The sequence below is a fragment of the Pseudomonas sp. DW-iso3 genome (assembly GCF_058725305.1).
Genome location: NZ_JBZXDZ010000004.1, coordinates 456,724 through 513,310, shown reverse-complemented (window position 1 = coordinate 513,310; position 56,587 = coordinate 456,724). Strand labels below are relative to the sequence as shown.

Below are 56,587 nucleotides of genomic sequence, written 5' to 3'. Positions count from 1 at the left end.
CATCGTCATGAGCAGCACGTTTCAAAACGCTGCCGGAGACATCATCAAGGGCACGGCAAGCATGCAGGTCGACGCGTCCACCATCACACCGCAATTCTATGTACAAACCACCGGCTCATCAGGTTCAGGCACGAACCAGGGGCCGGGCACCGGCACCGTGACCGGCGGAGCAGGCCTGGGCAGTGGCCAAGGCGTCACTCAGAGCGTACGTACAGCCGGTGACGGTAATACGGGCTACAACAATGTAGGTATCAACGTGACTGAAAATGGCTTGGCCCCCACGAATGTCGTGCAATCCGGGCAGGTACTGCTGGCAGGTGGAATAGTCAACGGCACCAGCGCTGCGGGCGATATTGCTGTTTCGGCGAGAAACGGCGGCCTGCAGATGGCGATCCAGTCCAAGAATAATCAAGGCAACAGCCTCCAACAAATCGGTGGCGGTAATCTGGGCCAGGCCATCGTCCTGACCGGTAATGCCAACTTCGTCACCAATATGACCCAACTCAATGTGGTGATGAATAACGGCCTGAACAACCCGGCGTTGAACTGCAACCTGGATCAACTCAAAGGCCTACGCACTCTCGGTTATTGAACTACGCTGACCCTCGGCACTTTCGCATTCAGAACAGGACGGCTTATTTCATGCATCGATCGTTATCGCTACGTGCGGTGGTCTGTTTAAGTACGCTGTTGCCCGCATCCGTGTTGTATGCCGCGCCAGACGCCGATATCGAGACCCTCAAACAGGAACTTCTGGAACTCAAGCAGCGGTACGATGTACAGCAAAAAGCCCTGGCGGTGTTAGAGCAACGGGTGCGCCAGGTGGAGGACCAACCCGCGGCACCCGCGCCCAAGCGCCTGGCCAAGTCCCCGGCAGACTTCAAGAAAGGTGGCACGACCGTGGCAGGTACGGGCGCAGCAGCAGCCTCTGGTGGTGCAGGTGGTGGCGGCAGTTCTTACGGTCAGTCACTCAAGGACGACTCAGCCCCTGCACAAAGCGTGAGCAACCTCTATAACGAGGCCAGCGGCTTTTTCGGCAACGGCAAGTTCAGCGTTGAAACCGGTATCACCTACGCGCGTTACGATGCCCGCCAGCTCACCCTCAACGGCTTCCTGGCGTTGGACTCTATCTTCCTCGGCAATATCAACCTGGACCGGATCAAAGCCGATAGCTGGACCCTGGACCTGACCGGTCGCTACAACGTCGATAACCGTTGGCAGTTCGACGTCAACGTGCCGGTGGTGTACCGCGAATCGACCTACCAATCGAGCGGCGCCGGCAATGATGCCACTGCCACCTCTGAAGCAGACGTCAGCCGCGATCCAACCATCGGTGACGTGAACTTCGGCGTGGCGTACAAATTCCTCGATGAAACCCCTACCTTGCCGGACGCGGTGGTTTCGGTACGCGTCAAGGCGCCGACCGGTAAAGAACCCTTTGGCATCAAGCTGGTCAGGCAAACTACCAACGACAACCTCTATGTACCGGAAAGCCTGCCGACCGGTAACGGTGTCTGGTCGATCACACCGGGCATCTCGCTGGTCAAGACCTTCGACCCGGCCGTGCTGTTTGGCTCGCTTTCGTACACCCATAACTTCGAAGATTCGTTTGACGACATCAGCAGTGACGTCAATCAGAAGGTCGGCGGCAAAGTCAGGCTGGGCGACAGCTTCCAGCTCGGCGTCGGTGTAGCCTTCGCCCTGAACGAAAAGATGAGTATGTCGTTCTCGGTCTCCGACCTGATACAGCGCAAGAGCAAGCTCAAGCCTGACGGTGGGGACTGGCAGTCGGTGGTGTCCAGCGATGCCAACGCAGGCTACTTCAACGTGGGCATGACCATTGCGGCGTCGGATAACCTGACGATTGTGCCGAACCTGGCGATCGGGATGACGGATGATGCGCCGGACTTTACGTTCAGCCTGAAATTCCCTTATTACTTCTAACTGAAACGACGGTATTCGCCAACAAGCTCGCGCCTACTACGGGTAGTCGAAACAAGGAAAAGCCCCGCAACGATAAGGGTCGTTGCGGGGCTTTTCGGTTTACCCGCCCTAGCGGATCTGGTGTTTGTGCAGCAACCGGTAGAACGTGGGTCGGGAAACCCCCAGTACACGGGCCGCCACACTCAAGTTGTCACTGTGCCGGTTGAGCACGTCGCACAGCGCCTGACGTTCGGCGCGGTGCTTGTAGTCTTCCAGTGTAGCCATCGGCGGCGAAATTGCCTGTTGACCCTGCAATCCCAGATCAACGGCTTCTATCTGCCGTCCTTCGGCCAAGACCAGCCCACGGCGTACGCGATTGGCCAGCTCACGGACGTTGCCTGGCCAGGCGTGCTCACCCATTGCGACCAACGCATCGTCACTGAAACTGCGGGGGCGGCGGCCGGTTTCCTGGCTGTAGAAACGTGAAAAGTGGTTGGCCAACATCGCTATGTCACCATGCCGTTCACGCAGAGGCGCGGTGACCACTTGCAGGACGTTGAGCCGGTAGTACAAGTCTTCGCGGAAAGTGCCCTTCTCTACGGCGGCTTCAAGGTCGACGTGAGTCGCCGCCAATACCCGCACGTCCACCGGAATCGGCTGGCTGCCCCCCACTCGCTCGATCTGTTTTTCCTGAAGAAAGCGCAGCAGGTTGGCCTGTAGCTCCATCGGCAGATCGCCGATTTCATCGAGAAACAGGGTGCCGCCGTTGGCCGCTTCAATCCGCCCGATCTTGCGCTGGTGTGCACCGGTAAACGCGCCCTTCTCATGCCCGAACAATTCGGATTGGATCAAGTGTTCAGGGATCGCCCCGCAATTGATCGCCACAAATGGTTTGGCGTGACGTTGGGATTGGCGGTGCAGGGTCTTGGCGACCAGTTCTTTACCGGTGCCGCTGTCGCCACGGATCAATACCGGGGATTCGGTGGGCGCCAGTTTGGAGAGCAATTTGCGCAGTTCGCGGATCGGTCGACTGTCTCCCAGCAGCTCATGCTCGGGTTCATCCACCGCTGTGTAGCCCTTGCCACGCAGGCGTGCCATGCCAAACGCGCGGCCCAGGGTGACCTGTACGCGAGCCACATCGAAGGGCAAGGTATGGAAATCGAAGAACCACTCGCAGACGAAGTCACCGACGTTCTGCAGGCGTAGCACGTCTTGGCTGAGCACCGCGATCCACTCAGTGCCGCTGCGGCTGATCAGTTCTTTGACCGCTTCAGGACGTTCCAGGTGATAGGGCTGCAGGCGCAACAGGCCGACATCGCAAGACCGGTCACCGACCCCTTCCAAGGTGCAGCTGTCGACTTCCCACCCCGCCGCACGCAAACCGGGCAGCAGCCCGTGGCAGTCGTCACAGGGATCAACCACTAGCAATCGACGTTGAACGGGGGGTCCACCCATGACTGTTCCTTGGCGTCAACATTGTTAAAGTTATTTAGAAACAATAGTTTGTGACGTCTGCCGCTTACCCTAGCAAGGTTTTGACGCTGGCCTTGTATCGTTTCGCTATAAGTCGGGGCAAAAAGCCATCAGCCGGCGTTCAGACTGAAAAAGTTAGGCGTCGACGAGACTTCCATTCAGCTTTCAAAACAGCCGCTTACATGACGTTAATCACTAAATATCGAAAATAGTTGCTTTAACATGTGACCCGTACCCCGCCATCGTGCATCAGTACAAGTAACCCGCCGCACGGTCAGCCCAACCGCCGGCACTCACTTGAATGGGCAATGAGAGAGAACCCACATGAACGCCCCGCTCCGCATCAACGAAGCTCTTTTGATCGCAGACCGTGCCTTCCAGCCCTTTCAGTGCGTGGCCTGGCATGACGGCAATGGCGCCCTCAGCCTGAGCGTCATCGACCGAACCAATACCCGTATTGGTAGCAAACAACTGTCGTCGAGTGCTTATACCGACCCGGCACAACTTGAAGACTTGCTGTTGCAGGCCCGTGCCGAACTCGATAAAAGTGGCTACCAGTTGCAATCGTGGGCAATGCCTAAGTAATCCGCCACTGCAACTTGCGCTTATCGGTTTAGATCAGCGCAAGTTCAGTGTTAAAACGCGCGACGCTTATTGAGCAGCCAGAATAAACCGCTCGATGGCCTCTGCGGCACCGTCCTCGACATTACTACCGGTTACCACGCTGGCCTGACGCTTGACGGTTTCTTCAGCCTGGCCCATGGCAATCGACAACCCGGCCACCTGAAACATGGCAGGGTCATTGCCGCCATCCCCTATAGCCACGGTCTGCTCCATGGCGATGCCGAGGTGCGCCGCCAAGGTTTTCAAGGCCTCGCCCTTGTTGGCCAACATTGCAGTCACGTCCAGGTACACCGGCTGTGAACGCGACACCTGGGCCAACCCCTGCACCTTGGGCTGCAACTGCGCCTCTAGCTCCACCAGCAACTGCGTGTTGTTGCTGGCCGCGACAATCTTGTCCACACGGTCCAGGTAGGGTTCAAAGCTCTCCACCACGACCGGCCCGTAGCCCAGCCCCTCAGCCTCGCGCGGCTCCATCGGCCCTGCCGGGTCGCGGCGCAACCAGTCGCCGTCAGCAAACACCCAGACCTCCACCTCCGGCTCAGCCGAGAACAACGCCAACGTCACCAGCGCCGCCTCCGCCGGCAGATGATGGGCAACCAGAATGCTGCCATCGGGATGGATCAGCGTACCGCCGTTAAAACCAGCGACGGGCACGTCGATGCCGAAGGTTTCGATCAAGTGCAGCATGGCCTTGGGCGGACGCCCGCTGGCCAGGCTGAAAAACACCCCGCTGTCACGCAAGGCACGCACCGCGTCGGCGGTGCGTTGGCTGAGGCTGTGATCCGGATGCAGCAACGTGCCGTCCACATCACTGAGGATAAAACGGATGGGATGGATCGCAGCATCACTCATCCGAGGCTATGCCAGGTGCGGCCGTCACGGGCCAGCAAGGCGTCGGCGGCAGCCGGACCATCTTCACCGGCCTTGTAGGTCTGGATCCCATCGTCTTCCTTCCATGCATCAAGGAATGGCTGCACCGCACGCCAGCCGTTCTCGATGTTGTCTGCGCGCTGGAACAAGGTCTGGTCGCCGGTCATGCAGTCATAGATCAGGGTTTCATACCCCGTCGACGGCTGCATTTCGAAGAAGTCCTTGTAGGCAAAACCCAGCTGGATGTTGGCCATGTCCAGGGTCGGCCCGGGCTTTTTCGCCAACAGGTCAAACCACATGCCTTCATTGGGCTGGATCTGGATCTTCAAATAGGTGGGCTTGAGCTCATCCACCTCAGTATCGCGAAATTGCGCGTAGGGCGCAGGCTTGAAGCAGATGACGATTTCGGTGTCGCGCACACTCATGCGCTTGCCGGTGCGCAGGTAGAACGGCACGCCGACCCAGCGCCAGTTGTCGATCATCACCTTGAGGGCGACGAAGGTTTCGGTGCTGCTGTCCGGGGCGACATTCGCCTCTTCGCGATAGCCCGGCAGCGACTTGCCGCCGATTTCACCGGCGGTGTACTGCCCGCGCACCGAATTGGCCCGTGCATCTTCAAGCGACCAAGGGCGTACAGCGCCAATCACCTTGGCCTTTTCACCCCGTACGGCATCGGCGCCGAAGGCAGCGGGAGGCTCCATGGCCACCATCGCCAGCAACTGGAACAGGTGGTTGGGCACCATGTCGCGCAGAGTGCCGGTCTTCTCGAAGAAATTGCCACGGGTTTCAACGCCGACGGTTTCAGCGGCGGTGATTTGCACATGGTCAATGTAATGGTTGTTCCAGAACGCTTCGAACAGCACGTTGGAGAAACGGCTGATGAGGATGTTCTGCACCGTTTCCTTGCCCAGGTAATGGTCGATGCGATAGATCTGCTTCTCGCTCATCACCTTGAGCAGGCTGGCGTTCAGCGCCTCAGCGGTGGCCAGGTCGGAGCCAAAGGGCTTCTCGATGACCACGCGGCGGAAGCCGTCTTCGGTTTCCGTGAGCAGGCCGGCGCTGCCCAGGCGCTGCACCACGTCGCTGAAGAAGCGCGGAGCAGTGGCCAGGTAGAACACCGCGTTGCCGGTGCCGCTGTCAGCGATCTTCTTGCCGATGTCGGCATAGGTGCTGTCATCGAGGAAATCCCCCTCGACGTAGCTGATGCCCTTGGCCAATTGCGCCCACCGCTCAGGGTCCAGGGCGTTTTCACCACTTCCCTTGACCTTGCTCGCTGCTTCGGTGCGAATGAAGTCTTCGAGTTTCTTGGCGAAATCGGCGTCGCTGATGGCGTTGTGGTCAACGCCGACAATACGCAGGCCGTCGCCCAGCAGGCCATCACGACTGAGGTTGTACAGCGCCGGCATGAGCAGGCGCTTGACGAGGTCACCATGGGCACCAAACAGAAACAGCGTGGTGGGTGGAGCGGGTTCGGCCTTGGGTTTCTTGCCGTTGGCGGTCATTTTTTGGAAGTCTCCACATGACCACCAAAGCCGAAGCGCATGGCAGAAAGCATTTTGTCACCGTAGGTGCTCTGCTGACGCGAACGGAAGCGTGCGAACAGCGAGGTGGACAGCACCGGCACCGGCACGGCTTGCTCCATGGCCGCTTCGATGGTCCAGCGGCCTTCGCCACTGTCGGCAACCGAGCCGGAATAGCCGTCGAGTTTCGGGTCGGTGGCCAAGGCGTCAGCGGTCAGGTCCAGCAGCCAGGAAGACACCACGCTGCCACGGCGCCAGACTTCAGCGATATCGGCCACATTCAGGTCGAAGCGCTGGTCTTCGGGCAGGTTTTCCGAGTTCTTGGTCTTGAGAATGTCAAAGCCTTCGGCGAACGCCTGCATCATGCCGTACTCGATGCCGTTGTGGATCATCTTGACGAAGTGCCCGGAACCCGCAGGGCCTGCGTGGATATAGCCTTGCTCGGCGCGCGGGTCAGCGCTGTCTGAGCGATCCTTGGTGCGCGGGATGTTGCCCAGGCCAGGGGCCAGACTCTTGAAGATAGGATCGAGGCGCTGCACGGTCTCGGCGTCGCCACCGATCATCATGCAGTAACCACGCTCCAGGCCCCAGACGCCGCCGGACGTGCCGACGTCGACATAGTGCAAGCCTTTTTCCGCCAGCGCCTTGGCCCGACGGACGTCGTCCTTATAGTTGGTGTTGCCGCCGTCGATGATTGCATCACCGTCTTCCAGCAGCGTACTCAATTCGTTGATGGTGTCTTCGGTCGGTGCGCCGGCTGGCAGCATCACCCACACGGTGCGCGGCTTCTGCAGCCCGGCAACCAGGGCCTTGAGATCGGCAACGCCGGTAGCGCCCTCTTCGCTCAGGCCTTTTACAAATGCTTCGTTACGGTCGTAAACAACGGTGGTATGCCCATTGAGCATCAGGCGCCGTGCAATATTCCCGCCCATGCGGCCTAGTCCGATAATCCCCAGTTGCATGTGCTGATGCTCCTAACTACTAAAAAATGTGTGACATAGTTTATAGCGCAATGAGGCTAATGAGGGTTAGTCCAGCGCGGATACCTGTAGTTTCATGGAAAAAAGTTGCCATCGTTTCACCATCACGGCACAAAAAGTCACAGGACCATCAAAAATAAAAAAGTTCCATTGCCCGCAAAAAGAATTCAGAATTAGCCTCGACTGCTGCCGAGAACCTCGACTCAAGCGTTCTGGCACACCGCGACATACCGGCTATTTGCGAGGTAAGCAATGAGCACTGCACAGATGAATCGTCCGCCACAGACCCTCTATGTCACCATTCGACGTGATGAGTTGCGCCAGTTGAAAGACGAACGCGAACAGCTGCAGCAGGAAGTCATGCGCCTGCGTTCGCACATCATCCAAGCCCAGTTGGACCAGCCCGCCGGCGTCCAGCCCGCACTCTGCTGAGTCTTGCGATCACTTTGTAAGATAACAGCTACAAAAATCTCACAAAGTTTTCACATACCCCTCCCGATACTCCCGCCCGAAGGGCCGCCCCATGCAAGGGTGGCCTCTGTTGCGCGCGCCCCTGCGCGTCAACTGAAAAAATTATCGGGTTGGAGCGCTGGATGGCGATGTTCAAACGCAGCACTACGTCTGCGAAAGGCTTTGATTGGGCCGGTCTTGGTTGGCTGTTTCTGTTCTTCTGGTACTTCTCGGGTATTACCCAACTGCTGATCCAACTGACCGGAACCTCCGGTTTCAGTGGCTTTCGCCAAGCCTTCTTTATGAGCGCGCTGTGGCTGGCGCCCATGTTGCTGTTCCCGCGCCGTACGCGCCTGCTCGCCGCGTTGATCGGCGTCGTGCTGTGGGCTTGCTCCATGGCCAGCCTGGGTTATTTCTTCATCTACCAGCAGGAATTTTCCCAAAGCGTCATCTTCATCATGTTCGAGTCGAACATTTCGGAAGCCGGTGAATACGCCACCCAGTATTTTGCCTGGTGGATCGTGCTGGCGTTCATCGCTCATACCGCCTTCGCCGTGTTCCTCTGGACCCGTTTGCGCCCGGTCTATCTGCCTCGCGGTCAGTCGATGCTCGCCGCGGCCGCCATTGTGCTGGCTGTGGTGGGTTATCCGCTGGTCAAGCAGATCGCCACCAGCGATAACATGGAACAGGCTATTGATCGCTTCGAAACCCGCATCGAGCCTGCCGTGCCATGGCAGATGATTGTTGCCTATCGCCGCTACACCGAACAGCTGGACAACATGCAAGGCATGCTGACCAGCGCCAGCCAGATCCCGCCCCTGAAAAACCTCAAGGACAGCATGGCTGGCCAGCCGTCAACGTTGGTATTGGTGATCGGCGAATCCACCAACCGCCAGCGCATGAGCCTCTACGGCTACCCACGCAACACCACGCCCGAACTGGACAAGCTGCGTGATCAACTGGCAGTGTTCGATAACGTCATCACACCGCGCCCCTACACCATCGAAGCACTGCAACAGGTGCTGACCTTTGCCGACGAAGAAAATCCGGACCTGTACCTCAAGACACCGTCGATTGTCAGCGTGATGAAGCAGGCCGGCTACAAGACCTACTGGATCACCAACCAGCAAACCATGACCAAACGCAACACCATGCTCACAACCTTTTCCGAACAGGCCGACGAGCAGGTGTACCTGAACAACAACCGCAACCAGAACGCTCGCCAGTACGACGGTGACGTGCTTGCCCCCTTCTCCAAGGCGCTGGCCGACCCCGCCGAACGCAAGTTCATCGTGGTGCACCTCTTGGGCACCCACATGAGCTACCAGTACCGCTATCCGCCGACCTTCGACAAATTCACCGATCGCCAAGGCGTACCGGAGGGCGTCAGCGATGCGCAGTTGCCGACCTATAACAGCTACGACAATGCCGTGCTGTACAACGACTTTGTGGTGTCGAGCCTGATCAAGGACTACGCCAAGACCGACCCCAATGGCTTCCTGTTGTACCTGTCGGACCATGGCGAAGACGTTTTCGACTCCGCCGGCCACACCACCTTGGGGCGCAACGAAGGCAAGCCGACGGCGCCGATGTACACCATCCCGTTCATGGCCTACGCCTCCCCCAAATGGCGCGAAAGCCACGACTGGAGTTTCGCCGGCGACCTGCAACGCCCGTACAGCAGCTCCCAACTGATCCACACCTGGGCGGACCTGGCGGGCCTGAGTTTCGATGAATGGGACCGCAGCAAGAGCCTGGTCAGCGACAGCTTCACGCCTCGCCCCTTGATGATCGGCAACCCCTACGAGCGTCAGCAGAAAGGCCTGATCGACTTCAGCCTGATCAAGCCGAAAAAGCGCACCACCGACGTGGTGCTACAAGAGCCCTTGCAATAGAAAGATAACAATCATTCTCGTTTAACCCTAAAGTTCCGCGCCTCCTTTCGTCTTTGAGCCAAGGCCTTCTTTTACTGAGAAGGCTGCAAAGACGACAAGGAGTCTTCCGCGATGTTCGCGCCCTTTACGCGTTCCATGACCTTCACCCTCGGCCTGTTCACTGTGGTAGCAAGCCCGGATCTGCTGGCTGAAACCGACCCCGAAAACAACTCCCTCGAACTCGGTGCCACCAGTATCACCGCCGAAGGCCTGGGTGCCACCACCGAGCACACCGGGGCCTACACCACCGGTTCCATGAGCACCGCCACCCGCCTGAACCTGTCGGTCAAAGACACCCCGCAATCCATCTCGGTGATCACTCGCCAGCAGATGGATGATTTCAATCTCAATACATTGACCGATGCGCTGCGCCAGACCACCGGGGTGACCGTCCAACACCTGGATTCGGACCGCGCCGGCTACTCATCGCGCGGTTACTCCATCAACAATTTCCAGGTGGATGGCATGCTCAATACATTCGGGCGCATGAAGTCAGACGCCGACACCATCATCTACGACCGTATCGAAGTGGTACGCGGTGCGACCGGCCTGACTACCGGCGCAGGCGATCCCTCGGCCACGGTCAACATGATCCGCAAACGCCCGACGTCACAGTGGCAAGCCAAAGCCGGCGTCAGCGGCGCCAGCCATGACAACTACTACAGCTACCTGGATGTGGGCGGCCCGCTGGCATTTGACGGGCGCCTGCGCGGACGTACCGTGATGGCTTACCGCGACAGCCAATCCTTTCGCGACAACTACGCTCTGCAAAGGGAAGTCGGCTACGGCATTCTCGAGGCCGACCTGACAGACGATACCGTGGTAGCCGTAGGCTTCGATTATCAGAACAAGCATGTTCAGGGCACCTCATGGGGCACACTGCCCTACTGGAACAGCGATGGCGGCAAGGCCCGCCTGTCACGCTCCGCCAATATGGCCACCGACTGGAGCTCCTGGCCGCTGAAGGACAAGACCACCTTTGCCTCCCTTGACCACAAACTGTCCGAGGACTGGCGCCTGAAAGCCGCCTACACCCACCGACAGAGCGATACCGACGGCAAGGTCTATTACGGCGGCGCGGGCTTCCCGAATCCGGACGGCAGCGGCATGACCGCCTGGACCAACCAGATGGTGGGCACGTCGAAAATGGATGCCGTGGACTTCAACCTCGCCGGCACCTACACACTGCTGGGGCGCGAGCATGAATTGATGGTGGGGTATGGGGAGTCGGAGCAGCGGGATTCCTCGCCCTACCAGCGTTACAGCACACCCGAAGGCTACGAAACCATCCCTGATTGGCAAGATATGGGCGGTATCGTCAAGTTCCCCGACCGTACCACTGGGCTCAAGGGCCCTCACTCAAGCAAACAACAAAAAGCCGGGTATCTGGCCACTCGACTGAGCCTGACCGACAGACTTCACGCGGTACTGGGCAGCCGGTATGGCAGCTGGGAAATCGAAAGCACCCCTGTTGACTATGACGCCAATAACCAGCGTATCCCCGAACCCAAAACCCGCCAGACCCACAACGACATGTGGACGCCCTACGCCGGGCTACTCTACGACCTGACACCGCAATACACGGTGTATGCCAGCTACACCGATATCTTCAACCCGCAGGACGAACGCGACGCCAGCAAGAAATACCTGGAACCGGTGGTGGGCAGCAACTACGAAATCGGCCTCAAGGGCAGCCTGCTGAACGAGCGGTTGAACCTGGCCACCGCGTACTTCTGGAGCACCCAGGATAACGTGGCCGAACTCGACAACGCCGCGCCACCCGACCCGGTGACCCGCGAGCAGTTCTATAAATCCGGTGGTAAAGGCAACAAGGTGCAGGGCTTTGAAGTCGAGGTGTCAGGCGAAGTGATGCCCGACTGGAATCTCACCGCAGGCTACACGTACACCCACTCGGTCAACGGCGATAAGCAACGCAACAACACCGATCAGCCGATGAACCTGCTGAAGATGTCGACAGCCTATCGCCTGCCGGGTGAATGGCGAGGGTTGACGGTAGGTGGCGCGGTCAATTGGCAGAGCGAGTTCTACAAATTTGCCGGGCGTCCAACGGGTGGCCGGAACCAGGACGGCGACCTCATCACGACTCCGACCAAGATCACCCAGCAGACCTACACCGTGGTCAACCTGATGTCGCGCTACCAGTTTGACGAACATGTTTCGGCATCCATTAACGTCAACAATCTATTTGATAAAAAATATTACGAACGTGTCGGTTTTTACAATGGCGTGTATTGGGGTGACCCTCGTTCGATCACTCTGGCATTGGACTGGAAGCTGTAAGATCTTTTAACCCGAAGTTAACGAAATTGTTAACTTCGCGGTTTTTTCCGAGTTAATTCCTACTTAATAAACTCACCTCAAACTCGCCCCATGAATCTGATCAAGGACAGAGCGGATACCGATCACTCTTAATGGGAATACTGCCATGAAACTCTCGACCCTGGTGCTTGCCAGCCTGATGACCCTGACCTCCGCCGCCGCCTTCGCCGAAGGTGGTTCCGAGCGCTCGAAGGAGTTCTACAACAACTTCACGTTCATGCAGCAAAAGACTCACGGCACTGCAGAACAAACCGCGCAGGCTGATGGGAAGAACGTGAAGAAAGAGGCAGCCGGTCAATCTACCGCCGAGGAACTACCGAACACTTGATTCAACTGCGTTAACCGCACGGCCCTTTACCATCCTGCTCCTATGGCTAAGGTGAACTTGGCGCCATTTAATTAATGGCGCCTTTTTTTGCCTGTGATTGATTAAAGCGGTTTGCTCCAGAACAACATGCGCCCGTGGGCTGGATCAAATATCGAGTCATCAAAACCGAACTTGCGATAGGCCGACTGAGCCACCGCATTGCCCTCCAGCACCTCCAGGGTGATTTTGCAGCAGCCCCGCTGACGGGCGATTTCCTCGACCTTCAACAGCATTTTCTGGCTCAACCCCAGCCCCCGAAACGCATCCATCACAACCACGTCATGGACATTGACCAGCGGACGGCAGGCAAATGTGGAAAACCCTTCAAAACAATTCACCAGACCTGCCGGCTCCCCTCCCACAAACGCCAGCACGCTGAAGGCATGAGGTCGCTTGGCCAGCTCGCCCGGCAACTGCTCCAGAAGATCGGCAGGCAGGCTGTGGCCACCGCCCATCGGGTCCTCGGCGTAATGGTTGAGCACGCGGCCAATGGCTTGCGCATGCACGGGATTGGTATAGCTGGCTTGCAGCACCAGGATATCTGGGGTGTCCATTTCCGTCCTCAATCACGACTACAAGGGAATCGGCTCCCTATAGGGGCACGATTGTAAGCGTGGAGCCGGACACAGATGAAGGAGATTAACTACAAAAATGCGCATGAAAGCGCCAAGGCTGTGCCGTTGAAAGCCGACAATCAGCCGATTCCTGTGTTTTTTCACACGCCCTCAGGCGAAACGCAGCAACTGCATTTCCCGCAGGCGGCTCAATGTCCGACGGAACGCAAACTCCAGGTAACCCTCGGTATAAAGACACTCCAGAGGTACCCGCGCCTCGATGAACAATGGCACCTTGCGGTCGTAGCACTCGTCCACCAGGGCGATGAAACGACGCACACTGTCATCGTGCACCGACAATTGCGGCAACTCGCGATCACCCGCCTCCACGCGCTGTGCGCCATCTTCGGTACCTCGGGCGATCCGGCCGGGGCGTTTTTGCGCACTGAGGTTGGGCACTTCACCCAACAGGATCGCCTTGAAGCGATCGCACAGCAGCATGAAATCCATCGCCGCGAGGGGTTGCTCGCACAGGTCCGCGTAATTGCACCAGAGCACTGTGTCGCTGGACTGCTGCGCGATGATCGAGCGATGACCGACAGTCACCGGCCCACTCTGCACCGCCTGCCCTTGCGCCAATTGCTTGAATACACCGGCCAGCGCGTCGGGTTGATTGACCCAATAGCGCTGAAACGCCACGCCCGGGTGCAAGCGGTGGTCCTTTTCGCCGTCCACGGCCACCACCTGCATATGCTGTTCTATTGCCGCAATGCCCGGCAAAAAACGCTCCCGGTTGAAGCCATCGGCGTACAACTGCCCAGGCGGTTGATTCGACGTGCAGACCATCACCACGCCTTCCTCGAACATCACCTGAAACAAGCGTCCCAGGATGATCGCGTCACCGATGTCATTGACGAACAGCTCATCGAAGCACAGCACGCGCACCTCCTGGCTCAGCTCGCGCGCCAGGGCCTGCAAGGGGTCATGGGTGCCTGTCAGTTGGAACAGCCGTTGATGCACCCACGCCATGAAGTGATGAAAGTGCTGGCGCCGCGCAGGCACCCGCAGGCTCTGGTAGAACTGGTCCATCAGCCAGGTCTTGCCACGCCCCACTGGCCCCCACAGGTAGACGCCGATGATTGGCGCACGCCCCCGATGTAGGGCTTCATGGCAGGCTTGCAGCGCGTCGACCGCTCGACGCTGAGCGTCGTCGGCAACGAAGCCCGGTTGAGCAATGGCGTATTGGTAGGCAGCGCGGGGCGAGTCGAAAGTCATGCCCGCCAGTATGACCTACAGGGAAATATCCAGTCGCGAAATCTTACCCTGCTCGTTCAATCGAAAGGTGTAGCGCAGCTCCAACGGGCTTCCGGGAAAATTGCCAGACACCACATTACTGACCAGCACCTTGCCCGTTCGGTGTTGCACCTTGAGCACTTCGACCCGCGGCTGGTAACGGCGCGCGGTGTCTTCCATCCAGCGCGCGATGGCAACGGTGCCGACTTGATGCTGCCCCTCATCGAACACATTGGCGTCGTCGGCAAAACAATCGGCGACAGCCGAGGTGTCACGGCTGTTGGCCGCCTCGAGGTAGGCCATGATGGCCGGCGCCAACTCGGGAATAGACATGGCACAGCTCCTTTGTAGGTGATTGGTGACGCCATGCTAAGCCAGGGTTGTGTCAGTTTTTGTCAGGAGTAAACGGCCCGTCCTCATTCTGTTCCATCAGCTTGCGCCAGGCCCGTAGCCAATCACTGCGCCGCCCCGGATAACGCTCGCCATGGGCTTGGGCACTGGCCACACGGTCGGTGCGGAAGGTGCGATACGCGCCACGCAATTCACACCAGGCGACGATCACCCGCACTTCGTTCAAGAACCCCAAGGCCAGGGGCCAAATCAGACGTTGGCTCTGGGTCTGGCTGGCGTCTGCGTAATCGATCTGCAATTTGGCCTGGCTGCGAATGGCTTCGCGAAACACGTTGAGGGGTACGCGGTTTTCCGGATAACCGAACCCTGGCGGGCCGGGCAATACCGTTGGGTTGCGCAAGGCTTCCTGAGCGGCCGGGTCGAGCACGTCGGCGATTTTCGCCAAAGCATTGGCGGCGGCGCGGCTGAGCACGTCATCACCGCGCTGATCCACGTAACGCAAGCCGAGCACGATAGCCTCGGTTTCCTCGGCGTTCAGCATCAAAGGCGGCAGAAACAGGCCGCTTCGCAACACATATCCAACCCCCGCCTCGCCGAAAATCGGCGCGCCCAATGCAGTCAATTCGGCAATGTCGCGGTAAAGCGTACGCTCGGACACCTCTAGCTGCGCCGCCAGCACGGCAGCAGTCACCGGGCGTTTCTTGCCCCGCAAGGCCTGGAGCAAAGTCAGTAGACGAGTGGTGCGCGACACGGGAATGCCTGCCGAGAAAAAAAGTGATGCAGCTTAGCAGAGCCCCCTGTCAGAAAACGTCAGCAGTGAAAAAGCCTCTTGACCGAATACATTACCAGCATCATATTTAATACATGTTGATAAACATGTATTAACCATCACAGCCTCAGGAGTCCTTCTATGCGCAATAAAGTCTTTGGCCGCCGCAGCGGTCTGCAGGTGTCTGAACTGGCCTTGGGCACCGCTAATTTCGGTACGGGCTGGGGCCATGGCGCCGAACGCGATGAAGCCAAACAAATCTTCGACGGCTACCTTGAGGCCGGCGGCAACTTTCTCGATACCGCCAACGGCTACCAGTTCGGCCAGGCCGAAAAACTGCTGGGTGAGTTTATCGCCACCGAGCGTGACAACCTGGTGGTGGCCACCAAGTACACCTTGCGCTCCCAGCCATCGGATGAAGGCACGATCAGGCTGGGCAACAATCGCAAGAACCTGGTTCGCTCGGTGGAAGACAGCCTCAAACGCCTGAACACCGACCGGATCGACCTGCTCTGGGCGCACATGAGCGACAACGTCACGCCCATGGAAGAGATCCTGCGCGGCCTCGACGACCTGGTCCGCGCCGGCAAGATCCACTACGCCGGCCTTTCCAACTTTCCCGCCTGACGTATTGCCCGCGCCGACCTGCTTGCCGAAGTGCGCAACTTCGCGCCGATCATCGGCATCCAGGTGGAATACAGTCTGGTCGAGCGCACCGCCGACCGCGAATTGCTGCCGATGGCAGAAGCCCTGGGCCTGGCTGCCACACTGTGGTCGCCCCTCGGCGGTGGCTTCCTGACAGGCAAGTACCGCAACACCCAGGACGACAACCGCGCCAACAAACTTGGGATCCTGGTGCACGCCGAACACAGCGCCCGTGAAACCGCCGTGCTGGATACCCTGCTGGCGGTCGCCGCCGAAGTTGAAGCCTCCCCGACCCACGTTGCCATCGGCTGGCTACGGGAAAAGGCGCGCCGCTCCACCACCGCACTGATCCCGATCCTGGGTTCGCGCACTCGCGCTCAACTGGACAGCACCTTGGGCGCGTTGAATGTGCAATTGTCGGCCGAGCACGTCACCCGCCTCGACCACGCCAGCGCCATACCACTGGGTGTACCGCACGGCATCATCGCCGAGCGTTTCCCCATCGATATCGGCCTGGACTCCCCTCGCCCGCCGGTTATCTGAGGCGAAAAAAAACGGCCTGTCGAACAGGCCGTTTTTTATTCATCGCTCCAGCTTAAGCCAGGCTCTTGCTGACCACTTCGAACACATCGCTCGACAGCTCACCAGACGACCGAATGCGCTCCAGCTCTGCCCTCATCAGCGCCTGGCGTGCGCTGTCGTATTTGCGCCAGCGGGTCAACGGCGCCAACTGCCGCGAAGCGATCTGCGGATTGAAACCATTCAACTCGATCACCAGGTCCGCCAGGAAGCGATAACCCGAACCGTCCGCCGCGTGGAAGTTGATCAGGTTCTGCCCGGCAAAGGCTCCCATCAAGGCGCGCACCTTGTTGGGGTTCTTGATGTTGAACGCCGGGTGTTCCATCAACGCCTTCACGCGCGCCAGCCCGCCCGGCAAGGTACTGCCGGCCTGCACGCTGAACCACTGGTCCATGACCAACGGGTTGTCCTTGAAGTTCTCGGCAAACACCGCCAGGGCCTGGGCCTTCTCCGCTTCGAACGGCGAATTCACCAGCACCGCCAGCGCGGTCAGGCGCTCGGTCATGTTGTCGCTGGTGTCGAACTGCTCGAGAGTCGCCGCCAACACTTCCGGCTTGCCGCTGAGCATCAGGTACGACAGCGCGATGTTTTGCAATGCGCGACGGGCGAAGTGCTCGGCGGCCGCCACGTACGGCGTTTGCTTGGACAGCTCGCGATTGGCTTGGTAACGCAGCCACAGGGCTTCATGCAGGTTATCCGCCAATTGCTTGCGCGCAAACTCGCGGGCGGCGTGGATGGCATCCACATCCGCCACCTCGCTGATTTCGGTCAGGTAGGCTTCACCCGGCAGCGACAGCATCTCCGCAACCATCGCCTGGTCCAGGCTTTCGTCGCTCAACACGCTGCGCAGCGCGGTGATCAAGCGCTGATCCATGTGCAACGCCTGGCCCTGTTGATGCTGGGCAATCAGCTCCTGCAACACCTGCACCGACAACTGCTGGCCGGCATCCCAGCGGTTGAAACCGTCGCTGTCATGCTGCATCAGGAACATCAGTTGATCGCGGTTGTACGGGAAACTCAGCTTGACCGGCGCAGAGAACCCGCGCAGCAGCGAAGGCAACGGTTGCTCAGGGATATCAACGAACGTGAAGGTCTGCTCGGCCTCGGTCACCGAGATCACGCGCGACGTGGCGCCAGCGGTCGCTTCACCGGCCAGGCGCAAGGCCATACTGGCGCCCTTACCGTCCAGCAAGCCCAATTCCACAGGGATCACGAACGGCAGTTTTTCCGCCTTGTCCGGGGTTTCCGGGCAGCTCTGGCGGAAGGTCAGGCTGTAGGTTTTGGCCACCGCATCGTAGGACTCGCTCACCGCCAGACGTGGCGTGCCGGCCTGGCTGTACCAGCGTTTGAACTGCGTCAGGTCGACGCCGTTTGCGTCTTCCATGGCCTTGATGAAGTCGTCGCAGGTCACGGCCTGGCCATCATGGCGTTCGAAGTACAGATCGCTGCCTTTGCGGAATCCTTCGGCACCGAGCAAGGTGTGGATCATGCCCACCACTTCGGAGCCTTTTTCATACACGGTCAGGGTATAGAAGTTGGAGATTTCGATGAAGCTGTCCGGACGCACCGCGTGGGCCATCGGGCCCGCGTCTTCGGCGAACTGGTGGGTGCGCAAGTACGCCACGTCCTGGATGCGCTTGACCGTGGCCGAGTTCATGTCGGCGGAGAAGCCCGAATCACGGAACACGGTGAAGCCTTCCTTGAGCGACAGCTGGAACCAGTCGCGGCAGGTCACGCGGTTACCCGACCAGTTGTGGAAGTATTCGTGGGCGACGATTGCCTCGACCCGCTGGTGCGCGGCGTCGGTAGCGGTTTCGGCACGGGCCAGCACCGCACTGGAGTTGAAGATGTTGAGGCCCTTGTTTTCCATGGCGCCCATGTTGAAGTCGTTCACCGCCACGATCATGAAGATGTCGAGATCGTACTCGCGACCATAAGTTTCTTCGTCCCAGCGCATGGACTTCTTCAGGCTGGTCATCGCGTGCTGGCACTTGTCGATGTTTTCCGGCTCGACGTAGATGCGCAGCGCTACGACACGGTCAGTCATGGTGGTGAACGTATCTTCGACACACCACAGGTCACCTGCAACCAGGGCAAACAGGTACGCCGGCTTCTTGAACGGGTCTTCCCAGGTTGCCCAGTGGCGGCCGTCTTCGCCAGGACCGCTGGCGATCGGGTTACCGTTGGACAGCAGGATCGGGTAGCGATGCTGTTCGGCGATGACCGTGGTGGTGAAGGTACTCATCACGTCCGGGCGGTCGAGGTAGTAAGTGATCTTGCGGAAACCTTCGGCCTCGCACTGGGTGCAGAACATGCTGCCGGACTTGTACAGGCCTTCCAGGGCGGTGTTCGTTTCCGGGTGGATTTTTACCGTGGTGTCCAGGGTAAAACTCGCACTTTTCGGCTGGACCGTCAGGTGGCTGTCGGTCAGTTGGTAGTCATCAGCGCCGAGTGCTTGATCGGCAAGGTTCACGCTCAACAATTCCAGCTGTTGTCCATCCAGCACCAACGGCGGCAACCCCGCGCCGCGCTCAGGGTTGCGGCGCATCACCAGCTGCGCGTGGACCAGGCTGTGGTCCTCGAACAACTCGAAGGTCAGGTGCGTCTCTTCGATCAGGTAGTCCGGCGCCTGATAGTCCTTCAGGTAAATCATCTTCGGTTGTTCGGTGCGCATGGGTGGCATCCTTCTACTGATGCACGGCGAGCTGGTAGGCCGTGTACTTACGAATATTGATAACGCCGGTGTCGAAGATCAGGTATTGGCCCTTGATCCCCAGCAGCGTGCCTTCGGCAATCGGGTTCTTGTCCAGGTTGAAGCTGACGATCTTGGCCGGATACTGCTCCACCGGGTAGCGGATTTCGATCGGTTCGATGTCGGTCACCGGTTGGATGGCCTGCAGGCCAAAGCGTTCCTGCAAACCGAGCAAGCCTTCGGCGCAGGAAGCGAACAGCTCATCGCGCACCTGCTTGAGGTCGACCGCTTGGGCGTCGCCCTTGAGCAGCGCGCGCCAGTTGGTTTTGTCAGCCACCTGACTGCGGAACAGGTCTTCGACGAACCCGGACTGCTGGCGCGTCGCCACGCGCATGATCGGCAGCGCCTGGCTTGCGCCCTGGTCCAGCCAGCGAGTCGGCAACTGAGTGGCGCGGGTGATGCCAACCTTGATCCCCGACGAGTTCGCCAGGTACACCACGTGGTCGGTCATGCAGAATTTTTCGCCCCAGCCCGGATCGCGGCAGGTGCCGGCATCGTAATGGCAACGCTCGGGGCTCATGATGCACAGGTCACACTGGGCCAGCTTGGTCATGCACGGGTAGCAGTAACCCTGGCTGAAGCTGGTCTTGGTCTTGCGGCCGCAATGGCTGCAATGAATGGCACCGAGGTATTCCAGGCGCACGTGAGTACCGATCAATGGATTGACCGGTACCTCGGCATCGCCTAGGCGAAACGCATATTGAACGGTCGGCTCACCGAGTTGCGCCGACATTTTGCTGACTGCACCGCGACCAATTTCAATCAATGGATCGCATCCGACTTGAACAGGATGTTCGGCACCGGCGCGGACTTGGACGCACATTCCTGCGGGCCCATGTAGCCGGTGCGCTGGTCTTCCGGCAGGTTCTGGATTTCCCAGGCGATCATGGCCTGCAACGACAGTTCGCGCTGTTCGGCAGAGAGCTTGCGGCCATCGGACCATTTGCCGATCTCCACGGCGAGCTTGAGGCTCTCGTAGATGTCCGGCGTGATGTTTTCGATCATTTCAGCAAAAGAGGACATAAGGCTCTTCCTTATCAAATAGACGCTTTGCGGCGGCTGTAAAGCCCACCCAGCAAACCCGTCAGGCAACCGATAACCAGGCCGCCGACATGGGCAGCGTTGGCGATTTCGCCGAAACCGATCATCGAGACCAGCCCCGACAGGCAGAGCAGCAGCCATACCAGCATCATCACCAGCACCCCGCGGGGCAAGCGATAGGCCGGGTTAGGCGACAATAATTGAAAAATCCAGCAATGCCCGAGCAGGCCATACAGCACGCCGGACAACCCACCGAACAGGCCGGGGCCGCCATAAGCATATTGAGCGTAGTTGGACACCAGGCTGAACAACAGGGTCAGGCCCAGCAAGTTGATGCTGCCCTGGCGCGCTTCGATGCGCCGGCCCAGTTCCCAGTACCACATGCCGTTCATGGCCAGGTGCAGGATGCCAAAGTGGATCAGCATCGGGGTGACCAGCCGCCACCACTGCCCCGCCGCCAGGCTATCGGCCAGCGGCGTGAACTGGATGTACTCGCCGACGATGCGAAATGGCAGGAACGTCAGCCAGCTCATGGCTTGCAGGTTTTCACCGAGCAAGGTCACGGCGCCAACAATGATACTTGCCAGCAGCACCAAAGCGGTCAACGGGCTGTGCCGCAGTTGCTGGATGAACCCGGGCCGCTTGACCGGAGCCTGCTCGGGAATATCCAGTTGCTGGTCAGGGTCCCCGGCAGGAAAGCGTTGGTACAGTACGCGCACGTCGTCGCTGATGTTCTCGGGCACCCACAACACCTGCTCACCCGCCTCTTCACTGACACGATGGGGGACTTGCATACGTTGCAGCAGCAGGACAAAGCCGCCCAGGTCGACGCTCAAGGGTAAGCGTAATACCGCCACAGCACTCATTTGATGACCTCGGGCCGCTCAACGTCGACCCATACGAATTTATTCGGATCCAGCCGCGTCTCCTGATCCAGACGGTAGGCCACCAGCTTGCCATACAGCACTGCGCTGTAGTCCAGGCAGGCCAGGTTCGGTCGGATCGGCGCCGGTTTGCCGCTGCGCCAGTAATGGCCGACGAACAGCAAGGGTTCGTCGACGCCGTAGCGCAGCAGGGAATTCTTTTCGGTGGACGACAACGGCGTACGCGCCACCGGTTCCGGCAAGGCGTCGGGCTGGAACACGATATCGCCGTAGGTCTTGGGGTCGTCTTCCCAGAACTTGGTGCGGAAGAATGAGCGCGTCAGGCCATCGCCACCGGTCAGCGTCAAGCCATCCGGCAGGCGCATGTCGGTGCCACGCAGCAGGCGGTCGAACGCATTACAGGCAAAACTGCCCGGTACGGCGGCGGCCTGCAGGAAATGCTGGTCGATGCATCCGTCCGGAAAAGTCGCGCGCAGCGGATCGATAAAGCCGTTATCCCAGCAGGCGTGCACCACGCGGAAGCGTCCGGCATCGACAAACAGCGGCATGTCGTAGAACCAGCCGAGGAAGTCGTGCCAGTCGGCCGGGTGCTGTTCGAATTGGGTCAGGGTCTCGTGGATCAACCGCGCGTGCCGTGGGTTGTGCTCGCGCACGAACTGTTTGCCACTGCCTGGCGGTGCGGGCGTGGTCCAGCCCAGGGCGTTGAACTCATGGTTGCCCATAATGCACAGCGCCTGGCCGGCCTCGGCCATGTCGTGGACGATGTGCAAGGCCTCGCGGATGCGCGGGCCACGGTCGATGATATCGCCGAGGAACACCGCCATGCGCGACGGGTGACGCCAGGTGCCGCCCTGCTTGTGGTAGCCCAACAGGTCGAGCAGGTGCTCAAGGGTATGGGCGCAACCGTGCACGTCACCAATCAGGTCGTAGCTACGCGCGGGATCGAGCATCAGTCGCCTCCACCCCCCAAGCGGCTGCCCCAGCCCAGCTTGGTGCGGCACACTTCGTAGTAGTTGTGGTCCAGCGGGTGGATCAACCGCAACTTCTGTGCCTTCTTGCTCACGGTGATGGTGTCACCGGGGGCGCAGGTGAAATGGTTCTGCCCGTCACACGACACCTGGGGGTAGATCTGCATGTCTTTGGACACCACGATTTTCAGCTCACTGTTGCCATCGACCACAATAGGCCTGCTCGACAACATATGGGGGTACATCGGCACGATCACAATGGCATCCAGCTTGGGATGCATGATCGGGCCGCCCGCCGACAGCGCGTAGGCCGTGGAGCCGGTAGGCGTGGCCACGATCAGGCCGTCGGCCTTCTGGCTGCACACGAACTGGCCGTCTATATAGAGCTCGAACTCGATCATCCGCGTGGACTTGCCGGGGTGCAGCACCACGTCATTCAAGGCATCGCCCTGGCCGATGGCTTCGCCGTGGCGACGCACTTCAGCTTGCAGCAGGAAGCGGTTTTCCACGAGGTAATGGCCGTCGAGCACCTTGGCCACTTCGACTTCCAGGTCATCGGGGCGGATATCGGTGAGGAACCCCAGGCTGCCACGGTTGATCCCCAGCACCGGCACGTTATGCCGAGCCAAGGCCCTGGCCGCACCCAGCAGGCTGCCATCGCCACCGACCACAATCACCATGTCACAGACTTCGCCGAGCATCTTGCGCGATGAAGTCTGCAGGCCGTGGCCGGGGAGGATTTCAGCGATGGTGTCTTCGAGGATCACATGCAGATGGCGTTCCAGCAGGAATTTTTTCAGCCGGCGGACGGTGTCCAACACCTGGGTACTGCCCAGGCGACCGATAATGCCGATATTGCGAAATTGCTCCATGGGGCTCCTGCGGGATGTGGGGTGTGGCAAAAAGAAGGATTATGGGCGAAAGGCCGCCCCAGGCAAAATCCTTTGTCGCCATGAAGCCTTGATGACAATAGTTCTCAGCCACCCATGCAACCTTTAAACGGCTATGCTCGGACCATGACTGTGTTCCCGGATCTGCACACCCTGCCCCGACAGCTGCGCCACCCCGAAGTGCGCGACCTGGCGTGGGTGATGCTCGCCCCGCCGATGCTCGCGCGCACACCGTGGCCGCAACACCACCCGCTGGCCGGCAGCGATTGGGTGCAGGCACCGCATCAACTGGAACGCTGGCTGCGCCAACTTGATCAGGACAGCGGCGCCTTGCAGCAATGGCTCAGCCTGTCACGCACGCGGCGCCTGGGCCTCTATTACGAACGCCTGTGGCAGTTCGCGGTGCAACATGCGCCGGGCGTGGAATTGCTGGCCGCCAACCTGCCGATCCGGCGTGCCGGGCATACCCTGGGCGAGCTGGACATGCTGCTGCGCGACCGCGATGGGGTGCATCACCTGGAGCTGGCGATCAAACTTTATCTTGGGCCACAGGATGGCAACGGCCAGGACACGGCGCAATGGCTGGGGCCGGGTTGCCATGATCGGTTGGACCGCAAACTGGCTCATCTGGCCCAGCATCAACTGCCGATATCAGCGCGTGCGGAAAGCCGCGAGGCGCTGGCGGCGCTGGATATACAGCAATTCGATGCGCATTTGTGGCTGGGCGGTTATCTCCTCTACCCCTGGCCCGGCCAGGCTCAAGCCCCCGTCGGCGCCCATCCGCAGCACCTGCGTGGGCGCTGGTTGCATCAGCGCGATTGGCAAGCGTTTGTCAGCCTCAGCCAGCCGGGCCGCTGGCAACCCCTGCCCCGGCATGCGTGGCTGGCGCCGGCGCATTACCCGGCGGATCAGGTGTGGAGCGAGGCGCAGATGCAAGGCTGGCTGGCCGACCTGGACCCCATGGCCCCGGCGCAGTTGCTGGTGCGACTGGTGCAGGTGGGTGAGGATTGGGAGGAAGCTGAGCGGCTGTTTCTGGTGGCGGACCTTTGGCCGAATGTGCCGGGGGCTGGCTGAAGGATTTTTGGTGTATTGGAGGGCCTTATCGCAGGCAAGCCAGCGGCCACACTTTGACTGCACCGCCTATCAAATGTGGGAGCTGGCTTGCCTGCGAAAGCGATCGTCCAGGCGCTACAAGTCATCGATATGCCGATAATCCAGCTGCAACCCAGCCGCCAACTCTTGAGCCCGACCCAACCTGATCGGCCCACGCTCGATATCCACCAGCACGCCAGGGCACTCCAGCAACGGTAACCCGGCGATATCCTTGAGTCGTCCGTCAGTGATCACCAGCAACCGCTGTTGCTCAGCCGGATAACGCGCACGCCGCAGTGCCAGCCAATGCCTGGCCTCTACAAGCGCCGCGAGTAATGGCGTGCCGCCGCCCGCGCCCAACTGGTCCAGCCAACCCGCCAAGCCCTTCGCCGCCTTCAATCCCTGGACCTGCCAGTTGGGCGAATGCCCGCTGGCCGTCAACAACGCCATCCGTGCCCGCTGGCGGTAGGCATCATCAAACAACTGCGCCAACAAGCCCTTGGCGTCGGAAAGCGCGTGATGTCGCCGGGTGGACGCCGACGCATCGACAATCACCAGCCACAACGCGGGGGCCGAACGACTGCGCAGGTGATAAAGCAGATCCTCACGGGTTTGCGGGCGCCCACCGAGCAAGGTGCCCGGCCAATTGATCGAGCCCTGTTTCGCGCTGCGCGCCTTGCCGTGCCTGCCTCTGTCCAATTGCCCCGCGTTGGGGCGGGCATCCGGCCCCGCGTCAGGTCGGGGGCGAATGCCTAGGGCTTTTTTGGCCAGGTGGGGATTTCCCGGCGTGCGCCCGTGGGCAAGGCCGCTGCGGGCATGTCACCCCATTGGCCTTGGCCTGGGGAAGCGTCGGAGGACTTGGGCGATTGCCCTTCACTCGGTGGGCTCGATGGAGTGGCCTGCTCTTGGCGGCGATGGCGCAAGGCAAACTCCGCCACAGCTTCAATATCTTCCTCGCCGATAGCATGGGCACCCCGCCAGGCGGCATGGGCCCGAGCGCCGCGCAACCAGACCAGGTCCGCACGCAACCCGTCGACGCCCGCAGCGAAGCACCGTTCGGTGATCCGAGCCAGCGTCTCATCGTCCAGCGCGATGGCATCCAGCCGCGCCCGCGCCTGAGTGCAGCGCTCACGCAAGGCTGCCTGCGACTCATCCCATTGCGCGCAGAACGCCGCCGGGTCGCTGTCGAAATCCAGGCGACGACGAATGATCTGCCCACGCTCGACCGGCAAGGTCTGCCCACTCAACGCCACGTTGAAACCGAAACGGTCGAGCAGCTGCGGTCGCAACTCACCTTCCTCCGGGTTCATGGTGCCGATCAGCACGAAGCGCGCCGAATGGCGATGGGAAATACCATCGCGTTCGATCAGGTTGGTGCCGCTGGCGGCCACGTCCAGCAGCACATCCACCAAGTGGTCGGGCAGCAGGTTGACCTCATCGACGTACAATACGCCGCCATCGGCCTTCGCCAAGACCCCGGGTGAGAACTGCGCCCGCCCCTCGCCCAACGCGGCGTCCAGGTCCAGCGTGCCCACAAGGCGCTCTTCGGTGGCGCCCAAAGGCAACGTCACGAACTGACCACTGGCCAACAGGTCCGCCAAACCGCGCGCCAAGGTCGACTTGGCCATGCCGCGCGGACCTTCGATCAGCACACCGCCGATCTTCGGGTCGATGGCAGTCAGGCACAGCGCCAGTTTCAGGTCATCGGCGCCGACTACGGCGGACAGCGGGAAATGGGGAATATCAGTCATGCGATCCCTCTTCAAATTCTGCGACACAAGCCTGCTCACCACAACGAGCCCGCCTTCAGCCGTCCTCTTCTATATCCAGCAACAGGTTTTCCAGCGCCTCGCGATACGCCCCCGGCTCCTGCCACATGCCCCGCTGCTGGGCTTCGAGCATGCGCTCTGTCATGTCCCGCAAAGCGTCGGGGTTGTGTTGCTGCACAAAGGCGCGGGTGTCGGGGTCGAGCAGGTAGGCATCGGCCAACAGTGCGTATTGGTGATCGTCAATCAGTGCCGTGGTGGCGTCGAAGGCGAACAGGTTGTCCACGGTCGCCGCCATCTCGAATGCACCTTTATAGCCATGGCGCTTCACGCCTTCGATCCACTTGGGGTTGGCGGCGCGGGAACGGATCACCCGGTTCAGCTCTTCCTTCAGAGTGCGGATCTTCGGCAGGTCCGGTTGGCTGTGGTCACCATGGTAGCTGGCGGCCTTGTCACCACTGAGGGTTTCCACGGCAGCGAGCATGCCGCCCTGGAATTGGTAGTAGTCGTTGGAATCCAGCAGGTCGTGCTCACGATTGTCCTGGTTCTGCAGCACCGCTTGCACCTGGCTCAAGCGCTGAGCGAATTGCGCACGGGCGGCGGTGCCTTCATCGGAACCTCCATAGGCGTAGCCGCCCCAGTTGAGGTAAACCTCGGCTAAGTCCTCACGGCTTTGCCACAGGCGACCGTCGACCGCGCCCTGCACGCCCGCACCATAGGCGCCCGGCTTGGCGCCGAAAATGCGCCAACCGGCTTGTTTCGCCGCAGCCTCTGCGTCCAGGCCAGACGTGAGCAACGCCTCACGCTCACTGCGCACCTTGGCGGCCAGCGGGTTCATATCGTCCGGTTCATCCAGCGCCGCCACTGCCTGCACCGCGGCGTCGAACAGGCGGATCAGGTTGGCGAAGGCATCGCGGAAGAACCCGGACACACGCAGGGTCACGTCGACACGCGGGCGGTCCAGCAGGCTGATCGGCAGTATTTCAAAATCATCCACCCGCTGGCTGCCGGTCGCCCACACCGGGCGCACGCCCATCAGCGCCATGGCCTGGGCGATGTCGTCGCCGCCGGTGCGCATGGTGGCAGTGCCCCATACCGACAGGCCGAGTTGGCGCAGGTGGTCGCCGTGGTCTTGCAAATGTCGCTCGAGAATCAGGTTGGCGGATTGAAAGCCGATGCGCCAGGCCGTGGTAGTGGGCAGGTTGCGCACGTCGACGGTGAAAAAATTGCGGCCCGTCGGCAGCACATCCAAACGTCCGCGGCTCGGCGCGCCACTCGGGCCGGCAGGCACAAAACGGCCACTGAGGGCATCCAGCAAGCCACACATTTCCGCCGGGCCACAAGCGTCCAGACGCGGCGCCACCACGATGCGCAGGCTTTCGATAACGGCCTTCACATCCTCCCAACCGGGCTCTTCCAGCTGTTCAAGCGGCCCCTCCAGCGCCTGTTCGATCAGCCGCGCGGCATACAGCTCCAGGCGCTCGCGGGTATCGCCGGCGGTGCGCCACAACTGCGCATCGATCTTCTGCAAGACCTGGGGACGGCGCCCGGTCCAGGGCTCGGCCAAAGCGCAATCCAGCGGATCAAAGCCCAAGTCAAAGGCCTTGGCCAACACACGCAGCAGACTCGATTGCGGACCACGGCCATCGCCACGCGGGATGCGCAGCAAGGCCAGCAAAGTATCGATACGCAGGCGACCTGCCGGCGACTCGCCAAAGATGTGCAGGCCATCGCGGATCTGCGACTCTTTCAAGTCGCACAGGTACGTGTCCAGGCGCGGCAGCCAGACGGCGGCGTCGGCGTCGCTCTCCAGCTCAAGTTCCTGGTCGATGCGGGTTTCGCGCACCAGCTTGAGGATGTCTTTCTGCAACTCCAGGGCGCGACGCGGATCCAGCAGTTGCGCTTCGTAGTACTCGTCCGCCAGCAGCTCAAGGTTACGCAGGGGGCCGTAGGTTTCGGCACGGGTCAGGGGCGGCATCAAGTGATCGATGATCACCGCCTGGGTGCGTCGCTTGGCCTGGGCGCCCTCGCCCGGATCGTTGACGATAAACGGGTAGATATTCGGCAGCGGCCCCAGCAGCGCATCGGGCCAGCAGTTTTCCGACAAGCCGACGCCCTTGCCCGGCAACCATTCAAGGTTGCCATGTTTGCCTACATGGATCACGCCGTGGGCACCGTAGGTGTGGCGCAACCAGAAGTAGAACGCCAGGTAACCGTGGGGCGGTACCAGGTCCGGGTCGTGGTAAACGGCGCTGGCGTCCACCTGATAACCCCGCGCCGGCTGGATACCGACGAACGTCAGGCCCAGGCGCAGGCCGGCGACCATCATGCGGCCATCGCGGAACATCGGGTCGTGATGAGGCGTGCCCCAGCGCTCCAGCACCGCCTGGCGATTGGCCGCGGGCAAGCGGCTGAACATCGCCTCGTAGTCCTCCAGGCCCAGGCTTTGGTGGCAGGGGCGCAGGTCGAGGCTGTCGAGGTCATTGGTAACGCCGCCGAGCAAAGCGTGGATCAGTGCCGTGCCGCTTTCCGGCAATGCATCCGACACCGGGTGGCCTTCGGCCTGCAGGGCACGCAGGATATTCAACGCCGCCGCCGGCGTATCCAGGCCGACACCATTGCCGATACGACCGTCGCGGGTCGGGTAATTGGCGAGGATCAGCGCGATGCGCTTGTCGCCATTCGGCACTCGCGCCAACTCGACCCAGCGCCGCGCCAGCTCAGCAACAAAATCCATGCGCTCCGGCGCGGCGCGGTAGCACACCACATCCGACTGGCTACGCTCACTGCGCCAGGCCAGGTCCTTGAAGCTGATCGGCCGGCTGATGATCCGCCCGTCCAGCTCCGGCAAGGCAATGTGCATCGCCAGGTCGCGGGGGCCGAGACCTTGGTCGCTGGCTTCCCAGCCGGGCTGGTTGTCCTGGGCGCAGATCGCCTGGATCACCGGGATATTGCGGCGAAACGGCCGCAAGTGCGGCGCTTCCGGGCTCGACTGGGCGAAGCCGGTGGTGTTGAGAATCACCGCCGCGCCGACCTCGTCCAGCAGGTCCTCGACCACCGCCAGGCAGCCGGGTTCTTTCAAACTGGCCACCGCCATCGGCAACGGGTTGAGACCCGCCGCCTGCAAGCGCTGGCAGAACACATCGATAAAACCGGTATTGGCTGCCTGCAAATGCGAGCGATAGAACAACACCGCCGCCACCGGCCACTCGGCATTCCAGTCGGCCTGCCAATCATTCAGCCGGGCGCTGGCACGGTGCGGGTGATAAATCGCCGTGCGCGGCAAGGTTTGCGGCTCGGCCCAGGCGTAATCACGGCCCAGGTAAGTGCTGGCCAGGCAGCGATAGAAATCCAGGGCATTGCCCAGGCCGCCCTGGCGCAGGAAGTGCCAGAGGCGATCACGCTCTTCGGCGCCGACGGTACTTAGTCCGCTGAGCTCAGGGTCCGGGCGATCATCCCCCGGCACCAGAATCAGTTGAACGCCACGCTCGGCCAATTCCACCAGACGCTCAATGCCGTAACGCCAATAACCGATGCCACCATGCAGGGAAATCAGGATGACCTTGGCGTGGCGCAGCACCTCATCGACATACAGGTCGACCGAGGCATGGTTCTGCACCTGCATCGGGTTGGCCAAGCGAAAGCTGGGGTAATCGTCCGGCAACTGCTGGGCCGCTTCGGCCAGCAGCGCCAGGCTGGAATCGCCGCTGCACAGGATCACCAGATCAGCGGGGGTTTGTCCGAGGTCGGCAATATTGTCGTCCGAGACGAAACCACCGGGCTGGGTCCTGAGCAGGTGCATGGGTTAAACGCTGAGGGCTGCGCGCAGTTGCGCTTCAAGGCCCGCCGCGTCGAGGTCCTGACCGATCAGCACCAAGCGTGTGATGCGTGCTTCGTCCGGGCCCCAGGCACGGTCGAAGTGCTTGTCGAAACGCGTACCCACCCCCTGGATCAGCAGGCGCATCGGCTTGTTCGGAATCGCAGCGAAGCCTTTGACGCGCAGGATGCCGTGTTGCACCACCAACTGGGTCAGGGCGTCGAGCAGCAGCGCTTCATCGGCCTGCGGCAGGTCGATGGAGATGGAGTCGAAGGCGTCGTGATCATGGTCATGATCGTCTTCACCGTCATGGTGATGGTCGTGATGACTGTGGCGACCGTCGATATGCTCTTCGGAGCCGGCACCCAGGCCGATCAGCACGTCCAACGGCAAACGACCGCTGCTGGCTTCAATGATCTTCACCGCGGGCGGCAGTTCTTCCGCGACTTCCAGGCGCACACGGGCCAGGTCTTCAGGGCTGATCAGGTCGCTCTTGTTGAGGATCACCAGGTCGGCGCTGGCCAGTTGGTCGGCGAACAGCTCATGCAGCGGCGACTCGTGGTCCAGGTTCGGGTCGAGCTTGCGCTGGGCATCCACCTGGTCCGGGAAAGCGGCGAAGGTGCCGGCGGCCACGGCCGGACTGTCGACCACGGTGATCACAGCGTCGACGGTGCAGGCGCTGCGGATTTCCGGCCACTGAAAGGCTTGTACCAGCGGTTTTGGCAGGGCCAGGCCGGAGGTTTCGATGAGGATATGGTCGAGGTCGCCGCGACGGGCCACCAATTCGCGCATCACTGGAAAGAACTCTTCCTGCACGGTGCAGCACAGGCAGCCATTGGCCAACTCGTAGACGCGGCCGTTGGCTTCTTCTTCGGTGCAGCCGATGGAGCACTGCTTGAGGATTTCACCGTCGATGCCCAGTTCGCCGAATTCGTTGACGATCACGGCGATGCGACGGCCCTGGGCGTTGTCGAGCATGTGGCGCAGCAAGGTAGTCTTGCCCGAGCCGAGGAAGCCGGTGACGATGGTGACGGGGAGTTTGGCCAGTGTTTTCATCGGATGCCCTTGGGGGCGGGCATACGGGACGATAGGCCCTGCGACGGCGCGCAGCAGCGGATTTCGTCACCGGATCACCCCGCCCGGTTGAAGTAGAAAATCGGTTGCGAGGCAGGTCTCCTGGCTTGGGGCTTGCGGGTCTTGCGACCGGCGCTGGCTGCGCCTTCCCGCCTTGTCGGCAGTGGCGTGGCAGTCAGCTGAACCCTTTACAGTTGCGGGGGCAGCCGCGGCTTGGACCGCGTTCCCTTCTTAGCTTCGGCCTGGGCCGAAGAACCTCGAAGGGTGTAAGGCTACGCAGTGCTTGGGGGATGGTCAATGATGGGTTGGGTTGGGTACATATCCGTTTCAGCGGTAACGGCTGAAATGGGTTCCGCCCTTACGGCGGGTCACTTTGGAAAAGAGCCCCAAAGTAACCAAAGGGCTCTTGCCCCAACACTCGGCACCTCGCTCACGCTCGGTGTGCCCGTAATCCGACAGGGATTGGGGGGGCGCTTAGGATCAAGATCAAGATCAAAAGCAAAAGCACAGCGGCCTGACAGCCGGCTTGAGTGGTGTAGAGCAAAGGCGGTTCGCTGTAGGAGCGGAACCCATTTCAGCCATCACCGCAGCAACGGATATGTACACACCCCAATTGACTCCCCTCCCACCCCCATGCTCTCCTACACATCTTGTTTCGGGTGCCCTTCACAGGGTGAAACGGGAAACCGGTGCGTCATAGCGATATGACCAGTCCGGTGCTGCCCCCGCAACGGTAAGCGAGTGAAGCGTCAGATCCACTGTGCCTCGACGGCATGGGAAGGCGATGCTTATTAGGCAGACTGCCCCTCGCAAGCCCGGAGACCGGCCCGAAAAAATCAGATAACAAACCCGCGGTGGGCGGGCGCTGTTCAAACCCTGCGTGCCTGGCTCGCGGGGTTTCCATGCGCTCGTTTCACCCAGACACCTGAAAGGGACGCGCCATGTCAATCGTCAGCAGCACCTCGCACTCCGCCAGCAGCACCGCTACCCTGAGCCAACGCCTGACCGCCGCCATCGGCGCGTCGATCCTTGGTGCGTGCCTGGTGTACTTTGCCGGTTTCTCGCACATCGAGGCCGTGCACAACGCTGCCCACGATACCCGCCACAGCGCTGCGTTCCCGTGCCACTGAGACCTGCCGACATGATCAAGCGTATCGTGCAAACTGCAGGTTTCACCGGCCTGCTGGCCGCCCTGTTGCTGACCTTGCTGCAAAGCTTCTGGGTCGCCCCGCTGATTCTGCAGGCGGAAACCTTTGAAAAGGCCCCGGCCGCCACCGAAGTGGCCCACGAACACACCGAAGGCGCTGCCGCCCACACCCACGATGCCGAAGCCTGGGAGCCGGAAGACGGCTGGCAGCGCGTGCTCTCGACCACAGGCGGTAATCTGGTAGTCGCGGTCGGTTTTGCGCTGATGCTGGCCGGTCTCTACACACTGCGCGCGCCAACCCGCACCGCCCAAGGCCTGCTGTGGGGCTTGGCCGGTTACGCAACCTTCGTGCTGGCACCGACGATGGGCCTGCCGCCTGAGCTGCCGGGCACTGTCGCCGCGGACCTGGCGCTGCGCCAAACCTGGTGGATCGGCACTGCGGCTTCTACAGCTGCCGGCATCGCTTTGATCGTATTTGGTCGTAACTGGCTGTTGAAAGTGCTGGGCGCGGCGATCCTCGCCGTCCCCCACGTGATCGGCGCGCCACAGCCCGAAGTGCATTCGATGCTGGCACCGCAAGCCCTGGAAGCACAATTCAAGATCGCTTCACAGTTGACCAACGTCGCTTTCTGGCTGGCACTGGGCCTGATCAGCGCGTGGCTGTTCCGCCGCAACCGTGACGACCAATACTCGGCATGACCCTGGTGATCGGCCTGGGTTTCCAGCAGGGTTGCGATCTTCACACCTTGCTGGCGCTGTTCGATTCAGCCCTCGCCGAGGGCGGTATCGAGCGTCACCGTATTAGCGCGCTGGCCAGTATCGATCGCAAACAGAATGAACCGGGGTTACTGGCTCTGGCCCAGAGGCTGAACCTGCCACTGCAATGTTTCAGCGCCGAGCAACTGGCGGCGTTTGAGCACCGCCTGAGCCACAAATCCGACATCGCTTTTGCCCACACCGGCTGTTATGGCATCGCCGAAAGCGCCGCGCTGGCACTCGCCGAGCACCTTGCAGGCAGCCCTGCCCGCCTGTTGATCACTCGCAAAAAAACCGCCCAAGCCACCTTTGCATTAGCCTGCGCCGGCTAAAATCCCGATAATTGCCGCCCCCGATCATGAGCAACATTCATGCTCGCCCGTTTTTCGACAGGAACCACCATGACCGTCTACTTCATCGGCGCAGGCCCCGGCGACCCGGAATTGATCACCGTCAAAGGCCAGCGGCTGATCCGTAGTTGCCCGGTAATCATCTATGCCGGCTCATTGGTTCCGGCGGCGGTATTGGACGGCCATTCGGCGCTAACGGTGGTCAACAGCGCCGAATTGCACCTGGAACAGATCATTGACCTGATCAAAACCGCCCACGACAACGGCCAGGACGTGGCCCGCGTCCATTCCGGTGACCCGAGCCTGTATGGCGCCATTGGCGAACAGATCCGCCATCTGCGGGAGCTGGGCATTCCCTTCCAGATCATTCCCGGCGTCACCGCCGTGGCCGCCTGCGCCGCCCTGCTGGAAACCGAGCTGACCCTGCCCGATATCGCCCAAAGCGTGATCCTGACCCGCTATGCCGACAAAACCCGCATGCCCGCCGGCGAGGATTTCGACAGCCTGGCCCGGCATGGCACCACCATGGCGATCCACCTGGGGGTCAATCACCTGGAGAAGATCGTCGCTGAGCTGCTGCCGCACTACGGCGCGGATTGCCCGATTGCCGTGGTGCACCGGGCAACCTGGCCGGATCAGGATTGGGCGATGGGCACGTTGAGTGACATTACCGAGAAGGTGGCGGCCAAAGGCTTTCGGCGCACGGCATTGATTGTGGTGGGCCGGGTGTTGGCAAGTGACAGCTTCAGTGAGTCGTCGCTGTATCGCGCGGGCCATGCTCACCTTTACCGCCCCTGAAACCCAGGCATAAAAAAACGGCGCTCACGGGGCGCCGTTTTTTCTGCTCGCAGTGAACGCCTTATTCAGTAGTAGGCGTTTTCTTTCTGCGTGTGGTCGGTCACGTCACGCACGCCCTTGAGCTCTGGAATACGCTCCAGCAAGGTGCGCTCAATGCCTTCACGCAGGGTCACGTCCGCCTGGCCACAGCCTTGGCAGCCGCCGCCGAATTTCAACACCGCAATGCCGTCTTCGACCACGTCGATCAGGCTGACCTGGCCGCCGTGGCTGGCCAGGCCTGGGTTGATCTCGGTCTGCAGGTAGTAATTGATGCGCTCGTTCACCGGGCTGTCGGCGTTGACGTTCGGCACCTTGGCGTTTGGCGCCTTGATGGTCAACTGGCCGCCCATGCGGTCGGTGGCGTAGTCGACCACGGCGTCGTCGAGGAAGGCTTCGCTGAAGGCATCGATGTACGCGGTGAAGCTTTTCAGCCCCAGGGCGGTGTCTTCAGGTTTCTCTTCCCCAGGCTTGCAGTAGGCAATGCAAGTCTCGGCGTATTGGGTGCCGGGCTGGGTGATAAAGACGCGGATGCCGATACCCGGGGTGTTCTGCTTGGACAGCAGGTCAGCCAGGTAATCGTGGGCGGCGTCGGTAATGGTTATGGCAGTCATGGAAACTCCTCACAGGCTTGCCAGCAGTTTACGCCAAAATATTACGCAGGTACAAAGTCCTAGTGTTTTTGTCGGGATAGGTTTTTTGGGGGGGTGTACATATCCGTTATTTGGGTGATGGCTGCTATGGGTTCCGCTCTTACGGCGGGTCACTTTTGAAAAGAGTCCAAAAGCAACCAAAAGGCTCTTGCCCCAATACTCGGTGTGCCCGTAATCCGACAGGGGTTTGGGGGACCGCAAGAGCACGGCGGCCTGAGTGGTGTAGAGCAAAGGCAAGGGCAAACGCAGTCCCTGTAGGAGCTGGCTTGCCTGCGATGGTGGTTAACGATGACGCGGGTAACCAGACAAAACGCGGCGTTCTCACGTTTTTCGCCGGCAAGCCGGCTCCTACAAAGGACGAAAAGCGTATCCACGATGCGAAGCGAGTCGCGCTTGCTCTGGCTTTTGATCTGAGGCGCCGTAAGGGCGGAACCAATATCAGCCGTTACCGCAGCAACGGATATGCACTCCGAAAAGATCTCACAAGTTCTGATACCGATTCATATCCAACACCCCCTCTTCCACCGGCGTAGTCTCCCGAATGTACTGCGACACATCATGGAAGTACTGCCAAAACAACGGATGACTGCGCCGCACACCCCAGCGGTCCACAATCTTCTCGAAACGCTTGGCATCCTTGGCCTGCTCCATTTCAGCCACAAACTCCGGCACTTCCTGGGCAGGGATATTGAACATAAAGTTCGGATAGCTGCTCAGCACGCCAGGATAAATCGTCACCGTGTCCAAGCCCGGCTGATAGCGATAAGCCTCACCCAGAAGAAACGCCACGTTACTGTGGGCACGATTGCGCAGCATGCTGTAGAGCACACGCTTACCGCTGGCGGTCTCGACACGCAACATCGTCGCTTCAGGCAGTTGGTCGATGACCTTGAGCCCGGCGGCCGGGCGTGAAGTCAGGCGGCTCAGCGCCTGCTCCGCATCCTGAATGGCTGGGTCCACGCCGTCACGCGAGCAATAGGCGCCCGTGCAGCGGTTGATCGGATCCGGGCTCGCATTCAAATCGCCATAACGCGTGAGCAACTGGTTGGCAAAGTCGCGCTTCGGATCGTTTTCATTCAGGTGCAGGCCGGTGGGTTTGTCGTCATCAATGGCTTCATAGTCCAGCCATAGCTTGAGCTTGCCGCTGTTCTGGTACCAGTCATCCAAGAAGCCCTCGCGGGAATCGGCCGGCATCAGGCGCAGGAAGTTCTGCTCGGCACCGTTGCGAATCAGGTCGAAATACAACCGGGTCTGGGCCTGGTGCGACACGTTGCCGAACACATCGAAGTTCACCGCCAACTGATAATAGGTGCGCTCCAGCAGCGGGTAGTCGAACAGCCACAGGGTTTGCGGCACCTCGCCAATCAGGCCTTTGGTCACCGAAGCGCTGTCGAAGTGGCGGAAGATGCTCAGCAAGGCATTGTCATTGCCCGCCCACAGGGTCGACCAGCTTGGCGGCGGCAAGTCAGCATAGCTGTCGCGGCGCAGGGCCTCGTATTCATTACGTTTGTCGCGGTACGCCAGCCACAGGCTGAGCACGCTGCCGACGTCATCGTTCTGCCCCGGCATCGCCAGCAACGGCGTGGCCTGGCCGCGATAGCGCGCATCGGTGATGTACAGGTCGTGGTCCGGGTCTTGGAACAGGGTCCAGAAGTTGTCACGGATCACGTCCGTGGCAATCTGCCCACGGCACACCGGCCCACGGATAAAGGTGCGTACGAAGTATTCGGCGTTGTCCAGCATGAACTGGTAACGCGCCTTGGCCGGGATGGCTTCGAAGGTTTCGAAGGGGTTGGCGCGACGGCCTGGGCCATAGCCCGGCAAGGCGTTGACCTGCCAGTTGCCGGCGTAGAACAGTTCTTTGATCCGCGCCATCTTCTGGGCACTGAACGGGTACGCGATGTGGGTTTTATGCACAATCACACCCTGCACCGGCCACAGGCGGTAATACACACGGGTGCCTGGATCATCATTGGGGCGACGGGTGGCGATCAGATCGATCGGCTGGCCGCTGGGCGTACGCGAACGCACCCACTGGAAGAAATGCCCCGGTTCGCCGTTTTCGAAGTAGATGTGCGCGAGAAACAGATGTTCGAACAACCAGCGCGCCACCAGGCTCTCCCGCGCACCCGGCTGGTTGAACAGGTTTTCCCACTGCTGCACCTGCAGGGCTTCCTTGGCGCTGGGCGCCAGGCCTTGTTCATCGATAGGAGCGCCGGACGCGAGCCAGCGTTGCAGGGTCTGGTATTGCTGGTCCGTCAGGCCGGTGACCGCCAGCGGCATGCCTTCCTTGGGATGGGCACCGGCGTAGGCATTGAACTCGCCGGGCATGGCGCACATGTTTTCACGGTTCAGGCCCAGTACGATATCTTGAGGCAACTTGGCGTTGGGTTGCAGCGGTGCGTTATGGCCCAGCTCCAGCATGCGTGCCATCAAGGCCGCCTGGCTGCCCTGGGCGTCCAGCACCGAGTAAAAGCCCTTTTGCTGCCAGGCCTGCTTGCCAAAGGCGTCATAGAACAGCCGTGTGGTCGGGGTCGCCTGGCTGCGCTCGCCATCATAGACCGGCACTTTGTTTGCACCCCGGGCCGCGCCCTCGCCACTGCCCAGGTTGAGCTGGCAGGCGGAGTCGTAGCAGGCGTGGCAGGCCACGCACTTCTCGGTAAATATTGGTTGAATGTCGCGAGTGTACGAAATCGCCGGGGCGGGTCCGTCAGCCTGTGCGATGCAAGCGACCAGCGCCAGGACGGCGCTGGTGATGAGGCGAAGTGACATGTATCGGGTCCCGGTTCAATGCGTACGCTGAAAATTTGCCGGTGATTCTACCGGGCCATACTCCCCAGCAACATGAACGATATTCATGCAAAAACTGCGCATGCTCTAAATCGGCACAGGTTTGTTATGATTCACGCCCTCCGAAATGCCTGACCAGAGTAGTCCCATGTCCGATCGTAGCGTTCGTCTGCAAGCCCTTCATCAAGCCCTCAAGGAACGTATCCTGATCCTCGACGGCGGCATGGGCACGATGATCCAAAGCTACAAGCTTGAGGAAAATGACTACCGTGGCAAACGCTTCGCCGACTGGCCCAGCGACGTCAAGGGTAACAACGACCTGCTGGTGATCACCCGTCCAGACGTAATCGGCGGCATCGAAAAAGCCTACCTGGATGCCGGCGCCGACATCCTCGAAACCAACACCTTCAACGCCACGCGCATCTCCATGGCCGACTACGGCATGGAAGCGCTGGCGTTTGAGCTAAACGTAGAAGGCGCACGCCTGGCGCGCAAGATCGCCGACGCCAAAACGGCGGAAACCCCGGACAAGCCGCGTTTCGTCGCAGGCGTGCTCGGCCCGACCAGCCGCACCTGCTCGCTGTCGCCCGACGTGAACAACCCCGGCTACCGCAACGTGACCTTCGATGAATTGGTGGAAAACTACACCGAGGCCACCAAAGGCCTGATCGAAGGCGGTGCCGACCTGATCCTGATCGAAACCATTTTCGACACCCTCAATGCCAAGGCCGCGATCTTCGCCGTGCAAGGCGTGTTCGAGGAATTGAATATTGAGCTGCCGATCATGATTTCCGGCACCATCACCGACGCCTCCGGGCGTACCCTGTCGGGCCAGACCACCGAAGCGTTCTGGAACTCCGTGGCCCACGCCAAGCCGATTTCCGTGGGCCTCAACTGCGCCCTGGGTGCCAGCGAGCTGCGTCCGTACCTGGAAGAATTGTCGAACAAGGCCAACACCCACGTTTCTGCCCACCCGAACGCCGGCCTGCCCAACGAATTCGGCGAATACGACGAGTTGCCGTCACAAACAGCCAAGGTCATCGAAGAGTTCGCCCAGAGCGGCTTCCTCAACATTGTCGGCGGCTGCTGCGGCACCACGCCGGGCCACATCGAGGCCATCGCCAAGGCCGTGGCCGGTTACGCGCCGCGCCAGATCCCGGATATTCCGAAGGCTTGCCGCCTGTCAGGCCTGGAGCCGTTCACCATCGATCGCAGCTCGTTGTTCGTCAACGTCGGCGAGCGCACCAACATCACCGGCTCGGCCAAGTTCGCCCGCCTGATCCGTGAAGATAACTACACCGAAGCCCTGGAAGTCGCGCTGCAGCAGGTGGAAGCCGGCGCCCAGGTGATCGACATCAACATGGACGAGGGCATGTTGGATTCGAAGAAGGCCATGGTGACCTTCCTCAATCTGATCGCCGGCGAGCCGGACATCTCCCGCGTGCCGATCATGATCGACTCCTCCAAGTGGGACGTGATCGAGGCCGGCCTCAAGTGCATCCAGGGCAAGGGCATCGTCAACTCCATCAGCATGAAGGAAGGCGTGGAGCAGTTCATCCACCACGCCAAGCTGTGCAAGCGCTATGGCGCTGCGGTGGTGGTGATGGCGTTCGATGAAGCCGGCCAGGCCGACACCGAAGCGCGCAAGAAAGAGATCTGCAAACGCTCCTACGACATCCTGGTGAATGAAGTCGGCTTCCCACCGGAAGACATCATCTTCGACCCGAACATCTTTGCGGTCGCCACCGGTATCGAAGAGCACAACAACTACGCCGTCGACTTTATCAACGCCTGCGCCTACATCCGTGACGAGCTGCCGTATGCACTGACCTCCGGCGGCGTGTCCAACGTGTCGTTCTCGTTCCGTGGCAACAACCCGGTGCGTGAGGCAATCCATTCGGTGTTCCTGCTGTATGCGATCCGCAACGGCCTGACCATGGGCATCGTCAACGCCGGCCAGCTGGAGATCTACGACCAGATCCCGGCCGAGCTGCGTGATGCCGTGGAAGACGTGGTGCTCAACCGCACGCCGGACGGCACCGACGCCCTGCTCGCCATCGCCGACAAGTACAAGGGCGACGGCAGCGTCAAGGAAGCCGAGACCGAAGAATGGCGTGGCTGGGACGTGAACAAGCGCCTGGAACACGCGCTGGTCAAAGGCATCACTACGCACATCGTGGAAGACACCGAGGAATCGCGGCTGTCGTTTGCGCGCCCGATCGAAGTGATCGAAGGCCCGCTGATGTCCGGCATGAACATCGTCGGCGACCTGTTTGGCGCAGGTAAGATGTTCCTGCCCCAGGTGGTGAAATCTGCCCGCGTGATGAAACAGGCGGTAGCGCACTTGATCCCGTTCATCGAACTCGAAAAAGGCGACAAGCCGGAAGCCAAGGGCAAGATCCTGATGGCAACCGTAAAAGGCGACGTGCACGACATCGGCAAAAACATTGTCGGCGTGGTGCTCGGCTGCAACGGCTATGACATCGTCGACCTGGGCGTAATGGTGCCGGCAGAGAAGATCCTGCAGGTGGCCAAGGAACAGAAGTGCGACATTATCGGGCTGTCCGGCCTGATCACCCCGTCCCTGGACGAGATGGTCCATGTGGCTCGCGAGATGCAGCGCCAGGACTTCCACCTGCCGCTGATGATCGGTGGCGCCACCACCTCCAAGGCGCACACGGCGGTAAAGATCGAGCCCAAGTACAGTAACGATGCCGTGGTGTACGTCACTGACGCCTCCCGCGCCGTGGGCGTGGCGACGCAGTTGCTGTCCAAGGAACTGAAAGCCGGCTTCGTGGAGCGCACCCGCGAGGAGTACGTGGAAGTGCGCGAGCGCACCTCGAACCGCAGCGCCCGCACCGAGCGCCTGAGCTATCCCGCCGCCATCGCCAAAAAGCCACAGTTCGACTGGAGCACTTACAGCCCGGTGGTGCCGACCTTTACCGGCGCCAAGGTGCTGGACAATATCGACCTCAAGGTGCTGGCCGAGTACATCGACTGGACACCGTTCTTCATTTCCTGGGACCTGGCGGGCAAATTCCCACGCATTCTTACTGACGAAGTCGTCGGTGAAGCGGCCACCGCGCTGTACGCCGATGCCCAGGAAATGCTCAAGAAATTGATCGACGAAAAACTCATCAGCGCCCGTGCGGTGTTCGGTTTCTGGCCGACCAACCAGGTGCAGGACGACGACCTGGAAGTCTACGGCGACGACGGCCAGCCGATCGCAAAACTGCACCACCTGCGCCAGCAGATCATCAAGACCGATGGCAAGCCAAACTTCTCCCTGGCCGACTTCGTAGCGCCCAAGGACAGCGGTGTGACTGACTACATCGGTGGTTTTATCACCACCGCCGGTATCGGTGCCGAAGAAGTCGCCAAGGCCTACCAGGACGCGGGCGACGACTACAACTCGATCATGGTCAAGGCCCTGGCCGACCGCCTGGCCGAAGCCTGCGCTGAATGGCTGCACCAGCAAGTGCGTAAAGAGCACTGGGGCTACGCCAAGGATGAGCAATTGGACAACGAGGCGCTGATCAAAGAGCAATACAGCGGCATCCGCCCTGCCCCCGGTTACCCCGCGTGCCCGGATCACACCGAGAAAGCCCAGTTGTTTCAACTGCTCGACCCCGAGGCCCGCGAAATGCATGCAGGTCGTAGCGGCGTGTTCCTCACCGAGCATTACGCGATGTTCCCGGCGGCGGCCGTCAGCGGCTGGTACTTCGCCCACCCGCAGGCGCAGTACTTTGCCGTGGGTAAGGTCGACAAGGACCAGGTGGCGAGCTACACCGCGCGCAAAGGCCAGGACCTGAGTGTGACCGAACGTTGGCTGGCGCCGAACCTGGGCTACGACAACTAAGCCCACGACAACTAAGCCCGGCTGGATTGTCTATGCTATCCCTCACACACCTGGTGTCGAGGGATGTATGGACGATCCAATCAACAACAAGCCCCCTACCTTCTGGCAGATGCTGCACAGCGTGATCGCGGCCGCGTTTGGCGTGCAAAGCGGCAAGAACCGCGCTCGCGACTTTACCCACGGCAGGCCCAGCCACTTTGTAGCGTTGGGCATTCTGTTCACGGTGGTGTTTGCCCTGACGTTGTTCGGTATCGTCAAGCTGGTGCTGCTGTTGGCCGGCGTCTAGCGCAGCAGCAGTTGCAGGCTGAAGGGGTAACGGTAGGACGCCGGCTTGCCGACGGCAGACAGTGCACGGAAATCCACTGGCGCCGCTGGCGCCAACAACCGTTGTGCCTGGGTGGCGTCTATCAACTGGAACAGCGCTTCCTGGCGGTCGCGCCCGCCATGGGCGTCGATTGGCACGCCCTTGGCATCATCATGGATCAACACCATCGCCCACCCGCCCAGGGTGAAATGCCCGGCGACCAGTGTACTCAGCCGTCCATCCAGCCGTGCCTGCAAAATCTGCGGCGAACTGTTCACCGCACTGAACAACACCTCCTGACCCGGCACCCGCCCACTGTCCTGTAGCGCCTGCATGGCGCCAAGCGCCATTTCGTCGTTGGCCGACCACACCAGCGCGGTCTGCGGGTAGCGCTTGAACAACAGCACCGCTTGCTCGAACGCGCGCTGGCGGCTCCATTCGCCGGAGACCAACTGGCGCAGGCGCACTTCAGGGTGCTCAGCCAGGGCACGGCGCAGGCCCTTTTCGCGCAGCTGCGCGGCCGGGGTCGTCTTGGTGCCGGAGAATGCCAGCAGGTCGATGGATTCGCCAGGCTTTGCAGGGCCGTGCTGGCGCAGCAAGTCGGTCAGCATCAAATAACCGGCCTGCTCGTCGTTGGCGACCATGCTGCCCATCACGTCGGCGTCGTTGCGGGCGTTCAGCAATTGCACCTGATCGGCGGTCAGCGCGTTATTCACAATCAGCAGCTTGACCCCGCTCCCCTGGGCCATGCGCAGGATCTGCGGGGCAACGTATTGCTCGTTCACCAACACCAGGTAATCCGGCCGCTCGCTGCCTTGCAGTGCCTCGCGCGCCTGATTCAGGGTGTTGCGGGTGTCACGCTCGGAATAGCGCACACGCAAATGCAGGCCGAGGTCCTTGGCTCCGGCCTGCATGAACTGCGCGTAGCTGACCCAGAAGGTTTCCGTCGACATGCCAGGGTTGAGAAACACCACCGACGTGGCATGGGCCATCGCCCCGTACGCCGATCCCAGCAACCACACGCACGCAATCAGCACCTTCGACATTGATGTTCAGCCCCGGATATTTGACCGTCATGATAATGGCATTGCGACAGTCAATCGAGGCTGTTTACTGGTGGCTTACCCAAAACACGGCAGTTCCCACCACCAGAATGATCAGGAACAGAATGGCCCAGGCATCTACGGTACTGTCGGGTTTACGGGCTTTTGTCGGGTTACTCATCGCATCGCCTCTTGTCGGTTTTATAGGTGATTACGTTCAAACACGCTCACAGTAAAGTTGACGATTGCCCGCATGACAAATGTGGGTATGGCGATAACGGTTCTCATTAGTCGATTTGGTTATTTGCATATACTCAAACATCGCTTTTGCGCATAAACGCAAACTGGTATCTTGCCCCGGCTCCGTTGGGAGTGCGCGGCCGTGCGCGCAGATTTGCCGAGAACAGGACCTATATGTACGTATACGACGAATACGATCAGCGCATCATCGAGGACCGCGTCAAGCAGTTCCGTGATCAGACCCGACGCTACCTAGCAGGTGAACTGAGCGAAGAAGAGTTCCGCCCTCTGCGCCTGCAAAATGGCCTTTATGTTCAGCGCTTTGCGCCGATGCTGCGGGTGGCCGTGCCCTATGGCCAACTGACGTCGCGCCAGACGCGCATGATGGCCAAGATTGCCCGCGACTTCGACAAAGGCTACGCCCACATCAGTACCCGCCAGAACGTACAGTTCAACTGGCCGGCGCTGGAAGATGTGCCGGACATCCTGGCTGAACTGGCTACCGTGCAGATGCACGCCATTCAGACCAGCGGTAACTGCCTGCGCAACGTGACCACCGACCAATTCGCCGGCGTGGCCGCTGACGAACTGATCGACCCACGCCCCTGGTGTGAAATCGTCCGTCAATGGACCACCTTCCACCCAGAATTCGCCTACCTGCCGCGCAAGTTCAAGATCGCCATCAATGGCTCGACCTCGGACCGTGCCGCCATCGAAGTGCACGACATCGGCCTAGAGCCGGTGCACAACGAAGCCGGCGAGCTGGGCTTCCGCGTACTGGTTGGTGGTGGCCTCGGCCGTACACCGGTGGTCGGTGCGTTCATCAACGAGTTCCTGCCATGGCAGGACCTGTTGAGCTACCTCGACGCGATCCTGCGGGTCTACAACCGCTATGGCCGTCGTGACAACAAGTACAAGGCCCGGATCAAGATCCTGGTCAAGGCGCTGACCCCTGAGGTCTTCGCCCAGAAAGTCGATGCTGAGATGGAATACCTGCGCGGCGGCCAGACCACCCTGACCGAAGCCGAAGTGCACCGCGTGGCCAAGCACTTCGTCGACCCTGAGTACAAGGCGTTGAGCAATCAGGACGCCGAGCTCTCAGCACTGGACAAAGAACACCCCGGTTTCGCCCGTTGGCGCACCCGCAACACCCTGGCGCACAAGAAGCCAGGCTATGTGGCAGTGACCCTGTCGCTGAAACCGACCGGCGTTGCCCCAGGCGATATCACCGACAAACAGCTGGACGCCGTCGCCGACCTGGCCGAGCGCTACAGCTTCGGCCAACTGCGCACCTCCCACGAGCAGAACATCATTCTCGCGGACGTTGAGCAGAGCCAGCTGTTCACCCTGTGGGGCGAACTGCGCGAAGGCGGTTTTGCCACGCCGAACATCGGCCTGTTGACCGATATCATCTGCTGCCCGGGCGGCGACTTCTGCTCGCTGGCCAACGCCAAGTCGATCCCGATTGCCGAATCGATCCAGCGCCGTTTCGACGACCTGGACTACCTGTTCGACATCGGCGAGCTGGACCTGAACATCTCCGGTTGCATGAACGCCTGTGGTCACCACCACGTCGGCCACATCGGCATCCTGGGCGTGGACAAGAAAGGCGAAGAATTCTACCAAGTGTCCCTGGGTGGCAGCGCCAGCCGCGATGCGAGCCTGGGCAAGATCCTCGGCCCGTCCTTCGCCCAGGAAGCCATGCCTGAGGTGATCGGCAAGCTGATCGACGTGTACATCGAACAGCGCACCGAAGATGAACGTTTCATCGACACCTACCAGCGCATCGGCATCGACCTGTTCAAGGAGCGCGTCTATGCAGCGAATCATTAAGAACAACGAAGTCCTCGACGAAACCTGGCACCTGCTGCCCAAGGACGCGAGCTTTGACGGCATCTCCAACTGCGACGACCTGATCGTGCCGTTGGCGCTGTGGCGCGAACACGGCCACGCCCTCAAGGCCCGCGACGGCGGCCTGGGTGTGTGGCTGGACGCCGATGAAGAAGCCGAAGAGATCGGTGAAGACGTGGAACACTTCCAGGTCATCGCGCTGAACTTCCCGGCGTTCACCGACGGCCGCAACTACTCCAACGCCCGCTTGTTGCGTGACCGTTACGGCTACAAAGGCGAGCTGCGTGCGATTGGCGACGTGCTGCGCGACCAGTTGTTCTACCTGCGCCGTTGCGGGTTCGATGCGTTCGCCCTGCGCGCCGACAAAGACCCGTACGAAGCCCTGGAAAGCCTCAAGGACTTTTCGGTGACGTACCAGGCGGCAACGGATGAACCGCTGCCGTTGTTTCGTCGTCGCCAATAAACCGTAGGAGCGGGCTTGCCCGCGAAGATCGTCAACGATAACGCGTGAATCCTGGATGAACGTGTTGTCTGTGAGGTCTTCGCGAGCAAGCTCGCTCCTACAGGTTCTCGCTGATCAATCCTAATACCTGCTTCTGCCCTACGCTGCACGGCACCCCTTCCGGCTGCGCCCGTACCGCTTCGATCACCCCCAGTAGTTGCGCCTTGCTATGGGCCAGTTGCGCCTGCATGGCTTCGATCTGCGTGACCTTGCGCTCCAGCGCCTCGATCAACTCTTCGCGCTTGTGCTCGCCCGGCGCAGGCATCAGCGCCTTGAGCTCCTGCAGGGTAAAGCCTGCCTGTTGCGCGCTCTGGATCAGTTGCAGGGTTTGCAGGGCCTCCGGCGCATAACGCCGGTACCCATTGGACTGGCGTCCTACCTGGCTGATCAGGCCCTCGGCCTCATAAAAGCGGATCCGCGACGCCGCCAGCCCACTCTGCTTTGCCAGCTCCCCAATATTCATCACGGCACCTGCTTGACATTAAAGTTAACTTTAAGCTTAGCCTGAGGCTTCCCCCACTCAGGAGTCAACCCATGTCACCCTTTGAAGCCCTGCAACTGCCCAATGGCCAGGTCCTCCCCAATCGTATCGCCAAGGCGGCGATGGAAGAAAATATGGCCGATGGCAATCAGGCGCCGTCCCGTGAGTTGAAGCAACTGTACAAGGCCTGGGCGGACGGCAAGCCAGGCGTGTTGATCACCGGCAACGTGATGGTCGACCGCCGGGCCATGACCGGCCCCGGTGGCGTGGCCCTCGAAGATGAGCAGCATCTGGCGAGCTTTCGCGAATGGGCCGACGTCGCCCGCAGCAACGGCGTGCACTTCTGGGTACAACTCAGCCACCCAGGGCGCCAGACGCCAGCCAACCTGCGCCAGCAAGCCCTTGCACCGTCCGCCGTCGCGCTCGACCTCGGCGGTTTCTCGAAAATGTTTGCCACACCCAAGGCCATGACCGAGGACGACATCCAGGACGTGATCCAGCGCTTCGCCACCAGCGCACGCCTGGCCGAAAAAGCCGGGTTTACCGGCGTGCAGATCCACGGTGCCCACGGCTACTTGCTCAGCCAGTTCCTGTCGCCGTTGAGCAACCAGCGCACCGACCGCTGGGGCGGCTCCCTGGAGAACCGTGCGCGCCTGTTGCTGGACGTAATCCGGGCAGTGCGCGCCAATGTCAGCCCGGCGTTTTGTGTATCCGTCAAACTCAACTCCGCCGATTTCCAGCGGGGTGGCTTTGCAGAAGCCGACGCACGCACCGTGGTCGAAATGCTCAACCCGCTGCCCATCGACCTGCTGGAGTTATCCGGCGGCAGCTACGAGGCACCGGCCATGCAAGGCGAAGCGCGTGACGGTCGCACCCTGGCGCGTGAGGCGTATTTCCTGGAATTCGCCAGTCAACTGGCGACGATCGCCAAGATGCCGCTGCTGGTCACCGGCGGTATCCGTCGGCTGCCCATCGTGCAACAGGTACTGGACAGTGGCGTCGCCATGGCCGGGATCGCCACAGCATTGACGCTGGAGCCGCAATTGATCCAACACTGGCGCGAAGGCCGCGACCCCAACCCGCAACTTAAGCCCATCGACTGGAAGCGCAAGCCCCTGGCGTCACTGGCCATCCTCGCCGTCGTGCGCTATCAGATGCGCCGGCTCAGCCGCGGCCATTTGCCCAAGGCCAACGTCGCGCCGTGTATGGCGTTGGTGCGTGACCAGTGGTTTCTTGCGCGGCGTACCCGGCAATACCGGGCAGCCATGACGCAATCTTCACATTAAAGGCTGAACATCCGCCGTGATCGAACTGTCCCCTATTGATCAGCAGTTTTTAACCTCACTGACGATTGGAGTTCTTCATGGCGAAAATCAACCTGGCCCAGCAATTGGCGACCACCCTTGAACAGGCGGGCATCAAGCGCATCTGGGGCCTGACCGGCGACAGCCTCAATGGCCTCACCGACGCCCTGCGTACCATGGACAGCATCGAGTGGATGCATGTGCGCCACGAAGAAGTGGCGGCCTTTGCCGCAGGCGCCGAAGCGGCGGCCACGGGCGAATTGACGGTGTGCGCCGGCAGTTGCGGGCCGGGCAACCTGCACTTGATCAATGGCCTGTTCGACTGCCATCGCAACCATGTGCCGGTGCTCGCGATTGCCGCGCAGATCCCATCGTCGGAGATCGGCCTGAACTACTTCCAGGAAACCCATCCCCAGGAATTGTTCAAGGAGTGCAGCCACTTCATCGAACTGGTCACCAACCCCGAGCAGATGCCCCACGTGCTGCACCGCGCCATGCGTTCGGCGATCCTCAATCGCGGCGTCGCGGTCGTGGTGATTCCAGGCGATGTGTCGCTGCTGGAAGTGGAAGACAAGCTCAAGCCATGGCCAGCCTTGCATGCGCCACGCACGCTGCCTGCGGATCAGGACCTGCAACGCCTCATCGAAATCCTGGAAAGCAGCCAGAAAACCACCCTGCTCTGTGGCAGCGGTTGTGCCGGCGCCCACGATCAGGTGGTGGCCCTGGCTGACGCTCTCGGCGCTCCCGTGGTACACGCCCTGCGCGGCAAAGAACATGTGGAATGGGACAACCCGTTCGACGTGGGCATGACCGGCCTGATTGGCTTCAGCTCCGGCTATCACGCCATGCTCGACTGCGATACCTTGATCATGCTCGGCACCGACTTCCCCTACCGCCAGTTCTACCCAACGGACGCGAAGATCATCCAGATCGACCGCAACCCCCAGGCCCTCGGCCGTCGCGCCACGCTGGACCTGGGCATTGCCGCGGATGTCAGCGAAACCATCGGCGCCCTGCTGCCGCGCTTGACGCGCAAGACTGATCGCAGCTTCCTTGAAACCTCCTTGAAACATTATGAGAAAGCCCGCCAGGGGCTGGACGACTTGGCTCAGCCGTCGAAAGCCAATCGGCCGATTCACCCACAATACGTCGCACGCTTGCTCAGTGAATTGGCAGATGACGATGCGATCTTCACCGCCGATGTCGGCTCGCCCACCGTGTGGGCTGCGCGCTATTTGAAGATGAATGGCAAGCGCCGTTTGATCGGTTCGTTTAACCACGGTTCGATGGCCAATGCCATGCCCCAGGCCATCGGGGCCCAGGCAGCCTTCCCGGATCGCCAGGTGATTTCGATGTCGGGTGACGGCGGTTTCGCCATGTTAATGGGGGATTTCATCTCGTTGGCACAGTTGAACCTGCCGGTGAAAGTCATCGTGTTCGATAACTCGTCCCTGGGGTTTGTCGCGATGGAAATGAAGGCTGCGGGCTACCTGGATGCCGGCACCGAGCTGAAAAACCCGGACTTCGCGGCCATGTCCAACGCCATGGGCATCCTGGGCATTCGCGTGGAGCAGTCCGAAGACCTGGAACCGGCCCTGCGCCGCGCCCTCGCCCACGACGGCCCAGTGCTGGTGGACGTGGTCACCGCGACCCAGGAGTTGGTGATGCCGCCGACCATCAAGTTGGAACAGGCCAAGGGTTTCAGCCTGTATATGCTCAAGGCGGTGATGAGTGGCCGTGGCGATGAAGTGATCGAACTGGCGCGCACCAACTGGTTGCGCTAACACAGGGAAGCGCCGTAGCGGACCGCGTTGGCGTTCTTGCTGGTAGATCAGCTGGCCTGACAACGCGCAAAAAAGACCCGGCGGTCATCGCCGGGTCCATAGCAATCAAGCGTGCTGTTTTGCCACCCACTTGCTGTAGGCATCAATAAATGCCTGCAGGAACGGCTTGGTCTTTTCCGACACCTTGCCCGCCTCGTCAAACACGCTGCCCGCGCCGCCCAGGTAGGCCTCCGGCTGCTGCATGCAGGGCACATCGAGGAATACCAGGGACTGACGCAGGTGATGGTTGGCGCCAAATCCACCAATCGCACCTGGCGATACGCTGATGACCGCGCCCGGCTTACCACTCCATGCGCTCTGCCCATAAGGTCGAGAACCGACGTCGATGGCATTCTTCAGCGGGGCGGGCACGGAGCGGTTGTATTCCGGGGTCACGAACAACACCGCGTCGGATGAGCTCACCTGTTTGCGGAAAGTACTGTAGGCTGCCGGCGGTGTCGCACCGTCAATATCTTCGTTGTAGAGCGGCAAATCGCCAATTTCCACAATGTTCAACTGCAGGTTGGCAGGGGCCAGTTCGGCCAGTGCCAGCGCGACCTTACGGTTGATCGAGTCTTTTCTCAAGCTACCGACCACGACGGCTACGGTGTAGACCTTGCTCATTGGGGTTTCCCGACGTCTGACTAAAGGAGCTTGTAGTTATAAAGTCTTCGCGGCGTGTTCACCAGAAGGTTTTGATATTCCTGCGGGCGTTTGCCCGGCATTACGACCCGTAGGAAGAGTCTGAAAATATCAGCGAATAGTATTTTTATTCCGTAAGTAAACTACCCCGCTCCGTGACGGTCTACAGAACCGCAAATAGAGTGTTTATCTCCAGAGGTTCTAAACAGATGGCAGCAGTATTAGTCGGACAGTTTCATGCCAGAGACGCAGAAGGACGCGTGTATTCGGTGCATGAGTTCCAGGAATCCAACCCGGCGCAAGGCGACCTGGCTGGCTCGGCACCTACCACCACCTACAAGCTGGCCATTGGCGACCGTGTAGAGAAACTGGAAGGCGACGAATTCAAATTGATCCAATCAGGTACCATTCTTGTGCGCGAATCGCAAACCACCCTCGCGTCATAAGACCTCGCCTATTCACCTGCTCAGTCCTGGCCATTCAAGGCATTGACTGGGCTGGGGTGATCACGGACGACGGATCTCCGTGACCTCGATACCCTGCTCTCCCTGCACCTGCTTAAGCGTCACCATCAACTGCCCCCGCTCGCCTTCGACGGCATACATCGAACGCTGGTAGCCTGCCGAGTTGTAGCCCGGATGTGCGACCACCTGCCTGACCAACTCCACGCCCAGCACCGAGCCCACTTGCTCGACCACCTGTTCCTGGGAGCGAATAAAGGCTTCAAGTGCCAGGTTTTCCGGCGGGATTTCGCGTTGAGTGTCGAAGAGATAAGCAGCCACGCAGCCGACGGTCACTAGGACCAGCAGTTGCTTGGCCGTTACCCCGAGGAATATCGAGGGTAAAGGCATATGGGACCAGACCTGTTCTTGTTGTTAATGCCGGTAGCCGGCTGTGGTCGTTGATGATCAGCGCAGCCATTCTATTGAATACGCAGCCCGCTGCACATAGACTCCGGCGATGCGTTTACGTCATATCGAAGTGATTCAGGCCATCTTGCAGACCGGACACCTCGGCACGGCCGCCGAGTGGTTGCAACTTTCCGTGGGCGATGTAGACGCGGCGCTCAAGGACGCCGAGCAGCAGCTTGGTTTCATGCTGTTCGCCAGTGTGCGTGGACGCTTGCAGGCCACCCGGGAAACCCTCGAGCTGCAAGCCGAAATCGCCCATGTCTATGAAGCGCTGGAACCAGTACAACGACTGGCCAGCCGCTTGAAACACCCTCACGCCCCGACCCTGCGCGCCCTCTGCACGCCGCCCCTGGCCAATCAGCTGTTGCCGCACAGCATTGCGCTACTGCGCCGGCGTTTCCAGGACACTCCGTGCAACCTGTCGAGCCAGACGACCCGAGAGATCGTCAGGAGCCTGCTGCTGCACGAAGCCGATGTGGGCTTGAGCCTGCATGACCCGGAACACCCGCAGATTCACAGCACCGTACTGGCTCAGGGCAAACTGCAGTTGCTCGCCCCCCATGGCTGGCTCAAGCCCAAACAGAAATACATCGCGCTACAGGAGCTGGCAGGACAATCGATGATCGGCCTGGAAGGCCAGGACCCGCTCAGCCGCCTGTTGGACGCCAAGCTGCAAGCCCTGCGCCCGCAGCCGGTGGTGCAGACGCGCGTACAGACCTATCAGATGATGCGCAGCCTGGTGGAAGCCGGAGAAGGCCTGGCAGTGGTCGACCCCTTCACCGCGTTCGGCGCACGGGAGGCTGGGCTGGATGCGTGCCCGGTGTCGCCGCCGATCCTGATCAGCCTGTACGCGCTCACCCTCAAGGACGGCGTGACCACCCCGGCGCTGAATGCGCTGCTGGAGATCGTCACGCAAAAGGCCGAGGGCCTGCTCGCCAGCGACACAAAACCCCTCCCCCCTACACCTTGAACAACCGATACCAGAATATCGCCACTTCGCGGGTTTGCGGGTCAATGCCTCGATAGCGCAGGTGGTCGACCCCACCCATCACGTAGCCGCAACGCTCATACAATCGGCAGGCGCCGAGGTTGTTGTTCTGGGTTTCCAGCATCATGCCCGGCAGGTTTTTCTTGCGGCTCCAGAACTGCGCCACATCCAGCAACGCGTTGGCTACCCCGTGGCGTCGCGCGGGCAAGGCCACTGCCAGCTCGTCGACATGGGCAAAACCATTCCAATTGGTGCTGACCACGATATGTCCCACCGGGCGATCATCCAGGTAGGCCATGAAGATTGCGCTGTCGGGCGCATCGCGGAAACTGGCGAACTCTTCAGGGTCGATGCCATAACACTTGCGGTACGGCAATATTCGCTCCACGGGCCATTGATCGACTCGCTTGCCCATCTGTGGCTCACCGTAGGCGCTGACCTCAAAGCTGAAATCATTACCCCACACGTAGGCATCAAAACCTTCGTCGGCGACCCGTACATTGAGCCCTGGATACTTCGGGTTCATTACAGCTTGCATAAACGTCCTTAACCCTTGATGCAATCAACGGTGTAACAACGACCACTGCCGTCATCTTCGTGTTGCAACCCATGAACATCGGCGACAAAACCGGGGAAACTGCTATCGAACGTCCGGGCAAAAGCCAGGTAGTCAATGATCGAGCGCGTCGACTCGGTAAAGCGCTCGCCCGGCATGATCAACGGAATGCCCGGCGGATAAGGCACCAGCATCACGGCTGCGATGCGCCCTGGCAAGGCGTCGATGGAAACCGCTTCCACTTCACCCCTGACCAACTGGTCGTAGGCGTCGGCGGGTTTCATCGCGATTTCCGGCAGAACGGTGTACATCCGTTTGAGGTGTTTCGCGGTGGCGTTGCTGCGGTAACAGCTGTGCAATTGGTCGCACAGGTCGCGCAGGCCCAGGCCTTGATAGCGCGTCGGGCCTTGGGCAAAAACCGAGGGCAGGCAACTGGCCAGGCTGACATTGGCGTCGTAGCTGCGCTTGAATTCCAGCAACTCGGTGAGCAAGGTACTCCATTTGCCCTTGGTGATGCCCATGGAAAACAGTACGAGGAAAGAATACAGCCCGGTTTTTTCCACCACCAGGCCCCGCTCCCAGAGGAATTTGCTGACAACCGCTGCGGGAATCCCGCAATCGCTGAGGGCACCTCCCGCAGTGAGGCCGGGCATCACCAGTGTCACCTTGATCGGGTCCAGTAGCACATAGTCTTCGGCCACGTCGCCAAAGCCATGCCAGTCATCTTGAGGGTGCAACAGCCAATCTGCGGTGACGACGCGGTCGATTCCGGCTACCGACGGCGGCTGCCAGATCGAAAACCACCAGTCCTCTTCAGCAATGTGCTGGCGCAAGTTGGCCAACGCGCGGCGAAAACTCAACGCCTCGTCGAACATTTCCTGCAACAGCGAACGCCCGGCCGGACCTTCCATCATCGCCGACGCCACATCCAGCGAAGCAATGATGCTGTATTGCGGCGAGGTGGAGATATGCATCATGAAGGCTTCGTTGAAACGGTCACGGTCCAACTGGCGGGCGCCGCCATCTTGCACATGGATCATCGAGGCCTGGCTGAAAGCCGCCAGCAGCTTGTGGGTCGAGTGGGTGGTGAATACCAGTGGGCTGTCCGGAGTGCGCGAGGTGCCCATGCCGTAGCGCCCGGCGAAAAACTCATGAAACGCGGCGTAGGCGTACCAGGCCTCATCAAAATGCAGCACCTCGACGCTATTGCCCAGTTGCTGCTTGATCAGCTCAGCGTTGTAGCACAAGCCATCGTAGGTGGAGTTGGTCACCACCGCCAGCTTCACTTTCGGCGGGCGGCCACGGGTGAGCGGGCTGGCGTCGATCTTGGCGCGGATGGATTCGGGGCTGAACTCGCTCAAGGGAATCGGACCGATAATCCCCAGCTCGTTACGTTCGGGGCACAGGTACAACGGGATGGCGCCGGTCATGATGATCGAGTGCAGCACCGACTTATGGCAATTGCGGTCCACCAGCACCAGGTCATCGCGCCCGACCATGGAATGCCAGACGATCTTGTTGGCGGTGGACGTGCCGTTGATGACGAAAAAGGTGTGATCGGCGCCAAAGTTGCGCGCTGCGCGGGCCTCGGCTTCAGCCAGAGGCCCGGTGTGGTCCAGCAGCGAGCCCAGTTCGGGCACTGACACAGACAGGTCCGAGCGCAGGGTGTTTTCCCCGAAGAACTGATGAAACGCCTGCCCCACCGGGCTCTTGCGGTAGGCCACGCCACCGCCATGACCGGGGGTGTGCCAGGAATAGTTGGAGTCGGCGGTGTGCTGCACCAGCGCCTTGAAGAACGGCGGCAACAGGCCATCCAAATAAGTGCGGGCCGCGCGCGCGACTTGCCGCGCAAGGAACGGCACGGTGTCTTCGAACAGGTAGAGAATGCCGCGCAGTTGGTTGAGCTCGCTCATGGCGTCGGCGGGCGCGTTTTCCAGGGTAACTTGCTCGCCCAGGGCAAAGATTGGCAAGTTGGGTGCCCGCAGCCGCGCCAGGCGGATCAGCTCGACCATGTTTTGCAGCAGATGGGTATTCTCGCCAGCGCCCTCGGCGGCGATCAGCATGCACGCCAAACCGTGATGGGTGGAAGCCACCAGTCGCCCCTCGGCGTAATCCACGGCGGAAAAAATACTGAAGCCCTCTTGTTCCAGCTCTCGGGCGATACCTCGGACCCGGTCACCGGCAACGGTGTCGGCCTTGATGTCACGGTGCACGATAAGGACAGGAAACTTCAGGTCTTTGTACATGAGTGCTTGTAGTCCTGAGGGCTATGCACTCAAGGGTAGAAGCTTGGGGGCGATGACGCGAATGAAGATTTTTAAAGCGCGGTAACCCACAGTAGAAGCCGGCTCGCCGGCTCCTGAGGGGTTTGACTCATTGTTGGGTCAGGGTCGACCACAACGCCGGCGCACCCGCCGATTTGGCAATCGCTTCCAACCGCGCCGCATGCTCGGCCAGATCCTGCTCACTGGCGCGGATGATCGTGGTTGGCTTGCGGTCGGCCGGCAAGCGGCGGATTTCCGAAGGGCGGTTACCCGAACCCTCCGCCGAGCCGCTGCCGTCAGAGGCGTTACCGGCCAGGGACAGGCTGGTCTGCCCGCCGGTCATGGTCAGGTAGACGTCGGCAAGAATCTCGGAGTCGAGCAAGGCGCCGTGGAGTTCACGGCCGGAGTTATCGACGCCATAACGTTTGCACAAGGCATCGAGGCTGTTGCGCTGGCCGGGGTGACGCTCACGGGCCATCATCAAGGTGTCGAGGATCGAGCAGTGCTGGGAAATGTCTGCGCGATCGGTCTGCCCCATCAGGGCAAATTCGTTGTTGATGAAGCCGACGTCAAACGCCGCGTTATGGATGATCAGCTGGGCGCCGTTGATGAATTCGAAGAACTCATCGGCGACTTCAGCGAAACGCGGCTTGCCCTTGAGGAATTCGTCAGTGATACCGTGGACGCCGATCGCGCCTTCGTCACTGTCGCGGTCCGGTTGCAGGTAGACGTGGAAGTGACGCCCGGTGAGGCGCCGACCCATCAATTCGACACAGCCGATTTCAATGATCCGGTGGCCGTCGGTCACCGGCATGCCGGTGGTTTCGGTATCGAGTACAACAGATCGGATGGCCATCAGGGTTCAGCTCTCAACGGTGTGGTGTGATTCAAGGGCCGCGATATTAACACGTGAGTCGGCATCAGCTCTGCTTGTAGCCGCGCACTTCGTCCACGCCACGGTTGGCCAATTGGTCGGCGCGCTCGTTGCCAGGATGGCCGATGTGACCACGCACCCACTTCCAGGTGATGTCATGGCGATTGCATTGCTCGTCGAGGAGTTGCCACAGGTCGGCATTTTTTACCGGTTCCTTGGCCGCCGTCTTCCAGCCGCGTTTCTTCCAGTTGACCATCCACTCGTTGATGCCCTTCATCACGTATTGCGAGTCGGTCACCAGCAGCACGTTGCAGCGGCGCTTGAGTTCTTCCAGGCCGCGAATGGCGCCCATCAGTTCCATACGGTTGTTGGTGGTATTAGGCTCGCCGCCCCACAACTCTTTCTCTACGCCCTTGCACACCAGCAACGCGCCCCAGCCGCCAGGGCCCGGGTTGCCCTTGCAGGCGCCATCGGTGAAGAGTTCTACGCTATCGGTCATCGGTTGCTCGGTATTCATTCAAAAAGAGGGTCATGCATCGCTTTGCTTGCGGTTGACCTTGGCCATCGGCATCGGCACCAGCTTGCCCATCGGCTCGCGGCGTACCGGTTGCACCGGCCGCAACCCAACCACGATCTTGCGCGCCACCAGCAGATAGAAGCCGCCACCCGACAATTGCCACGCACCTGCGCGGCGCTCCCAGCCAGCCAGGCGGGCTTGCCACTTGGTCGACGCAAGCGGCGGACGATAGCACCCGAAGCGGCGTTTCTCCAGCGCGAAGCCCAGCAGGTTCAGCCAGTCTCCTACCCGCTGCGGCGAGATACAGCGCGCCTGGCGCAAGGCGTCGTGGGCGAATACATGGCGCAAGCCCCAACTGCTCCAAGGGTTGATCCCGACAATAAGCAAATGGCCACCAGGGCGTACGCTGCTCGCCGCTTCGCGCAGCAAACCGTGGGGCGACAGGCAGAAATCCAGGCCATGCTGCAACACCACCACGTCGGCAGCGTGCTCGCTCAAGGGCCAGGCCTGTTCCTCGCAGACGATCTCTACCCCTGGCAACGGCGCGCCCAGGCGCACATTGCGCTGCACTTGGGGGGCGCACGGCGGCGTTTCGGCCGAAGGACCGTAATGCACCAGGTAGCCACCAAAGAACCGGCCCAGCTCGTCTTCGAGCATGCGCCGTTCCTCGTCCAGCAAAAATTGCCCGATCGGACCGGACAGCCATTCGCGGGCTGCGCCGATCAGGGCCAGCCACTCAGGATCGGCCTGGGCGAACGCTTTATCAGTCATTGCATTCTCCAACTCGCCTAGACGTTCTAAGATGCACCAATGTGTTCAGCTTGGCGAATCGAAGAATGATACAGATCAGTGCCCTGCCCGCCTTCACCGATAACTACATCTGGTTGTTACAAGACCCGAGTACCCAGCGCTGCGCCGTGGTCGACCCCGGCGATGCCGCGC

Annotated in this window: 50 protein-coding genes, 1 pseudogene and 2 riboswitches (2 of these 53 running past the window's edge); of the genes and pseudogenes, 22 read left to right on the top strand and 29 right to left on the bottom strand. The window is 60.7% G+C overall.

Annotation, left to right across the window (positions count from 1 at the left end; all coding sequences use genetic code 11):
- Together fapE and fapF are read left to right on the top strand one after the other, a co-directional pair.
- Positions 1 to 592, top strand: partial view of a fibril amyloid subunit FapE gene (gene fapE / locus AC4PS7_RS14410; protein WP_021491794.1) — the 3' portion only. The gene continues 152 nt to the left of window position 1, outside the view; only the last 592 of its 744 coding nucleotides appear in the window; its start codon lies beyond the left edge, outside the window; the stop codon is at positions 590 to 592.
- Between the two features lie 50 nt (positions 593 to 642).
- Positions 643 to 1,944, top strand: a complete 1,302-nt coding sequence (fapF, locus tag AC4PS7_RS14405; RefSeq protein WP_021491795.1) for a fibril amyloid transporter FapF — start codon at positions 643 to 645, stop codon at positions 1,942 to 1,944.
- Positions 1,945 to 2,052: 108 nt separating this feature from the next.
- Here fapF and AC4PS7_RS14400 read toward each other — a convergent pair whose 3' ends face one another.
- On the bottom strand, positions 2,053 to 3,378 hold the full coding sequence (locus AC4PS7_RS14400) for a sigma-54 dependent transcriptional regulator (RefSeq protein WP_010210844.1): 1,326 nt from the start codon (positions 3,376 to 3,378) through the stop codon (positions 2,053 to 2,055).
- Positions 3,379 to 3,720: 342 nt separating this feature from the next.
- On the opposite strand from AC4PS7_RS14400, the gene AC4PS7_RS14395 reads away from it, so the two are divergent.
- On the top strand, positions 3,721 to 3,981 hold the full coding sequence (locus tag AC4PS7_RS14395) for a hypothetical protein (RefSeq protein WP_010210845.1): 261 nt from the start codon (positions 3,721 to 3,723) through the stop codon (positions 3,979 to 3,981).
- 66 nt (positions 3,982 to 4,047) lie between these two features.
- Here AC4PS7_RS14395 and AC4PS7_RS14390 read toward each other — a convergent pair whose 3' ends face one another.
- The 3 genes from AC4PS7_RS14390 to gnd are packed head-to-tail and all read right to left on the bottom strand — an operon-like array spanning position 4,048 to position 7,372.
- Positions 4,048 to 4,872, bottom strand: a complete 825-nt coding sequence (locus AC4PS7_RS14390; protein ID WP_183701701.1) for an HAD family hydrolase — start codon at positions 4,870 to 4,872, stop codon at positions 4,048 to 4,050.
- Positions 4,869 to 6,392, bottom strand: coding sequence for a glucose-6-phosphate dehydrogenase (gene zwf, locus AC4PS7_RS14385; RefSeq protein ID WP_042571579.1), 1,524 nt, complete (start codon positions 6,390 to 6,392; stop codon positions 4,869 to 4,871). Before zwf ends, AC4PS7_RS14390 begins: the two co-directional genes overlap by 4 nt.
- Complete coding sequence (gene gnd, locus AC4PS7_RS14380; protein ID WP_021491799.1) at positions 6,389 to 7,372, bottom strand: phosphogluconate dehydrogenase (NAD(+)-dependent, decarboxylating); 984 nt, start codon at positions 7,370 to 7,372, stop codon at positions 6,389 to 6,391. Before gnd ends, zwf begins: the two co-directional genes overlap by 4 nt.
- A gap of 270 nt (positions 7,373 to 7,642) precedes the next feature.
- Here gnd and AC4PS7_RS14375 point away from each other — a divergent pair, with 270 nt between their 5' ends.
- The 4 genes from AC4PS7_RS14375 (at position 7,643) to AC4PS7_RS14360 (ending at position 12,442) form a co-directional block, all read left to right on the top strand.
- On the top strand, positions 7,643 to 7,822 hold the full coding sequence (locus tag AC4PS7_RS14375; protein WP_255213030.1) for a DUF6026 family protein: 180 nt from the start codon (positions 7,643 to 7,645) through the stop codon (positions 7,820 to 7,822).
- Between the two features lie 161 nt (positions 7,823 to 7,983).
- Positions 7,984 to 9,735: a phosphoethanolamine transferase CptA gene (locus AC4PS7_RS14370; RefSeq protein WP_010210852.1), complete on the top strand. Its 1,752-nt coding sequence runs from the start codon at positions 7,984 to 7,986 to the stop codon at positions 9,733 to 9,735.
- 111 nt (positions 9,736 to 9,846) lie between these two features.
- A complete protein-coding gene (locus AC4PS7_RS14365) occupies positions 9,847 to 12,075 on the top strand; it encodes a TonB-dependent siderophore receptor (protein WP_492179518.1) in 2,229 nt (742 codons plus the stop codon).
- Between the two features lie 145 nt (positions 12,076 to 12,220).
- A complete protein-coding gene (locus tag AC4PS7_RS14360; protein WP_010210854.1) occupies positions 12,221 to 12,442 on the top strand; it encodes a hypothetical protein in 222 nt (73 codons plus the stop codon).
- Between the two features lie 101 nt (positions 12,443 to 12,543).
- Here AC4PS7_RS14360 and AC4PS7_RS14355 read toward each other — a convergent pair whose 3' ends face one another.
- The 4 genes from AC4PS7_RS14355 to AC4PS7_RS14340 all read right to left on the bottom strand — a co-directional run bounded on the left by AC4PS7_RS14355 (position 12,544) and on the right by AC4PS7_RS14340 (position 15,430).
- Complete coding sequence (locus AC4PS7_RS14355; RefSeq protein ID WP_010210855.1) at positions 12,544 to 13,035, bottom strand: GNAT family N-acetyltransferase; 492 nt, start codon at positions 13,033 to 13,035, stop codon at positions 12,544 to 12,546.
- Positions 13,036 to 13,206: 171 nt separating this feature from the next.
- Positions 13,207 to 14,310, bottom strand: a complete 1,104-nt coding sequence (gene zapE / locus AC4PS7_RS14350) for a cell division protein ZapE (protein WP_010210856.1) — start codon at positions 14,308 to 14,310, stop codon at positions 13,207 to 13,209.
- A gap of 15 nt (positions 14,311 to 14,325) precedes the next feature.
- On the bottom strand, positions 14,326 to 14,661 hold the full coding sequence (locus tag AC4PS7_RS14345; protein WP_010210857.1) for a nuclear transport factor 2 family protein: 336 nt from the start codon (positions 14,659 to 14,661) through the stop codon (positions 14,326 to 14,328).
- Positions 14,662 to 14,713: 52 nt separating this feature from the next.
- On the bottom strand, positions 14,714 to 15,430 hold the full coding sequence (locus tag AC4PS7_RS14340) for a helix-turn-helix transcriptional regulator (protein ID WP_045792232.1): 717 nt from the start codon (positions 15,428 to 15,430) through the stop codon (positions 14,714 to 14,716).
- Positions 15,431 to 15,589: 159 nt separating this feature from the next.
- Here AC4PS7_RS14340 and AC4PS7_RS14335 point away from each other — a divergent pair.
- Positions 15,590 to 16,636, top strand: a pseudogene (locus tag AC4PS7_RS14335) (aldo/keto reductase).
- Positions 16,637 to 16,688: 52 nt separating this feature from the next.
- Here AC4PS7_RS14335 and pepN read toward each other — a convergent pair.
- Genes pepN through AC4PS7_RS14305 form a run of 6 tightly spaced genes read right to left on the bottom strand, consistent with a single transcriptional unit; the run spans position 16,689 to position 23,189 of the window.
- A complete protein-coding gene (gene pepN, locus AC4PS7_RS14330; protein WP_492179516.1) occupies positions 16,689 to 19,346 on the bottom strand; it encodes an aminopeptidase N in 2,658 nt (885 codons plus the stop codon).
- Between the two features lie 13 nt (positions 19,347 to 19,359).
- Positions 19,360 to 20,190 carry a DUF2797 domain-containing protein gene (locus AC4PS7_RS14325; protein ID WP_021491804.1) on the bottom strand — a complete coding sequence of 277 codons (831 nt, stop codon included), beginning with the start codon at positions 20,188 to 20,190 and terminating at the stop codon, positions 19,360 to 19,362.
- The gene (locus AC4PS7_RS14320) at positions 20,187 to 20,447 is read right to left on the bottom strand and encodes a YeaC family protein (protein ID WP_010210866.1); all 261 of its coding nucleotides are present in this window, start codon (positions 20,445 to 20,447) and stop codon (positions 20,187 to 20,189) included. The genes AC4PS7_RS14325 and AC4PS7_RS14320 overlap by 4 nt, the downstream gene beginning before the upstream one ends.
- Positions 20,448 to 20,461: 14 nt before the next feature.
- Positions 20,462 to 21,331: a rhomboid family intramembrane serine protease gene (locus tag AC4PS7_RS14315; protein ID WP_021491805.1), complete on the bottom strand. Its 870-nt coding sequence runs from the start codon at positions 21,329 to 21,331 to the stop codon at positions 20,462 to 20,464.
- Entirely contained in the window at positions 21,328 to 22,302 is a 975-nt protein-coding gene (locus AC4PS7_RS14310) for a metallophosphoesterase (protein ID WP_162484960.1), read from the bottom strand. Before AC4PS7_RS14310 ends, AC4PS7_RS14315 begins: the two co-directional genes overlap by 4 nt.
- A complete protein-coding gene (locus AC4PS7_RS14305; RefSeq protein ID WP_010210870.1) occupies positions 22,299 to 23,189 on the bottom strand; it encodes an NAD(+) kinase in 891 nt (296 codons plus the stop codon). Before AC4PS7_RS14305 ends, AC4PS7_RS14310 begins: the two co-directional genes overlap by 4 nt.
- A gap of 144 nt (positions 23,190 to 23,333) precedes the next feature.
- Here AC4PS7_RS14305 and AC4PS7_RS14300 point away from each other — a divergent pair, with 144 nt between their 5' ends.
- Positions 23,334 to 24,281, top strand: a complete 948-nt coding sequence (locus tag AC4PS7_RS14300; RefSeq protein WP_492179515.1) for a DUF1853 family protein — start codon at positions 23,334 to 23,336, stop codon at positions 24,279 to 24,281.
- Positions 24,282 to 24,395: 114 nt separating this feature from the next.
- On the opposite strand, the gene AC4PS7_RS14295 is transcribed toward AC4PS7_RS14300, so the two are convergent.
- From AC4PS7_RS14295 to cobW, 4 genes are read right to left on the bottom strand one after another with little or no spacing between them, the layout of a single operon-like run.
- Positions 24,396 to 24,998, bottom strand: coding sequence for a vWA domain-containing protein (locus AC4PS7_RS14295; protein ID WP_010210875.1), 603 nt, complete (start codon positions 24,996 to 24,998; stop codon positions 24,396 to 24,398).
- 53 nt (positions 24,999 to 25,051) lie between these two features.
- Complete coding sequence (locus AC4PS7_RS14290; RefSeq protein ID WP_042571584.1) at positions 25,052 to 26,050, bottom strand: magnesium chelatase ATPase subunit I; 999 nt, start codon at positions 26,048 to 26,050, stop codon at positions 25,052 to 25,054.
- Between the two features lie 55 nt (positions 26,051 to 26,105).
- On the bottom strand, positions 26,106 to 29,867 hold the full coding sequence (cobN, locus tag AC4PS7_RS14285) for a cobaltochelatase subunit CobN (protein WP_492179513.1): 3,762 nt from the start codon (positions 29,865 to 29,867) through the stop codon (positions 26,106 to 26,108).
- Between the two features lie 3 nt (positions 29,868 to 29,870).
- Entirely contained in the window at positions 29,871 to 30,938 is a 1,068-nt protein-coding gene (cobW, locus tag AC4PS7_RS14280) for a cobalamin biosynthesis protein CobW (RefSeq protein ID WP_021491686.1), read from the bottom strand.
- A 93-nt stretch (positions 30,939 to 31,031) separates the two neighbouring features.
- Positions 31,032 to 31,231, bottom strand: a riboswitch (cobalamin riboswitch).
- Positions 31,232 to 31,596: 365 nt separating this feature from the next.
- A riboswitch (cobalamin riboswitch) is annotated at positions 31,597 to 31,801 on the top strand.
- A gap of 96 nt (positions 31,802 to 31,897) precedes the next feature.
- On the opposite strand from cobW, the gene AC4PS7_RS14275 reads away from it, so the two are divergent.
- The 4 genes from AC4PS7_RS14275 to cobM all read left to right on the top strand — a co-directional run bounded on the left by AC4PS7_RS14275 (position 31,898) and on the right by cobM (position 34,007).
- Positions 31,898 to 32,086, top strand: coding sequence for a CbtB domain-containing protein (locus tag AC4PS7_RS14275; protein ID WP_010210882.1), 189 nt, complete (start codon positions 31,898 to 31,900; stop codon positions 32,084 to 32,086).
- Positions 32,087 to 32,097: 11 nt separating this feature from the next.
- On the top strand, positions 32,098 to 32,802 hold the full coding sequence (locus AC4PS7_RS14270) for a CbtA family protein (RefSeq protein WP_492179511.1): 705 nt from the start codon (positions 32,098 to 32,100) through the stop codon (positions 32,800 to 32,802).
- Complete coding sequence (locus AC4PS7_RS14265; RefSeq protein ID WP_044287046.1) at positions 32,799 to 33,191, top strand: cobalamin biosynthesis protein; 393 nt, start codon at positions 32,799 to 32,801, stop codon at positions 33,189 to 33,191. The genes AC4PS7_RS14270 and AC4PS7_RS14265 overlap by 4 nt, the downstream gene beginning before the upstream one ends.
- A 69-nt stretch (positions 33,192 to 33,260) precedes the next feature.
- Positions 33,261 to 34,007 carry a precorrin-4 C(11)-methyltransferase gene (gene cobM, locus AC4PS7_RS14260; RefSeq protein ID WP_010210885.1) on the top strand — a complete coding sequence of 249 codons (747 nt, stop codon included), beginning with the start codon at positions 33,261 to 33,263 and terminating at the stop codon, positions 34,005 to 34,007.
- Between the two features lie 65 nt (positions 34,008 to 34,072).
- Here cobM and nfuA read toward each other — a convergent pair whose 3' ends face one another.
- On the bottom strand, positions 34,073 to 34,657 hold the full coding sequence (gene nfuA, locus AC4PS7_RS14255; protein ID WP_003173594.1) for a Fe-S biogenesis protein NfuA: 585 nt from the start codon (positions 34,655 to 34,657) through the stop codon (positions 34,073 to 34,075).
- Between the two features lie 519 nt (positions 34,658 to 35,176).
- The gene (locus tag AC4PS7_RS14250; protein ID WP_021491688.1) at positions 35,177 to 37,468 is read right to left on the bottom strand and encodes a fatty acid cis/trans isomerase; all 2,292 of its coding nucleotides are present in this window, start codon (positions 37,466 to 37,468) and stop codon (positions 35,177 to 35,179) included.
- Positions 37,469 to 37,634: 166 nt separating this feature from the next.
- Here AC4PS7_RS14250 and metH point away from each other — a divergent pair, with 166 nt between their 5' ends.
- Together metH and AC4PS7_RS14240 are read left to right on the top strand one after the other, a co-directional pair.
- Positions 37,635 to 41,345, top strand: coding sequence for a methionine synthase (gene metH, locus AC4PS7_RS14245; protein WP_038453191.1), 3,711 nt, complete (start codon positions 37,635 to 37,637; stop codon positions 41,343 to 41,345).
- 67 nt (positions 41,346 to 41,412) lie between these two features.
- A complete protein-coding gene (locus AC4PS7_RS14240; protein WP_010210891.1) occupies positions 41,413 to 41,631 on the top strand; it encodes a DUF2970 domain-containing protein in 219 nt (72 codons plus the stop codon).
- Here AC4PS7_RS14240 and AC4PS7_RS14235 read toward each other — a convergent pair.
- Positions 41,628 to 42,695 carry an ABC transporter substrate-binding protein gene (locus AC4PS7_RS14235; protein WP_021491690.1) on the bottom strand — a complete coding sequence of 356 codons (1,068 nt, stop codon included), beginning with the start codon at positions 42,693 to 42,695 and terminating at the stop codon, positions 41,628 to 41,630. The two genes, AC4PS7_RS14240 and AC4PS7_RS14235, sit on opposite strands and share 4 nt — an antisense overlap.
- A gap of 411 nt (positions 42,696 to 43,106) precedes the next feature.
- On the opposite strand from AC4PS7_RS14235, the gene AC4PS7_RS14230 reads away from it, so the two are divergent.
- Complete coding sequence (locus AC4PS7_RS14230) at positions 43,107 to 44,765, top strand: nitrite/sulfite reductase (RefSeq protein ID WP_010210897.1); 1,659 nt, start codon at positions 43,107 to 43,109, stop codon at positions 44,763 to 44,765.
- Positions 44,749 to 45,246 (top strand): DUF934 domain-containing protein, encoded by a 498-nt coding sequence (locus AC4PS7_RS14225; RefSeq protein ID WP_010210898.1) that lies wholly within the window; start codon positions 44,749 to 44,751, stop codon positions 45,244 to 45,246. Before AC4PS7_RS14230 ends, AC4PS7_RS14225 begins: the two co-directional genes overlap by 17 nt.
- A gap of 97 nt (positions 45,247 to 45,343) precedes the next feature.
- Here AC4PS7_RS14225 and AC4PS7_RS14220 read toward each other — a convergent pair whose 3' ends face one another.
- Positions 45,344 to 45,748 carry a MerR family transcriptional regulator gene (locus AC4PS7_RS14220; protein ID WP_010210899.1) on the bottom strand — a complete coding sequence of 135 codons (405 nt, stop codon included), beginning with the start codon at positions 45,746 to 45,748 and terminating at the stop codon, positions 45,344 to 45,346.
- A 71-nt stretch (positions 45,749 to 45,819) separates the two neighbouring features.
- On the opposite strand from AC4PS7_RS14220, the gene AC4PS7_RS14215 reads away from it, so the two are divergent.
- Both AC4PS7_RS14215 and poxB read left to right on the top strand, forming a co-directional pair.
- Positions 45,820 to 47,052 (top strand): NADH:flavin oxidoreductase/NADH oxidase family protein, encoded by a 1,233-nt coding sequence (locus tag AC4PS7_RS14215; RefSeq protein ID WP_176332209.1) that lies wholly within the window; start codon positions 45,820 to 45,822, stop codon positions 47,050 to 47,052.
- A 77-nt stretch (positions 47,053 to 47,129) separates the two neighbouring features.
- Entirely contained in the window at positions 47,130 to 48,854 is a 1,725-nt protein-coding gene (poxB, locus tag AC4PS7_RS14210) for a ubiquinone-dependent pyruvate dehydrogenase (RefSeq protein ID WP_010210901.1), read from the top strand.
- A gap of 105 nt (positions 48,855 to 48,959) precedes the next feature.
- Here the strand turns inward: poxB and AC4PS7_RS14205 are convergent, their stop codons facing one another.
- Positions 48,960 to 49,517 carry an NADPH-dependent FMN reductase gene (locus AC4PS7_RS14205; RefSeq protein WP_021491692.1) on the bottom strand — a complete coding sequence of 186 codons (558 nt, stop codon included), beginning with the start codon at positions 49,515 to 49,517 and terminating at the stop codon, positions 48,960 to 48,962.
- 227 nt (positions 49,518 to 49,744) lie between these two features.
- Here AC4PS7_RS14205 and AC4PS7_RS14200 point away from each other — a divergent pair, with 227 nt between their 5' ends.
- Entirely contained in the window at positions 49,745 to 49,981 is a 237-nt protein-coding gene (locus AC4PS7_RS14200) for a hypothetical protein (RefSeq protein ID WP_016979714.1), read from the top strand.
- Positions 49,982 to 50,041: 60 nt separating this feature from the next.
- Here the strand turns inward: AC4PS7_RS14200 and AC4PS7_RS14195 are convergent, their stop codons facing one another.
- The gene (locus AC4PS7_RS14195; protein ID WP_045792236.1) at positions 50,042 to 50,386 is read right to left on the bottom strand and encodes a hypothetical protein; all 345 of its coding nucleotides are present in this window, start codon (positions 50,384 to 50,386) and stop codon (positions 50,042 to 50,044) included.
- 109 nt (positions 50,387 to 50,495) lie between these two features.
- On the opposite strand from AC4PS7_RS14195, the gene AC4PS7_RS14190 reads away from it, so the two are divergent.
- A complete protein-coding gene (locus AC4PS7_RS14190; protein ID WP_042571586.1) occupies positions 50,496 to 51,416 on the top strand; it encodes a LysR substrate-binding domain-containing protein in 921 nt (306 codons plus the stop codon).
- On the opposite strand, the gene AC4PS7_RS14185 is transcribed toward AC4PS7_RS14190, so the two are convergent.
- The 5 genes from AC4PS7_RS14185 to AC4PS7_RS14165 all read right to left on the bottom strand — a co-directional run bounded on the left by AC4PS7_RS14185 (position 51,406) and on the right by AC4PS7_RS14165 (position 56,416).
- Positions 51,406 to 51,972 carry a GNAT family N-acetyltransferase gene (locus tag AC4PS7_RS14185; RefSeq protein WP_492179508.1) on the bottom strand — a complete coding sequence of 189 codons (567 nt, stop codon included), beginning with the start codon at positions 51,970 to 51,972 and terminating at the stop codon, positions 51,406 to 51,408. The genes AC4PS7_RS14190 and AC4PS7_RS14185 overlap by 11 nt on opposite strands.
- Before the next feature lie 8 nt (positions 51,973 to 51,980).
- A complete protein-coding gene (locus AC4PS7_RS14180; protein ID WP_010210911.1) occupies positions 51,981 to 54,236 on the bottom strand; it encodes an Orn/Lys/Arg family decarboxylase in 2,256 nt (751 codons plus the stop codon).
- A gap of 127 nt (positions 54,237 to 54,363) precedes the next feature.
- Entirely contained in the window at positions 54,364 to 55,104 is a 741-nt protein-coding gene (dnaQ, locus tag AC4PS7_RS14175; RefSeq protein ID WP_167337377.1) for a DNA polymerase III subunit epsilon, read from the bottom strand.
- Between the two features lie 70 nt (positions 55,105 to 55,174).
- Positions 55,175 to 55,627: a ribonuclease HI gene (rnhA, locus tag AC4PS7_RS14170; protein WP_010210917.1), complete on the bottom strand. Its 453-nt coding sequence runs from the start codon at positions 55,625 to 55,627 to the stop codon at positions 55,175 to 55,177.
- 30 nt (positions 55,628 to 55,657) lie between these two features.
- Positions 55,658 to 56,416, bottom strand: a complete 759-nt coding sequence (locus AC4PS7_RS14165) for a methyltransferase domain-containing protein (protein ID WP_010210918.1) — start codon at positions 56,414 to 56,416, stop codon at positions 55,658 to 55,660.
- Positions 56,417 to 56,481: 65 nt separating this feature from the next.
- Between AC4PS7_RS14165 and gloB the strand changes: the two genes are divergently transcribed.
- Positions 56,482 to 56,587, top strand: the 5' end (the start) of a protein-coding gene (gene gloB / locus AC4PS7_RS14160) for a hydroxyacylglutathione hydrolase (RefSeq protein ID WP_021491694.1). Its footprint extends 662 nt past the window's final position; the window shows 106 of its 768 coding nt (coding positions 1-106); its start codon is at positions 56,482 to 56,484; its stop codon lies beyond the right edge, outside the window.

Excerpts from the sequence above, each read along its gene's own strand:
- fapF (WP_021491795.1), top strand. The coding sequence starts at position 643 with ATGCATCGATCGTTATCGCTACGTGCGGTGGTCTGTTTAAGTACGCTG.
- AC4PS7_RS14400 (WP_010210844.1), bottom strand. The coding sequence starts at position 3,378 with ATGGGTGGACCCCCCGTTCAACGTCGATTGCTAGTGGTTGATCCCTGT.
- AC4PS7_RS14395 (WP_010210845.1), top strand. The coding sequence starts at position 3,721 with ATGAACGCCCCGCTCCGCATCAACGAAGCTCTTTTGATCGCAGACCGT.
- AC4PS7_RS14390 (WP_183701701.1), bottom strand. The coding sequence starts at position 4,872 with ATGAGTGATGCTGCGATCCATCCCATCCGTTTTATCCTCAGTGATGTG.
- zwf (WP_042571579.1), bottom strand. The coding sequence starts at position 6,392 with ATGACCGCCAACGGCAAGAAACCCAAGGCCGAACCCGCTCCACCCACC.
- gnd (WP_021491799.1), bottom strand. The coding sequence starts at position 7,372 with ATGCAACTGGGGATTATCGGACTAGGCCGCATGGGCGGGAATATTGCA.
- AC4PS7_RS14375 (WP_255213030.1), top strand. The coding sequence starts at position 7,643 with ATGAGCACTGCACAGATGAATCGTCCGCCACAGACCCTCTATGTCACC.
- AC4PS7_RS14370 (WP_010210852.1), top strand. The coding sequence starts at position 7,984 with ATGGCGATGTTCAAACGCAGCACTACGTCTGCGAAAGGCTTTGATTGG.
- AC4PS7_RS14365 (WP_492179518.1), top strand. The coding sequence starts at position 9,847 with ATGTTCGCGCCCTTTACGCGTTCCATGACCTTCACCCTCGGCCTGTTC.
- AC4PS7_RS14360 (WP_010210854.1), top strand. The coding sequence starts at position 12,221 with ATGAAACTCTCGACCCTGGTGCTTGCCAGCCTGATGACCCTGACCTCC.
- AC4PS7_RS14355 (WP_010210855.1), bottom strand. The coding sequence starts at position 13,035 with ATGGACACCCCAGATATCCTGGTGCTGCAAGCCAGCTATACCAATCCC.
- zapE (WP_010210856.1), bottom strand. The coding sequence starts at position 14,310 with ATGACTTTCGACTCGCCCCGCGCTGCCTACCAATACGCCATTGCTCAA.
- AC4PS7_RS14345 (WP_010210857.1), bottom strand. The coding sequence starts at position 14,661 with ATGTCTATTCCCGAGTTGGCGCCGGCCATCATGGCCTACCTCGAGGCG.
- pepN (WP_492179516.1), bottom strand. The coding sequence starts at position 19,346 with ATGCGCACCGAACAACCGAAGATGATTTACCTGAAGGACTATCAGGCG.
- AC4PS7_RS14320 (WP_010210866.1), bottom strand. The coding sequence starts at position 20,447 with ATGTCCTCTTTTGCTGAAATGATCGAAAACATCACGCCGGACATCTAC.
- AC4PS7_RS14315 (WP_021491805.1), bottom strand. The coding sequence starts at position 21,331 with ATGAGTGCTGTGGCGGTATTACGCTTACCCTTGAGCGTCGACCTGGGC.
- AC4PS7_RS14305 (WP_010210870.1), bottom strand. The coding sequence starts at position 23,189 with ATGGAGCAATTTCGCAATATCGGCATTATCGGTCGCCTGGGCAGTACC.
- AC4PS7_RS14300 (WP_492179515.1), top strand. The coding sequence starts at position 23,334 with ATGACTGTGTTCCCGGATCTGCACACCCTGCCCCGACAGCTGCGCCAC.
- AC4PS7_RS14290 (WP_042571584.1), bottom strand. The coding sequence starts at position 26,050 with ATGACTGATATTCCCCATTTCCCGCTGTCCGCCGTAGTCGGCGCCGAT.
- cobN (WP_492179513.1), bottom strand. The coding sequence starts at position 29,867 with ATGCACCTGCTCAGGACCCAGCCCGGTGGTTTCGTCTCGGACGACAAT.
- cobW (WP_021491686.1), bottom strand. The coding sequence starts at position 30,938 with ATGAAAACACTGGCCAAACTCCCCGTCACCATCGTCACCGGCTTCCTC.
- AC4PS7_RS14275 (WP_010210882.1), top strand. The coding sequence starts at position 31,898 with ATGTCAATCGTCAGCAGCACCTCGCACTCCGCCAGCAGCACCGCTACC.
- AC4PS7_RS14270 (WP_492179511.1), top strand. The coding sequence starts at position 32,098 with ATGATCAAGCGTATCGTGCAAACTGCAGGTTTCACCGGCCTGCTGGCC.
- AC4PS7_RS14265 (WP_044287046.1), top strand. The coding sequence starts at position 32,799 with ATGACCCTGGTGATCGGCCTGGGTTTCCAGCAGGGTTGCGATCTTCAC.
- cobM (WP_010210885.1), top strand. The coding sequence starts at position 33,261 with ATGACCGTCTACTTCATCGGCGCAGGCCCCGGCGACCCGGAATTGATC.
- nfuA (WP_003173594.1), bottom strand. The coding sequence starts at position 34,657 with ATGACTGCCATAACCATTACCGACGCCGCCCACGATTACCTGGCTGAC.
- AC4PS7_RS14250 (WP_021491688.1), bottom strand. The coding sequence starts at position 37,468 with ATGTCACTTCGCCTCATCACCAGCGCCGTCCTGGCGCTGGTCGCTTGC.
- metH (WP_038453191.1), top strand. The coding sequence starts at position 37,635 with ATGTCCGATCGTAGCGTTCGTCTGCAAGCCCTTCATCAAGCCCTCAAG.
- AC4PS7_RS14240 (WP_010210891.1), top strand. The coding sequence starts at position 41,413 with ATGGACGATCCAATCAACAACAAGCCCCCTACCTTCTGGCAGATGCTG.
- AC4PS7_RS14235 (WP_021491690.1), bottom strand. The coding sequence starts at position 42,695 with ATGTCGAAGGTGCTGATTGCGTGCGTGTGGTTGCTGGGATCGGCGTAC.
- AC4PS7_RS14230 (WP_010210897.1), top strand. The coding sequence starts at position 43,107 with ATGTACGTATACGACGAATACGATCAGCGCATCATCGAGGACCGCGTC.
- AC4PS7_RS14225 (WP_010210898.1), top strand. The coding sequence starts at position 44,749 with ATGCAGCGAATCATTAAGAACAACGAAGTCCTCGACGAAACCTGGCAC.
- AC4PS7_RS14220 (WP_010210899.1), bottom strand. The coding sequence starts at position 45,748 with ATGAATATTGGGGAGCTGGCAAAGCAGAGTGGGCTGGCGGCGTCGCGG.
- AC4PS7_RS14215 (WP_176332209.1), top strand. The coding sequence starts at position 45,820 with ATGTCACCCTTTGAAGCCCTGCAACTGCCCAATGGCCAGGTCCTCCCC.
- poxB (WP_010210901.1), top strand. The coding sequence starts at position 47,130 with ATGGCGAAAATCAACCTGGCCCAGCAATTGGCGACCACCCTTGAACAG.
- AC4PS7_RS14205 (WP_021491692.1), bottom strand. The coding sequence starts at position 49,517 with ATGAGCAAGGTCTACACCGTAGCCGTCGTGGTCGGTAGCTTGAGAAAA.
- AC4PS7_RS14200 (WP_016979714.1), top strand. The coding sequence starts at position 49,745 with ATGGCAGCAGTATTAGTCGGACAGTTTCATGCCAGAGACGCAGAAGGA.
- AC4PS7_RS14195 (WP_045792236.1), bottom strand. The coding sequence starts at position 50,386 with ATGCCTTTACCCTCGATATTCCTCGGGGTAACGGCCAAGCAACTGCTG.
- AC4PS7_RS14190 (WP_042571586.1), top strand. The coding sequence starts at position 50,496 with ATGCGTTTACGTCATATCGAAGTGATTCAGGCCATCTTGCAGACCGGA.
- AC4PS7_RS14185 (WP_492179508.1), bottom strand. The coding sequence starts at position 51,972 with ATGCAAGCTGTAATGAACCCGAAGTATCCAGGGCTCAATGTACGGGTC.
- AC4PS7_RS14180 (WP_010210911.1), bottom strand. The coding sequence starts at position 54,236 with ATGTACAAAGACCTGAAGTTTCCTGTCCTTATCGTGCACCGTGACATC.
- rnhA (WP_010210917.1), bottom strand. The coding sequence starts at position 55,627 with ATGACCGATAGCGTAGAACTCTTCACCGATGGCGCCTGCAAGGGCAAC.
- AC4PS7_RS14165 (WP_010210918.1), bottom strand. The coding sequence starts at position 56,416 with ATGACTGATAAAGCGTTCGCCCAGGCCGATCCTGAGTGGCTGGCCCTG.